This is a genomic window from Acidovorax sp. GW821-FHT10E03 (assembly GCF_059415205.1).
This window is the reverse complement of record NZ_JBWKMU010000003.1, coordinates 1-57,671: the sequence shown is the minus strand read 5'-3', so window position 1 is coordinate 57,671 and position 57,671 is coordinate 1. Positions and strand designations below refer to the sequence as shown.

The 57,671-nt window shown below is 65.3% G+C and carries 43 protein-coding genes (1 of these 43 running past the window's edge); 26 read left to right on the top strand and 17 right to left on the bottom strand.

Features of this window, described 5'->3' with window-relative positions; translation table 11 throughout:
- Window positions 1–969, top strand: partial view of an acetyl-CoA C-acetyltransferase gene (locus tag AC07OD_RS06080; protein WP_218294958.1) — the 3' portion only. 210 nt of this gene lie to the left of the window's left edge; 969 of the gene's 1,179 nt are visible here — the last part of the coding sequence; its start codon lies off the left edge, out of view; it ends in the stop codon at window positions 967–969.
- A 302-nt stretch (window positions 970–1,271) separates the two neighbouring features.
- Window positions 1,272–2,009, top strand: coding sequence for an acetoacetyl-CoA reductase (phbB, locus tag AC07OD_RS06075; protein WP_218294959.1), 738 nt, complete (start codon window positions 1,272–1,274; stop codon window positions 2,007–2,009).
- Between the two features lie 490 nt (window positions 2,010–2,499).
- Here the strand turns inward: phbB and AC07OD_RS06070 are convergent, their stop codons facing one another.
- The 6 genes from AC07OD_RS06070 to dapC all read right to left on the bottom strand — a co-directional run bounded on the left by AC07OD_RS06070 (window position 2,500) and on the right by dapC (window position 10,257).
- Window positions 2,500–4,557: an ABC-F family ATP-binding cassette domain-containing protein gene (locus AC07OD_RS06070; RefSeq protein WP_494595650.1), complete on the bottom strand. Its 2,058-nt coding sequence runs from the start codon at window positions 4,555–4,557 to the stop codon at window positions 2,500–2,502.
- Between the two features lie 111 nt (window positions 4,558–4,668).
- On the bottom strand, window positions 4,669–5,601 hold the full coding sequence (gene prmB / locus AC07OD_RS06065) for a 50S ribosomal protein L3 N(5)-glutamine methyltransferase (RefSeq protein WP_494595648.1): 933 nt from the start codon (window positions 5,599–5,601) through the stop codon (window positions 4,669–4,671).
- The gene (gene dapE, locus AC07OD_RS06060) at window positions 5,598–6,803 is read right to left on the bottom strand and encodes a succinyl-diaminopimelate desuccinylase (RefSeq protein WP_494595646.1); all 1,206 of its coding nucleotides are present in this window, start codon (window positions 6,801–6,803) and stop codon (window positions 5,598–5,600) included. Before dapE ends, prmB begins: the two co-directional genes overlap by 4 nt.
- A gap of 156 nt (window positions 6,804–6,959) precedes the next feature.
- Window positions 6,960–8,123 carry a PilT/PilU family type 4a pilus ATPase gene (locus tag AC07OD_RS06055; protein ID WP_218294963.1) on the bottom strand — a complete coding sequence of 388 codons (1,164 nt, stop codon included), beginning with the start codon at window positions 8,121–8,123 and terminating at the stop codon, window positions 6,960–6,962.
- Between the two features lie 78 nt (window positions 8,124–8,201).
- Window positions 8,202–9,035 (bottom strand): 2,3,4,5-tetrahydropyridine-2,6-dicarboxylate N-succinyltransferase, encoded by an 834-nt coding sequence (dapD, locus tag AC07OD_RS06050; RefSeq protein ID WP_494595644.1) that lies wholly within the window; start codon window positions 9,033–9,035, stop codon window positions 8,202–8,204.
- Between the two features lie 16 nt (window positions 9,036–9,051).
- Window positions 9,052–10,257 (bottom strand): succinyldiaminopimelate transaminase, encoded by a 1,206-nt coding sequence (gene dapC / locus AC07OD_RS06045; protein WP_218338553.1) that lies wholly within the window; start codon window positions 10,255–10,257, stop codon window positions 9,052–9,054.
- A 168-nt stretch (window positions 10,258–10,425) separates the two neighbouring features.
- On the opposite strand from dapC, the gene AC07OD_RS06040 reads away from it, so the two are divergent.
- Window positions 10,426–11,916: a methyl-accepting chemotaxis protein gene (locus AC07OD_RS06040; protein WP_492253239.1), complete on the top strand. Its 1,491-nt coding sequence runs from the start codon at window positions 10,426–10,428 to the stop codon at window positions 11,914–11,916.
- A 68-nt stretch (window positions 11,917–11,984) separates the two neighbouring features.
- Here AC07OD_RS06040 and AC07OD_RS06035 read toward each other — a convergent pair whose 3' ends face one another.
- The 3 genes from AC07OD_RS06035 to AC07OD_RS06025 form a co-directional block, all read right to left on the bottom strand.
- The gene (locus tag AC07OD_RS06035) at window positions 11,985–12,638 is read right to left on the bottom strand and encodes an RnfABCDGE type electron transport complex subunit B (RefSeq protein WP_492245290.1); all 654 of its coding nucleotides are present in this window, start codon (window positions 12,636–12,638) and stop codon (window positions 11,985–11,987) included.
- Window positions 12,639–12,709: 71 nt separating this feature from the next.
- A complete protein-coding gene (locus AC07OD_RS06030; RefSeq protein WP_369642481.1) occupies window positions 12,710–14,248 on the bottom strand; it encodes a polyhydroxyalkanoate depolymerase in 1,539 nt (512 codons plus the stop codon).
- Window positions 14,249–14,454: 206 nt separating this feature from the next.
- Window positions 14,455–15,549 (bottom strand): GTP pyrophosphokinase, encoded by a 1,095-nt coding sequence (locus AC07OD_RS06025; protein WP_369642480.1) that lies wholly within the window; start codon window positions 15,547–15,549, stop codon window positions 14,455–14,457.
- Window positions 15,550–15,800: 251 nt separating this feature from the next.
- Between AC07OD_RS06025 and AC07OD_RS06020 the strand changes: the two genes are divergently transcribed.
- The gene (locus tag AC07OD_RS06020; protein WP_494595640.1) at window positions 15,801–18,608 is read left to right on the top strand and encodes a bifunctional diguanylate cyclase/phosphodiesterase; all 2,808 of its coding nucleotides are present in this window, start codon (window positions 15,801–15,803) and stop codon (window positions 18,606–18,608) included.
- Window positions 18,609–18,614: 6 nt separating this feature from the next.
- Here AC07OD_RS06020 and dusA read toward each other — a convergent pair whose 3' ends face one another.
- A complete protein-coding gene (dusA, locus tag AC07OD_RS06015) occupies window positions 18,615–19,631 on the bottom strand; it encodes a tRNA dihydrouridine(20/20a) synthase DusA (protein WP_370627708.1) in 1,017 nt (338 codons plus the stop codon).
- 364 nt (window positions 19,632–19,995) lie between these two features.
- Between dusA and AC07OD_RS06010 the strand changes: the two genes are divergently transcribed.
- On the top strand, window positions 19,996–20,583 hold the full coding sequence (locus AC07OD_RS06010; protein ID WP_218294985.1) for a lysophospholipid acyltransferase family protein: 588 nt from the start codon (window positions 19,996–19,998) through the stop codon (window positions 20,581–20,583).
- A gap of 102 nt (window positions 20,584–20,685) precedes the next feature.
- Here the strand turns inward: AC07OD_RS06010 and AC07OD_RS06005 are convergent, their stop codons facing one another.
- Window positions 20,686–21,138, bottom strand: a complete 453-nt coding sequence (locus tag AC07OD_RS06005; protein ID WP_218338559.1) for an Lrp/AsnC family transcriptional regulator — start codon at window positions 21,136–21,138, stop codon at window positions 20,686–20,688.
- A 171-nt stretch (window positions 21,139–21,309) separates the two neighbouring features.
- Between AC07OD_RS06005 and AC07OD_RS06000 the strand changes: the two genes are divergently transcribed.
- Entirely contained in the window at window positions 21,310–22,440 is a 1,131-nt protein-coding gene (locus AC07OD_RS06000; RefSeq protein WP_494595637.1) for a saccharopine dehydrogenase family protein, read from the top strand.
- Window positions 22,441–22,618: 178 nt separating this feature from the next.
- On the opposite strand, the gene AC07OD_RS05995 is transcribed toward AC07OD_RS06000, so the two are convergent.
- Complete coding sequence (locus AC07OD_RS05995; RefSeq protein ID WP_218294988.1) at window positions 22,619–24,478, bottom strand: AMP-dependent synthetase/ligase; 1,860 nt, start codon at window positions 24,476–24,478, stop codon at window positions 22,619–22,621.
- Between the two features lie 328 nt (window positions 24,479–24,806).
- Here AC07OD_RS05995 and AC07OD_RS05990 point away from each other — a divergent pair, with 328 nt between their 5' ends.
- Window positions 24,807–25,967 (top strand): sensor domain-containing diguanylate cyclase, encoded by a 1,161-nt coding sequence (locus AC07OD_RS05990; RefSeq protein ID WP_218338560.1) that lies wholly within the window; start codon window positions 24,807–24,809, stop codon window positions 25,965–25,967.
- A gap of 8 nt (window positions 25,968–25,975) precedes the next feature.
- Here the strand turns inward: AC07OD_RS05990 and AC07OD_RS05985 are convergent, their stop codons facing one another.
- Complete coding sequence (locus AC07OD_RS05985; RefSeq protein WP_218338561.1) at window positions 25,976–26,611, bottom strand: GntR family transcriptional regulator; 636 nt, start codon at window positions 26,609–26,611, stop codon at window positions 25,976–25,978.
- Window positions 26,612–26,740: 129 nt separating this feature from the next.
- Here AC07OD_RS05985 and scpA point away from each other — a divergent pair, with 129 nt between their 5' ends.
- From scpA to bioB, 8 genes are all read left to right on the top strand, one after another.
- Window positions 26,741–28,912: a methylmalonyl-CoA mutase gene (scpA, locus tag AC07OD_RS05980; RefSeq protein ID WP_218338562.1), complete on the top strand. Its 2,172-nt coding sequence runs from the start codon at window positions 26,741–26,743 to the stop codon at window positions 28,910–28,912.
- Window positions 28,913–28,989: 77 nt separating this feature from the next.
- Window positions 28,990–29,418 carry a GNAT family N-acetyltransferase gene (locus AC07OD_RS05975; protein ID WP_218294992.1) on the top strand — a complete coding sequence of 143 codons (429 nt, stop codon included), beginning with the start codon at window positions 28,990–28,992 and terminating at the stop codon, window positions 29,416–29,418.
- Window positions 29,415–30,431 (top strand): methylmalonyl Co-A mutase-associated GTPase MeaB, encoded by a 1,017-nt coding sequence (gene meaB, locus AC07OD_RS05970; protein ID WP_218294993.1) that lies wholly within the window; start codon window positions 29,415–29,417, stop codon window positions 30,429–30,431. The genes AC07OD_RS05975 and meaB overlap by 4 nt, the downstream gene beginning before the upstream one ends.
- A gap of 40 nt (window positions 30,432–30,471) precedes the next feature.
- The gene (locus tag AC07OD_RS05965) at window positions 30,472–32,004 is read left to right on the top strand and encodes an acyl-CoA carboxylase subunit beta (RefSeq protein ID WP_010458871.1); all 1,533 of its coding nucleotides are present in this window, start codon (window positions 30,472–30,474) and stop codon (window positions 32,002–32,004) included.
- 21 nt (window positions 32,005–32,025) lie between these two features.
- Entirely contained in the window at window positions 32,026–34,074 is a 2,049-nt protein-coding gene (locus AC07OD_RS05960) for an acetyl-CoA carboxylase biotin carboxylase subunit (protein WP_218338564.1), read from the top strand.
- Complete coding sequence (locus AC07OD_RS05955) at window positions 34,061–34,906, top strand: YdcF family protein (RefSeq protein WP_370627709.1); 846 nt, start codon at window positions 34,061–34,063, stop codon at window positions 34,904–34,906. The genes AC07OD_RS05960 and AC07OD_RS05955 overlap by 14 nt, the downstream gene beginning before the upstream one ends.
- 80 nt (window positions 34,907–34,986) lie before the next feature.
- Complete coding sequence (locus tag AC07OD_RS05950) at window positions 34,987–35,457, top strand: VOC family protein (protein WP_218294996.1); 471 nt, start codon at window positions 34,987–34,989, stop codon at window positions 35,455–35,457.
- A gap of 409 nt (window positions 35,458–35,866) precedes the next feature.
- On the top strand, window positions 35,867–36,958 hold the full coding sequence (bioB, locus tag AC07OD_RS05945) for a biotin synthase BioB (protein ID WP_492245972.1): 1,092 nt from the start codon (window positions 35,867–35,869) through the stop codon (window positions 36,956–36,958).
- On the opposite strand, the gene AC07OD_RS05940 is transcribed toward bioB, so the two are convergent.
- Genes AC07OD_RS05940 through AC07OD_RS05930 form a run of 3 tightly spaced genes read right to left on the bottom strand, consistent with a single transcriptional unit; the run spans window position 36,955 to window position 41,771 of the window.
- Complete coding sequence (locus AC07OD_RS05940; RefSeq protein ID WP_218294998.1) at window positions 36,955–38,142, bottom strand: response regulator; 1,188 nt, start codon at window positions 38,140–38,142, stop codon at window positions 36,955–36,957. The two genes, bioB and AC07OD_RS05940, sit on opposite strands and share 4 nt — an antisense overlap.
- Complete coding sequence (locus tag AC07OD_RS05935; protein WP_494595629.1) at window positions 38,135–41,209, bottom strand: hybrid sensor histidine kinase/response regulator; 3,075 nt, start codon at window positions 41,207–41,209, stop codon at window positions 38,135–38,137. The genes AC07OD_RS05940 and AC07OD_RS05935 overlap by 8 nt, the downstream gene beginning before the upstream one ends.
- A 31-nt stretch (window positions 41,210–41,240) precedes the next feature.
- On the bottom strand, window positions 41,241–41,771 hold the full coding sequence (locus AC07OD_RS05930) for a putative pterin-binding protein (protein WP_494595627.1): 531 nt from the start codon (window positions 41,769–41,771) through the stop codon (window positions 41,241–41,243).
- A gap of 278 nt (window positions 41,772–42,049) precedes the next feature.
- Here AC07OD_RS05930 and AC07OD_RS05925 point away from each other — a divergent pair, with 278 nt between their 5' ends.
- From AC07OD_RS05925 to AC07OD_RS05895, 7 genes are all read left to right on the top strand, one after another.
- The gene (locus AC07OD_RS05925) at window positions 42,050–42,394 is read left to right on the top strand and encodes an ArsR/SmtB family transcription factor (RefSeq protein ID WP_218295000.1); all 345 of its coding nucleotides are present in this window, start codon (window positions 42,050–42,052) and stop codon (window positions 42,392–42,394) included.
- Window positions 42,395–42,720: 326 nt separating this feature from the next.
- On the top strand, window positions 42,721–45,687 hold the full coding sequence (locus tag AC07OD_RS05920; protein WP_494595625.1) for an EAL domain-containing protein: 2,967 nt from the start codon (window positions 42,721–42,723) through the stop codon (window positions 45,685–45,687).
- Window positions 45,688–45,702: 15 nt separating this feature from the next.
- The gene (locus tag AC07OD_RS05915; RefSeq protein ID WP_218295002.1) at window positions 45,703–46,032 is read left to right on the top strand and encodes a hypothetical protein; all 330 of its coding nucleotides are present in this window, start codon (window positions 45,703–45,705) and stop codon (window positions 46,030–46,032) included.
- Window positions 46,029–46,871: an HDOD domain-containing protein gene (locus AC07OD_RS05910; RefSeq protein ID WP_494595623.1), complete on the top strand. Its 843-nt coding sequence runs from the start codon at window positions 46,029–46,031 to the stop codon at window positions 46,869–46,871. The genes AC07OD_RS05915 and AC07OD_RS05910 overlap by 4 nt, the downstream gene beginning before the upstream one ends.
- A 14-nt stretch (window positions 46,872–46,885) precedes the next feature.
- Window positions 46,886–47,839 (top strand): ATP-binding protein, encoded by a 954-nt coding sequence (locus AC07OD_RS05905; RefSeq protein WP_494595621.1) that lies wholly within the window; start codon window positions 46,886–46,888, stop codon window positions 47,837–47,839.
- 3 nt (window positions 47,840–47,842) lie between these two features.
- On the top strand, window positions 47,843–49,180 hold the full coding sequence (gene nosR, locus AC07OD_RS05900; RefSeq protein WP_494595619.1) for a response regulator c-di-GMP phosphodiesterase, NosR family: 1,338 nt from the start codon (window positions 47,843–47,845) through the stop codon (window positions 49,178–49,180).
- Between the two features lie 16 nt (window positions 49,181–49,196).
- A complete protein-coding gene (locus AC07OD_RS05895; RefSeq protein ID WP_218295004.1) occupies window positions 49,197–49,730 on the top strand; it encodes a response regulator in 534 nt (177 codons plus the stop codon).
- Window positions 49,731–49,785: 55 nt separating this feature from the next.
- Here the strand turns inward: AC07OD_RS05895 and AC07OD_RS05890 are convergent, their stop codons facing one another.
- Complete coding sequence (locus tag AC07OD_RS05890) at window positions 49,786–52,806, bottom strand: EAL domain-containing protein (RefSeq protein ID WP_494595617.1); 3,021 nt, start codon at window positions 52,804–52,806, stop codon at window positions 49,786–49,788.
- Window positions 52,807–53,053: 247 nt separating this feature from the next.
- Here AC07OD_RS05890 and AC07OD_RS05885 point away from each other — a divergent pair, with 247 nt between their 5' ends.
- From AC07OD_RS05885 to AC07OD_RS05870, 4 genes are read left to right on the top strand one after another with little or no spacing between them, the layout of a single operon-like run.
- Window positions 53,054–54,928 carry a TOL_0244 family TonB-dependent receptor gene (locus AC07OD_RS05885; RefSeq protein WP_494595615.1) on the top strand — a complete coding sequence of 625 codons (1,875 nt, stop codon included), beginning with the start codon at window positions 53,054–53,056 and terminating at the stop codon, window positions 54,926–54,928.
- Window positions 54,925–55,500, top strand: a complete 576-nt coding sequence (locus AC07OD_RS05880; protein WP_218338574.1) for a TOL_0243 family YfiR-like periplasmic protein — start codon at window positions 54,925–54,927, stop codon at window positions 55,498–55,500. The genes AC07OD_RS05885 and AC07OD_RS05880 overlap by 4 nt, the downstream gene beginning before the upstream one ends.
- Window positions 55,501–57,027, top strand: a complete 1,527-nt coding sequence (locus tag AC07OD_RS05875; RefSeq protein ID WP_494595613.1) for a sensor histidine kinase, YfiR-like protein-associated — start codon at window positions 55,501–55,503, stop codon at window positions 57,025–57,027.
- Window positions 57,014–57,454: a response regulator gene (locus tag AC07OD_RS05870; protein WP_218338576.1), complete on the top strand. Its 441-nt coding sequence runs from the start codon at window positions 57,014–57,016 to the stop codon at window positions 57,452–57,454. Before AC07OD_RS05875 ends, AC07OD_RS05870 begins: the two co-directional genes overlap by 14 nt.
- Window positions 57,455–57,671 lie beyond the last annotated feature (217 nt).

Genomic DNA, 57,671 nt, shown 5'->3' with positions numbered 1-57,671 from the left:
ATGAAGGCCGGTGTGGCCAAGGAGACCCCCGCGCTCACCATCAACGCCGTGTGCGGCTCGGGCCTCAAGGCCGTGATGCTGGCGGCGCAGGCCGTGGCATGGGGCGACAGCGAGATCGTCGTGGCCGGCGGGCAGGAGAGCATGAGCCTGTCGCCCCACGTGCTCAACGGTTCGCGCGACGGCCAGCGCATGGGCGACTGGAAGATGGTCGACTCGATGATCGTCGATGGCCTGTGGGACGTCTACAACCAGTACCACATGGGCATCACGGCCGAGAACGTGGCCAAGCAGTACGGCATCACCCGCGACATGCAGGACGCCCTGGCGCTGGCGAGCCAGCAAAAGGCCGCTGCCGCGCAGGATGCCGGCAGGTTCGCTGACGAAATCGTGGGCGTGAGCCTGCCGCAGAAGAAAGGCGACCCCATCGTCTTCAATGCCGACGAATACCTCAACCGCAAGACCAATGCCGAAGCGCTGGCCGGCCTGCGCCCCGCGTTCGACAAGGCAGGGAGCGTGACGGCGGGGAATGCCTCGGGTCTCAATGACGGCGCGGCCGCCGTGGTCGTGATGAGCGCCAAGAAGGCCGCCGCACTGGGTCTCAAGCCCCTGGCACGCATCGCGGCCTTCGGCACCAGCGGTCTGGACCCCGCCACCATGGGCATGGGCCCTGTGCCTGCATCGCGCAAGGCGCTGCAGCGCGCGGGCTGGAGTGCCGCGGATGTGGACCTGTTCGAACTCAACGAAGCCTTTGCCGCCCAGGCCTGTGCCGTGAACAAGGAGCTGGCCATCGATCCGGCCAAGGTCAATGTGAACGGCGGCGCCATCGCCATCGGCCACCCCATCGGCGCGTCCGGCTGCCGCATCCTCGTGACGCTGCTGCATGAAATGCAGCGCCGCGACGCCAAGAAGGGGCTCGCCGCGCTGTGCATTGGCGGAGGCATGGGCGTATCGCTCGCGGTGGAGCGCTGAGGCGCCAGGGGGGGCGCGGCAGTCCATGCGGCGCAACCTCCACCGATCCCGGGCCGAGGCCGCGTTCGCGCGGCTTTTTTTATTTCCGGACGCTAGTCAGGCTGCGGTCCGCATGCCGGTATGGCCGTGGACCTTTTTTGTATCAAGGCGTGGCAGCGCGCGCCGAATTCAGGGCGTCCTGGCCGCGGTGCAGGCCAATCTGTCAAAAAGGAAAGGGCTTCAGTGTTTTCCTTCACGGCAGTGTCCGATTTCTTGGGTAGAGTGGACGCTGAAGGCATCACCAATCAACAAGGAGAAATCACATGAGCCAGAAAGTTGCATACGTCACCGGCGGCATGGGCGGCATCGGAACCGCCATTTGCCAGCGCCTGCACAAGGAGGGCTTCAAGGTCATTGCGGGTTGCGGACCGACCCGCGACCATGCCAAGTGGCTGGGTGAGCAAAAGGCCCTGGGCTACACCTTCCATGCGTCAGTGGGCAATGTGGGCGATTGGGATTCCACGGTCGAGGCCTTTGGCAAGACCAAGGCGGAACACGGCAACATCGACGTGCTGGTGAACAACGCGGGCATCACGCGCGACCGCATGTTCCTCAAGATGTCGCGCGAAGACTGGGATGCGGTGATCGAGACCAACCTGAACAGCATGTTCAACGTCACCAAGCAGGTGGTGGCCGACATGGTGGAAAAGGGCTGGGGCCGCATCATCAACATCAGCTCGGTCAATGGCGAGAAGGGCCAGGCAGGCCAGACGAACTATTCGGCCGCCAAGGCGGGCATGCATGGGTTTTCAATGGCCCTTGCGCAGGAACTGGCCACCAAGGGCGTGACGGTCAACACCGTGAGCCCTGGCTACATCGGCACGGACATGGTCAAGGCGATCCGCCCTGACGTGCTCGAAAAGATCGTGGCGACCGTTCCCGTCAAGCGCCTGGGCGAACCCAGCGAAATCGCATCGATCATTGCCTGGCTGGCATCGGAAGAAGGGGGCTATGCCACCGGGGCTGACTTCTCGGTCAATGGCGGCTTGCACATGGGCTGATGGCCTGGGCCCGCTGTTTGCCGCAAAGAACAAAAACCCCGCAGTGCGGGGTTTTTTGTTGGGGAGGAGCAAGAGGGAAGGACTGCCGGGCGTCTTGCCTCGATGGGGCTATGAAATGCGCCACCCGGTGCAAGCATGGCCCACACGTTGGTATGGTTCGTGCTTCATGGTGGTGGCTGGCATTTGAGGGCCTTCGGGCGGGAAACGCTGGCTGCGGCGCCTTCAGAGGCGGGCGGGAGCGCGCTTGCGGTCGCGTTCGTCTTCGGGCCAGGCGGACAAGATTGCGGTGGTATTCATGCTGAAAACTCCTGTGATGTACCAACAACGCAGCCAATCCACAGTCCGTTGACAGCGTTTCGCAAAAAAATGCAACCGCCAGTGCCCGTCTGTTTACAATGTAAATCGCTATCAAAAATGAAGCACTAAATGCTTTCCAGATATGCGCCAATGCCAAAAAATAGAGTCTTTTGGCTTACATGGATTTACATTTTCAACCCGCTGCCGACGCCGACATTTCTTCCAGGGCCGAAGAAATTTCCAGCCAACGCTCCTCCAGCCTGGCTGTCTCGTCGTTCCCTGCCTTGAGGTTGCGGCCACACTCGGCGATCTCCGCCGGCGCAAGGGCCTGGGTGAGCTTGTGCTCCAACGCGGCCCGCTCGGTGGACAGGGCGGCCAGGCGCTTGTCGATTTGTTCCAGCTCCTTTTTCAGGGGCCGGGTTTTTTCCGCCTGCTGCTGACGCACCTGGGCATCGAGCTTGCGCTGCTCCCGTCCATCGCGCGAAGGGGTGGGGGCGGCGGCCGGTGTGGGGGCCGGGGCGGTCGCGGGGGCGGGATGTGCCACCGCTGGCGAAGGTGCCACGGAGGCTGGGGGTGGTGCCTGGCTCGCCGCTGAGGATGTCTGCGCCTGCTCGGCCAGGCGGGCCTCCTCGCGCAGGCGTTTGGATTCCTCGAGCAGGTAGCGCTGGTAGTCGTCCAGATCGCCGTCAAAAGGCCCCACGACGCCCCGGCCCACCATCCAGAAGTCCTCGCAGACCGAGCGCAGCAGCGCACGGTCGTGGCTGACCAGCATGACCGTGCCATCGAAGTCGTTGAGCGCCATGGCCAGGGCTTCGCGGGTTGCCAGGTCGAGGTGATTGGTGGGCTCGTCCAGCAGCAGCAGATTGGGGCGCTGCCAGACGATCATCGCCAGCACCAGCCGCGCCTTTTCGCCGCCGCTCATGGTGCCCACGGCCTGCTTGACCATGTCGCCTGTGAAGTTGAACGTGCCCAGGTAGCTGCGCAGGTCCTGTTCGCGGCTCGGTTGCTTGATATCGGGCCCCAGCTCCTTGGCCAGGCGGATCATGTGCTCCAGCGGGTTCTCCGCGGGGCGCAGCACGTCCAGTTCCTGCTGGGCGAAGTAGCCGATGTTCAGTCCCTTGCCCTCGGTCACGCTGCCGCCCAGGGGTTTCATGGTGCGGGCGATGGTCTTGACGAGGGTGGATTTGCCCTGGCCGTTGGCGCCCAGGATGCCGATGCGCTGGCCCGCCAGCACCGAGCGGTTCACGCCCCTGAGAATGGTGGTGGCCGCGCCCTCGTCATCCACATAGCCGAACGATGCGTCGCTGATCGCCAGCATCGGATTGGGCAGGTTGGCCGGCTCCTTGAACTCGAACGTGAAGTCCGCTTCGGCCAGCACTGGCCCGATCTTCTCCATGCGTTCGAGTTGCTTGACGCGGCTTTGCGCCTGCTTGGCCTTGCTGGCCTTTGCCTTGAAGCGGTCGATGAACTTCTGCAGGTGGGCCATCTTCTCCTGCTGCTTGGCAAAGCTGGCCTGTTGCAGTTCGAGTTGCTGGGCGCGCAATTCCTCGAACTTGCTGTAGTTGCCGCCGTAGCGGTTCAACTCGCCTTGCTGGATCTGCAGGGTGACGTTGGTGATGGCGTCGAGGAACTCCCGGTCGTGGCTGATCACGATCATGGTGCCCGCATAGCGCTTGAGCCAGGCTTCCAGCCAGACCAGCGCGTCCAGGTCCAAGTGGTTGGTGGGCTCGTCCAGCAGCAGCAGGTCGCTGGGGCACATCAGGGCCCGCGCCAGCTGCAGGCGCATGCGCCAGCCGCCCGAAAAGCTGTTGACCGGCTGCTCCAGCTCGCTCACGCGAAAGCCCAGGCCCAGGATCAGCGCCTGGGCGCGCGCCACGGCGTCGTGTGCGCCGGCGTCGTGCAGGTCGGAATACGCATGGGCAATGGCCATGCCGTCGTCGCTGGCCTCGGCCTCCACCAGCTGCTGCTGGACCTCGGCCAGCCGCGTATCGCCTTCCAGCACGAACTCGGTCGCGGACTGGTCCGTCTCGGGCATGTTCTGCGCGACTTCGGCCATGCGCCAGCTCGCGGGGATGTGGAAGTCTCCACCGTCTTCATGGAGCTTGCCGCTGAGCAGCGCGAACAGGCTGGACTTGCCCGCGCCGTTGCGGCCCACGAGTCCGACGTTCTCGCCGGGGTTGATGGTGGCGGAAACGCTGTCGAGCACGACTTTGGCGCCGCGTCGCAAGGTAACGTTCTTGAGGGTGATCATCCGGAGTTCACAAAAAGGCGCACCCGCGCTGGGCGGGTGGCATGAAAAAGCAGGGGGCCAGCGCTGCTGCAATCGGTGCAGCCGATGCAAGCGGCAGCGGCGCGCAACCCTCTATTGTGCCGCGAGACGGGATTGGGCGGCCAGGGCCCGCCGGGTCACCAGCAAAACCTGGTCTTCGCCAGCGCTGGTATCGAGCCAGAACACGGGCAACTGGGGGAAGGCTGCTTCAAAGTAGGCGCGCTCGTTGCCGATCTCCAGAATGATCACGGCATCCTCGCTCATGCAGGCGGGCGCGACAGCAAACAGCTGGCGTACGAAGTCCATGCCATCACTGCCGCCGGCCAGGGCGAGTGCGGGCTCGGCGCGGTACTCGGCGGGCAAGGTGGCCATGCTGGCCGCATTCACGTAGGGCGGGTTGCACAGGATCAGGTCCCATGGGCCGGGAAGGGCCTGAAGGCCGTCGGAGAGCTGCAGCTGGATGCGGTCCTGCAGGCCGTGCTTGTCCACGTTGATCCGGGCCACGGCCAGGGCGTCGGGCGAGATGTCGGCACCCGTCACCAACACCTCGGGCCAGGCCATGGCGGCCAGCACGGCCAGGCTGCCGTTGCCCGTGCACAGGTCCAGCACCCGGTGGGTGTGGTCGCTCAGGTACTCGTCCGCGCCGCCGTCGACAAGCAGCTCGGCGATGAAGCTGCGCGGGACGATGGCGCGTTCGTCCACATAGAACGGCACGCCCTGGAGCCAGGCCTCCTGCGTAAGGTAGGCGGCGGGCTTGCGCGTGCGGACGCGTTCTTCGAAAAGGGTGGCCACCAGGGCGACCTGCTCGGGTGCGACAGACTGGTTTCTCAGGGAATCGGGCGCGTCCGACAGGTCGCTGTCCAGCGGCAGGCCCAGGCGCCACAGCACGAGCCAGGCGGCTTCATCGTGGGCGTTCGTGGTGCCATGGCCAAAGGAAACGCCAGCTTCGGCCAGTTGCCGGCTACCCGATTCGACGAGCGCGCCGACCGTGGTGCCCGCCATTGCGTGGGGTGCCGCCGTGCTCATGCACGCACCGCCGGGGCGGCCTTGGGGGCTGCCAGCGCCTGCGCATGCAGGTTTTCCAGTGTGCGGCGGTAGATATTCTTGAGCGGCTCGATGTCGGCCACCACCACGTGTTCGTCGATCTTGTGGATGCTGGCGTTGGGCGGGCCCAGTTCGATCACCTGGGGGCAGACCTGCGCGATGAAGCGGCCATCGCTGGTGCCACCCGTGGTGGAGAGCTCGGTCGTGAGGCCGGTCTCCGCCGCGATGGCCTGTTGCACGGCGTCCACCAGTTCACCCGGCGTGGTGAGAAAAGGCTGTCCGCCCAGCGTCCAGCGCAGGTCGTACTCCAGCCCGTGGCGGTCGAGCACGGAGTGCACGCGCTGCTTGAGGCCTTCCGCCGTGGATTCGGTGGAGAAGCGGAAATTGAAGTCCACCACCACGTCCCCCGGGATGATGTTGGTGGCGCCCGTACCGCCATGCATGTTGCTGATCTGCCAGCTGGTGGGCGGGAAGAAGGCATTGCCCTGGTCCCACACCGTCGAGGCCAGTTCGGCCAGGGCAGGCAGCGCCTGGTGGATGGGGTTGCGCGCCAGTTGCGGGTAGGCGATGTGGCCCTGGATGCCCCGCACGGTGAGCTTGCCGCTGAGCGTGCCGCGCCGGCCGTTCTTGATCATGTCGCCGGTGCGTTCGACCGACGTGGGCTCGCCGACGATGCAGTAGTCCAGTTGCTCGCCGCGCGCCTTGAGCTGCTCGACCACGACCTTGGTGCCGTCCACCGACGGGCCTTCCTCATCGCTGGTGAGCAGGAAGGCGAGCTGGACCAGGGGCTCTGGCGTGTGCGCCAGGAATTCCTCGACCGCCACGACGAACGCGGCGATGGAAGTCTTCATGTCGCTGGCGCCCCGGCCGTAGAGCTTGCCGCCACGGTGGGTGGGGACGAAGGGATCGCTGCTCCACTGCGCCAGCGGCCCCGTGGGCACCACATCGGTGTGGCCTGCGAATACTATTGTTTTAATAGCTGATGGCGCTTTTCCAGACTGGGCTGCAGCCCGTTTTGCCCACAAATTGCTGACGCGGAAATCCGCCGGGCCGCTGTCCAGCCGTTCGCACACGAATCCCAGCGCGGCCAGGCGGGCCGCCAGCACGTCAAGGCAGCCCGCGTCCTCGGGGGTGATGGAGGGCAGGGCGATGAGCTGTTCGGCCAGATGCAGTGTGCGGGACATGGGAAGGGGTGGGTAAGACAGGGGGCGTTTAAATAGTCGATTGTCCCAGACGCCGCGTCAGACACGGGCCCGGCCCGGGCGTGTGGCGCCGGGCACGCGCCGCAGCCAGGGCGCCGTCACCCCGGGGGCAGTGCGCCGAAGGCGACTCAGGAGGGATCATGCAGCCGGTTTCACGTCCAAAACGATCTCGGTGAACGAAGGCTGGTCGTCCGGGGTATCCCGCGCTTCTTTCTGGGCCTTGGCCGCATTGGCCGCCAGGGAGAAGTCGTTCTGCAGGCGCCACATGAGGTTGGTGGGGGAATCCGCGTACGCCAGGCCTTCCTTGCGGTCGATCTTGGATTCCATGATCAGGTGCGCCAGCGCTTCCTCAAAGGTCTGCGAACCTTCCGCCATGGATTTCTCCATCGCTTCCTTCACGCCGGAGAAATCGCCTTTCTCCACCAGCTCGGACACCAGCTTGGAATTGAGCATCACTTCCACCGCGGGGACGCGGCCGCCGTCCGATTTGCGGACCAGGCGCTGCGACACCACGGCCTTGAGCGCGGAAGCCAGGTCGCCCAGCATGGTGGGCCGCACTTCCACGGGATAGAACGACAGAATCCGGTTGAGTGCGTGGTAGCTGTTGTTGCCGTGCAGCGTGGCCAGGCACAGGTGGCCCGATTGCGCATACGCAATGGCGGCGGACATGGTTTCGCGGTCGCGGATTTCCCCGATCAGGATCACGTCGGGCGCCTGGCGCAGCGCGTTCTTCAGGGCCGTCTGCAGCGACTGCGTGTCGCTGCCGATCTCGCGCTGGTTGACGATGGATTTCTTGTTCTTGAACTGGTACTCGACCGGATCCTCGATGGTGAGGATGTGGCCGGTCAGCGCTTCGTTGCGGGTGTCGATCATGGAAGCGAGCGTGGTGCTCTTGCCCGAGCCCGTGGCGCCCACCACCAGGATGAGGCCGCGCTTTTCCATGATCAGCTCGCGCAGCACGGGAGGCAGGCCCAGGGAACTGAATTCCGGGATCTGCTGCGAGATGAAGCGGATCACCACCGCATAGCTGCCCCGCTGGCGCATGGCGCTGACGCGAAAACGCCCCACGCCGCTGAGTGGCACGCCCATGTTGAGCTCGCCGGTTTCTTCCAGCTCTTCGATGCGGTCCGGAGGGACCACTTCGGAGAGCAGGTTGCGCGGAGCATCCGGCGGCAGGATCTGGTTGTTGATCGGCACGCACTCGCCGTTGATCTTGATCAGCGCCGGCGCATTGGCCGACAAATAGACGTCGGAGGCTTTTTTCTCGGCCATCAGGCGAAGAATCCGTTCCATCGTGCTCATGGGGTGTCCCTCTGTTTGTCGTCTTTGTCTAGGGTGGCGCTGATCGTGCCGGTCAGGTGCGGGGCCGGTCAGCCGCGATCAGTCGCGCAGCAGGTCGTTGATGCTGGTCTTGGAGCGCGTCTGCGCGTCCACCTGCTTGACGATGATGGCGGCGTACATGCTGTAGGGCGCGCCGTTGGCGGCCGTCTTGGGCAGGTTGCCGCTGACCACCACCGAGCCAGAGGGCACGCGGCCATAGCTGATCTCGCCCGTGGCGCGGTTGAAGATGGGGGTGCTCTGGCCCAGGTACACGCCCATGCCCAGCACCGAATTTTCTTCCACCACCACGCCTTCGACGACTTCGGAGCGCGCGCCGATGAAGCAGTTGTCTTCGATGATGGTGGGGCCGGCCTGCAGCGGCTCCAGCACGCCGCCGATGCCCACGCCGCCCGACAGATGCACGTTGGCGCCGATCTGCGCGCACGAGCCCACGGTGGCCCAGGTGTCGACCATGGTGCCTTCGCCCACGTAGGCGCCGATGTTCACGTACGACGGCATCAGGATCGCGCCCTTGGCGATGAAGCTGCCGCGGCGCGCCACGGCGGGGGGCACCACGCGCACGCCCGTGGCTTTCATCTCTTCTTCAGAGAGGTGGGCGAATTTCGTCTGCACCTTGTCGTAGAAGCCCAGGTCGCCGGCCTTGACCACTTCGTTGTCCTTGAGGCGGAACGACAGCAGCACGGCCTTCTTGATCCACTGGTGCACGATCCACTGGCCCACGCCTTCGCGCGTGGCCACGCGCAGCTTGCCGTTGTTCAACTCGGCGATCACGTGCTCGACAGCGTCCTGGATTTCCTTGGGGGCGGCGGAGGGCGAGAGGCTGGCGCGGTTGTCCCAGGCGTTGTCGATGAGGGTTTGGAGTTGTTGGGTCATGTCGTTGTCGATCAGATCAGGCAGTACGGGATTGGATGAATTGCACGATGCGCAGCGCGGCTTCCACGCATTCTTCGGTTTCGGCCACCAGGGCCATGCGCACGCGCTGGGCGCCGGGGTTGCTGCCCTGGGCCTCGCGGGCCAGGTAGCTGCCGGGGAGCACGGTGACATTGTATTGAGCCAAGAGGGCGCGCGCGAACTCGGCGTCGTCCATGCCCAGGGCTTCGGGCACCTTGGCCCACAGGTAGAAGCCGGCATCCGGCAGGGCGACTTCCATGACGCCGGCGAGCAAGGGCGTGACCTGGGCGAATTTCTTGCGGTAGCGCGCGCGGTTCTCCACCACGTGCTGTTCATCGCCCCAGGCGGCAATGCTGGCCGCCTGCACGATGGGGCTCATGGCGCTGCCATGGTAGGTGCGGTACAGCAGGAACGCCTTGATGAGGGCCGCGTCACCCGCCACGAAGCCGCTGCGCATGCCGGGCACGTTGCTGCGCTTGGAGAGGCTGGTGAAGGAAATGAGGTTCCTGTAGCCGCCGCGGCCCAGCTGGTCTGCGGCTTGCAGGCCGCCCAATGGAGGTTCGTCGCGGAAGTAGATCTCGCTGTAGCACTCGTCCGAGGCAATGACAAAACCATAGCGGTCGCTCAGTTCAAAGAGCTTCTTCCATTCGCCGAGCGGCATGACCGCGCCGGTGGGGTTGCCGGGTGAGCACACAAAAAGCAGCTGGGTCCGCTGCCACACCGTTTCCGGCACGGCGTCCCAATCCACCGCGAAGTTGCGCGCCGGATCGCTGGCCGCGTAGTAGGGGGTGGCGCCCGCCAGCAGCGCGGCGCCTTCGTAGATCTGATAGAACGGATTGGGGCAGACCACCAGCGGCTGGCCCTGTGAAGGGTCGATGACGGTCTGCGCAAACGAGAAAAGCGCTTCCCGCGAACCGTTCACGGGCAGGACCTGGGTCGCGGGGTCCAGGGTGATCGCATACCGCTGATTCAGCCATCGGGTGAAGGCCTCGCGCAGAGCCGGCTCTCCCGCCGTGGCCGGGTAGCTCGCCAGCCCACTGAGGTTGTTACTAAGTGCATCTTTGATGAACTGCGGTGTAGGATGGCGTGGCTCGCCCATGCCCAGGCTGATGGGACTGTAGGCTGCCGGGGGAGCCACCCCCGCGAATAGCTGCCGCAGCCGCTCGAAAGGGTAGGGCTGGAGATGGGAAAGCAGGGGATTCATGGGGCGCCATTATGGGCGATGGGGCCCGGTCCATTGCCGCAGCATGCGCGGGCTGCGGGCCCGGGTGGGCGGCGCCCCGGCAGGCCCCCTGCACCCGGTCTGTCAATCCGCCGTAAGTGCCGGCCCCTAGGATTCGCGCCAGTTGCAAGAACGACAAGAGGAGACATGATGTCAGGATTCCTACCGCTGCGTCCGGGACTTTGGTGGATGCGCAGGTGGCATCTGCCTGGCAAACTGCTCTCGCTGGGTTTCCTGGTGGCGGCCGCGCTCGCCATCGCGGCATGGGGATCGCCCTGGTGGTTGTTCGCGCTGGGTGCCGGAGCGGTGGCCTATGCCCTGCTGGCGCTCTACATCAGCCTCTCGAGCGACCTCGCCGGGCTGGCGCGGACCATCGAGCTGACCCAGGGCGGGGATCTGCGCGCACAGGCCCGCGGCGACCATGGGCACGATGAGGTCGCAGAGATGGCGAAGTCGCTCGACCGCATGGTGATCACGCTCTCCTCCATGGTGGCCGACATCCGCAGCAACGCGGCGCTGGTGGCCCATGCGGGCCAGAGCCTGGCCGAGGGCAACCGGTCCCTGGCCGACCGCACCGAGCAGCAGGCGGCCAATCTGGAACAGACAGCGGCCAGCGTGGAACAGTTGTCGTCCGCCGTGCAGAACAACGCACAGACGGCCCAGAGTGCCGACGCGCGGGCCGCCCAGGTGCGCAGCGCGGCCGATGCGGGCGCGCAAGCCATGGCACGTGCCGTTCAATCGGTCGAGGCCATCCAGCAAGGGGCGCGGCGCATGACCGAAATCATCGGCGTCATCGACAGCATTGCATTTCAGACCAACATCCTGGCCCTGAACGCCGCCGTCGAGGCCGCACGGGCGGGCGAGCAGGGCCGCGGGTTTGCCGTGGTGGCCGCGGAGGTGCGCACGCTGGCCAAGCGGTCCAGCGATGCGGCGCACGAAATCCGCGAGCTGATCGGCGCCTCGGTCAGCCAGGTCGAGACCAGCGCAGGCCTGATCCGTTCGGCCGGGGAGGGCATCTCCGACATGGCGGGAGGTATTCGCAGCGTGGCGGCCAGCATGTCCGAGATCTCCGGGTCGAGCACCGAGCAGAGCACGGGCCTGCGCGAGGTCAGTGCCGCCGTGCAGCAACTGGACCAGATCACCCAGCACAACGCCCAGATGGTGGGCCATGCCGTGCAACAGGCCGAAGCCCTGGAGAGCCGGGCATCCACGTTGTCGCGCGCGGTGTCGGCATTTCGCCTGCAGCAGGGCACCGCCGAGGAGGCCGTGGCGCTGGTGAGCAGGGCAGTGGCATTGCACAAGAGCACTTCGCGCGACCAGTTCCTGCGCAGCATTACCGACAAGAGCCAGCCATACCACGACCGGGACATGTATGTGTTCGTGCTGGATACCGCCGGCACCTATCTTGCCTTTGGTGGCAACACCGCCAAGGTGGGCACACGCGTACAGGACATCCCGGGCATCGCGGGGGACCGCCTCGTGAGCGATATTGTCGGCCAGGCCGACCATGCCCCGGGCTGGGTGGAGTACAACATCACCAACCCCTCCACCGGCGCGGTGCAGACAAAGATGTCCTATGTCAGCCGCGTGGGAGATCTGTATGTGGGGTGTGGGGTGTACAAGGCGCTGGCGGCGCGCTGAGCACACCTGGCGGGCTTCTGTGCAGAAGGCAGAAGGAAGGGCGGAGGCCTCCTCACTGCCTTGTGCGTCTAGCGCGGGTTTTGGGCGCGCCGCTGGCGGGCACGTTCCAGCGCGGCGGCAATGGCGGCCTGGCGCAGTGCCTGGGCCTTGTCCTCTTCGCCTCGGATGAGAGAGGTGGACGGATTGTGGTCTGCCGAGGCTATGGTGGGCATGGCAGCCCCGTTGATCTCGGGAAAATCCTTGTCTTCCACCACCGCCTCCAGGGGCAGGCGTTCGCGGTGCGCCTGATAGCGCTGGCGTGCCTGCTGGGCCAGCGGCGCGGACCAGGCGGACCAGCCAGTGGCGGCACCGCTGATGTTTTCCATGTGGATGCAATCCACCGGACACACAGGCACGCACAGTTCGCAGCCGGTGCAGTAAGGCTCAATGACCGTGTGCATTTTCTTGTGGGTACCCACGATGGCGTCGGTCGGGCAGGCCTTGATGCACAGCGTGCAGCCTATGCACCACGCCTCGTCGATGAAAACCACGGCGCGCGGGGCCTCCGTGCCATGCTCGGCGCTCAGCGGCAAGACCGGCTGCCCGGTGATGGCGGCGAGGCGGGCAATGCCCTCGGCCCCGCCGGGAGGGCACTGGTTGATGGGGACGCCATGCTCCGCAATGGCGTGGGCGTATGCCGCGCAATCCGGGTAGCCGCAGCGCGTGCATTGCGTCTGGGGCAATGCCGCGTCAATCCGCACCGCAAGCGCTGACGGTGCTGCGGGGGGAGGGCTGGGAATGTGCGGCGGTACGCTCAAGCCTTGCGGGCCGCGCTGCGGCGGGTGCGGGATGGCGTTGCGGCGCTGACGGTCGCCTTGGCCGCCGCGACCGGGTCTGCCTCGGCGGGCGCCGCCGCTCCCGTGGGCTTGGTGCGGTTGCCAGCGGGGGCCACCCAGCGGGTGGCCACGGGCGCTGCGGCTTTCACAGCCGTCCTGGCGGCGGCCTTGGGGGCCGCGACCTTTTTTGGCGCCAGGCTGGGGGGGTTGTCGTCCGGGGTTTCCGTCACGGGTACCGCGGCCTTTTTCTGGGGCTGTTCATGCTGGAGGATGAAGGCGCGCACCTGCGGGTACACCACTTCGCGCCAGCGCCGGCCGCTGAAGATGCCGTAATGGCCTGCACCCTTGGCTTCCAGGTGGCGCTGCTCCTTGCGCACGATGCCGCTGCACAGGTCATGCGCGGCCTCGGTCTGCCCCGAACCTGAAATATCGTCGAGTTCGCCCTCGACGGTGAACAGCGCGGTGGTCTTGATGTCCTGCGGGCGCACGCGCTCGATCTTGCCTTCGGGGGAGCGTACGTCCCAGGTGCCGTTCACCAGCTTGTAGTCCTGGAACACGGTCTGGATGGTTTCCAGGTAGTAGTCCGCGTCCATGTCGAGCACGGCGTTGTATTCGTCGTAGAACTTGCGGTGGGCCTCGACGCTGGCGTCGTCGCCCTTGATCAGGTCCTTGAAGTAATCGTAGTGGCTGCTGGCGTGGCGGTCAGGGTTCATGGCCACGAAGCCGGTGTACTGCAAGAAGCCGGGGTACACACGCCGCCCTGCGCCGGGGAAGTTCTCTGGCACGCGGTAGATCACGTTGTTCTCGAACCATTCGAAGCTGCGGTTCGTTGCCAGGTTGTTGACGGCCGTGGGCGACTTGCGGGCGTCGATCGGCCCCCCCATCATGGTCATGCTCAGCGGCGTGGTTTCACCCCGGCTGGCCATCAGCGACACGGCAGCCAGCACCGGCACCGTGGGCTGGCAGACGCTGATCACATGGCAATTGCCATAGACGCCCTGCAGGTGGCGGATGAATTCCTGCACGTAGTTCACATAGTCGTCGAGGTGGAATTCGCCATCGGCCAGGGGCACCAGGCGGGCATTCTTCCAGTCGGTGATGTAGACCTTGTGGTCCTTGAGCATGGTGCGCACGGTGTCGCGCAGCAAGGTGGCGTAGTGGCCCGACAAGGGAGCCACGATCAGCACCACGGGCTGGGCCTTGAGCTTGGTCAGGGTCGCGGGGTCGTCCGAGAACCGCTTGAAGCGGCGCAGCTCGCAGAACGGCTTGTCCATCTCGATGCGTTCATGCACCGCCACGCCCACGCCATCCACATCCACGGAGTGGATCTCGAACGCCGGCTTTTCGTAGTCCTTGCCCAGGCGGTACAGCAGTTCGTAGCCTGCGGACATGCGCTGCGCCAACGGGCTTTCGCTGAACGGCGACATGGGGTTGCTGAACAGCTTGGCAGCGGCCTGTGCGAAATCGGTAAATGGCTCCATCAGCGAGCGCTGGGTTTCGTAGATGTGATACAGCATGGGCGAAACTCCGTTTTGTTGCAGTGCAATATAGCAGCACTTGGTAACAAGCGCATGGAGGAAAACCACCAATGACCAGTCACCTATGCGACAGGCGAGGGGTGTTCAGCGCACGTCCCGCTCCTGCCGGATGCCCCAAGCCCGCCTTGCTACAAACCCAATAGCAAAGAAGGTAATGAGAGAGGCCGTGGAATGCCTTTCGCAGACTATTGCGGCCTGGGCTCCGCGTGCTCCTGCAGCCACGCTTCAAAGGATTCGCGCGCCGAGTTGCGCAATGCCGGGCGGAACGCCGCCTTGTTACTCAGGTACAGGCAGTGCCGGATCACGGTGTAGGGGTTGAAGCTCGCCTGGGGGTTCTGCTCTTCAAAATGCTGCTTGTAGCGCTTGACCACGCCCACGGTCTCGCGCATCAGCGCGTTGAAGCGTGCCCGTGTCATGCCGGGAGACCAGACCTGGATGTCATCCACGAAACCGTCCACCTTGGACGGCTCGAACTCGAAGTCCTTGAAGAAGTGCGTCGCGATCTTGAGGAAGGTGAACGCGTTGAGCTCGCTGCTGGGCGCCGGTGTCTTGCTGGGAGCCTGCGGGTTGCTGTCGTCGGGTGCGGCATCGGCGAGGGGTTCTTCCGTCTCGTCGGGCGCCTGGAGCAGTTCCGCGGCCGTGGCATCGCGGATCTGGCGGAACTCGCGGTCGGCCAGCTCGAACAGGGCAGACAGCACATTGATGCGCCGCTTGAGCTGGCCGGGAATGGACTTCTTGTACTTGATCCGGTGGTCCAGCACGCTCCAGGAGTCCTGGATGATGGTGCGCACTTGCAGCTCGAAGGGCAGGTGGGCGTAGGCCGCGTGCTCGGGCAAGCCGCGTTCGGCGGTGCTCAGCTTGAGGTCCAGGTGCAGGCCCTTGTAGCCAAACGATGCCTCGGTGCTTTCCACCGCCGTCACCTTGTCCGTGACATCGATCACCGCGAAGTGCGAACGCACGATCTGGGCGATCTTCTCCAGTTCATCCTCATAGAGGCACACCACGCGCACGCCGACCAGGTCCGTGATGTAGCCCTGGATCTCGTAGGCCGTGTTGCTTTCTTCCAGCGACGGACGATATTTGCGCACGAACTTGCGGATGCATTCATCCACCTCCTTCACCCGGCCTTCCACCTTGGCGATGTCCACGCCTCCCGCACGCGTGACCACGGCCGCGACCATGCCCGTGAGGGCTGCGCAGGCCGCCTCCAGCGCGGCGGACTGCTGCGCGTAGAACGCGCGGAAATGGGATTCCTCCAGGTCGAAATCAAGGGATGGCATGCCGTGTCTCTGCGTTCTGGGTGGGTTCGGATCGGTGGGCTGGCGTAGCGCCTGTCCATGCAAGCATATCCGCCACGGCGCCGGAGCCTGATGCAGGATGTACGGAAAGCCCGTGGGGACGCCCCTGCCTCTTTGCCGCGGGGGGCCGGGGCCGATAATGGTGCCGATCTGTCCCCACCTGTCCAAGGGAACCCGCACGCCTTGTCCCATCCGCCGTCCTCCACGCCCTTCCCGGCAAGGCCAGGAAAGCCATGACCCGGCCGCCGCATCCCCCAGGGGGCCCGCCTGCGGCGGCTGATGGCGTGCGCGAGGCTTCGCGCCTGGACGGCGCCGCCAGCCAGCGGTGGCTGGCCGTGGTGCTGCCACCCCTGGTCGCGGCACTCATGCTGGGGTTGACCTTTTTGTACTGGCAGAGCGAGGAGCGCGGCGCGCGGGCCAAGCGCGAGCAGAATTTCCAGGTGGCGGCTGACCACATCGCCTACAACCTTGCGGACCGCCTCGCGACGTACGAGGTGGTGCTGCGCGGGGTCAAGGGGTACTTCGAAGGGTCGGAGCGCATTGACCGTGAAGAGTTTCAAGCCTATGTGGGCGCGCTGCAGCTGCAGGAGACCCGGCCCGGCCTGCAGGGCATCGCGCTCATCCTGCAGTTGCCCGCCTCGGCCCTTGAAGCGCACACCCACGACATGCGCACGCGCGGTTTTCCGGGCTACAGCGTGCGGCCCGCAGGAGCGCGGCCCCTCTACGCGCCCATCACCCATGTCGAGCCGCTGGAAGGTGGCAACCTCGACACCCTGGGTTTCGACACCTTGACGGTTCCCGCCGCCAGGGAGGCGCTCGACAGGGCCCGCCTCACGGGCGAATTGGCGCTGTCCGGCCCGCTGGCGCTTCGCCCGGACAGCGAGCCAAGTCTGGCGATGTACCTGCCTTTGCACGATACCGTGGCCGACATGCGGTCGGGCGATGGCCGGCGTGCGGGACTGGTGGGCTGGGTCAGCGCCACTTTTCGCATTGCCGATGTGGTCCGCGGCATGGCCAGGGAGTTCGATTCGGACATCGGGTTTCAGATCCTCGACGGCATGGTGCCGGGCCCCACGGCATCCGGCACGCGCCTGTTCACCAACACCGAGCCCGCGGCGCAGGCCCCCGCCGCGGAAGCCCCAGGGCTTCAGGCCACCCGGGAGCTGAAGTTTGGCGGGCGGCGCTGGACCTTGCAGATGTCGCCACTGCCCGCGTTCGAGCTGCGTCACGAGGACAACAGCCACCTGCCCGTGGCCGTGATGGGCACGGCATTGAGCCTGCTGCTGGCGTGGTTCACGTGGCTGCTGGCCACGGGGCGCGAGAGGGCGGTGGCGCTGGCGCTGGACATGACGGCCGCGCTGCGGGCCACGCGCGACGACCTGGAAAGCACCCTCAACGCGATTCCCGACCTGCTCTTTGAACTGGGGCTGGACGGCCGCATCCACCACTACCGGTCGGCGCGCTCCGAGCTGCTGGCGCTGCCGCCCGAGATGTTCCTTGGCCGGCTCGTGACGGACGTGGTGCCCCCCGAGGCGGCCGCTGGCTGCCATGCCGCGCTGCAGGAGGCGCACCGCACCGGCTATTCCACCGGCCAGCAGTACCGGCTGGAACTCGATGGCACCACGCACTGGTTCGAGCTGTCCATTGCGCGCAAGGAAAGCGCGGCGCCGGGCGACGGGCCACGGTTCATCGCCTTGTCGCGCGACATCACCGAACGCAAGCTGGCCGAGGCGCGCACCCATCAGCTCGCCTACTTCGACGGACTCACCGGCCTGCCCAACCGGCGCATGCTGCTCGACCGCATGGAACAGGCGCTGCGCAGTGCCCGCAAAGCGGCCCAGGTCGGCGCGGTGCTCTACATCGACCTGGACAACTTCAAGCAGATCAACGACGCGCGCGGCCACACGCTGGGCGATGCCTTGCTGATGCAGGTGGCCGACCGCCTCGTGCAGCGGCTGCGCCCCGGGGATACGGTAGCGCGCCTGGGCGGGGACGAGTTCGTGGTGCTCGTGCACAACCTGGCCTCCGACATGGAATCCGCCGGCCGGGCCGCCCTGCAGATGGCCGAGGAGATGCGGCTGGCGCTGGAGGCTCCCTACACCATCGACACCCATCTTTACAGCAGCACCGGCAGCATCGGCATCACGCTGTTTCCCCAGCGGGACGAGGGCGTGGAGGACCTGCTGCGCGAGGCCGACACGGCCATGTACCGCGCCAAGGACCTGGGCCGCAACCGCGTCCGCTTTTACGAGGCTGCGATGCAGTCCGACGTGCAGGAGCGCCTGGCCCTGGAGCAGGACCTCAAGCAGGCCCACGCGGAAGGGCAGCTGGCCGCTTTCGTGCAAAACCAGGTGGATGCGGCCGGGACGGTGGTCGGCGGCGAGTTGCTGATGCGCTGGGACCACCCCGAGCGCGGCGCCGTGCCGCCCAGCCGCTTCATCCCCATCGCCGAAAGTTCGGGGCTCATCCTGCGCATGGGGGACTGGATGATCCAGCAGGCCTGCGAAACCCTGGCGCGCCTGCAGGCGGCGGGGCACAGCCTGTCGCTGTCGGTCAACGTGAGCCAGCGGCAGTTCCGCCAGGACGATTTCGTGGAGCGCATCCGCCATGTGCTGGCCCGCACCGGCGCCCTGCCGGCGAACCTCATCCTGGAGGTCACGGAAAGCCTTCTCATCGAGAACCTGGACGACACCATTGCCCGCATGACCGAGATCGTGCGGCTGGGCGTGCGCTTTTCCATCGACGACTTTGGCACGGGCTACTCCAGCCTGGCCTACCTCAAGCGGCTGCCGCTGTACGAACTCAAGATCGACAGGAGCTTCGTGCAGGACACGCCCGACGACCCGGACGACACCGCCATCGTGCAGTCCATCATTTCCGTGGCCCGCCACCTGCGCCTGCGCGTGGTGGCGGAGGGCGTGGAAACCCGCGCCCAGGCGGACTTCCTGGCCGACAGCCAGTGCGACTGCCTGCAGGGCTATCTGTTCGGGAGGCCAGAGCCTCTGGACACCTGGCTGGCCAGACAGGCGCCGCGGGCGTGAACCGCGCTATGCCACCGCTTGTGCGGCAGCGGACGGCGCATACGACTGCATCGCGAGCGCATGCACTTCCCGCGCGGGGCGGTCCTTGAGCAGGTGGTTGCTCCACACCTGGCGCCAGACGCGGGCGCCCGGCAGGCTGTGGCGCAGGCCCAGCATGTGGCGGGCGATGTGGGGCCAGGGCGTGCCATGCTGTGCGGCCTCGCGCTCCATGTATTCGACCATGGCCAGCTCGACCTCTTCGCGGGTCAGGGGGCAGGGCGTGCCACCCTGACTGCCGTAGTAGAGCTGATCCCAGCGCGCCATCCACCAGGGGTTGTGGTACGCCTCGCGGCCGATCATCACGCCGTCGAGGTGTTCGAGCTGCTGCAGCACCACCTCGTCGGCCTGGATACCGCCATTGATGGCGATCGTGAACTGCGGGAACTCGGCCTTGAGCTGGTGCACCACCTCGTAGCGCAGGGGCGGGATGTCGCGGTTCTCCTTCGGAGACAGGCCCTGCAGCCACGCGTTGCGCGCGTGCACGATGAACACGGTGCAGCCCGCCTCGGCCACCGTGCCGATGAAGTCGCGCACGAAGCCGTAGTCTTCCTGCTTGTCGATGCCGATGCGGTGCTTGACCGTCACGGGCACGGCCACCACGTCCTTCATGGCCTTCACGCAGTCGGCCACCAGCTGCGGCGCCTTCATCAGGCTGGCGCCAAACGCGCCGCGCTGCACCCGGTCGCTGGGGCAGCCGCAGTTCAGGTTGATCTCGTCATAGCCCCATTCCTCACCCAGCCGCGCGGCCTGGGCCAGCTTGTCGGGTTCATTGCCGCCCAGCTGCAGGGCCACGGGATGCTCTTCCGTGTTGAAGCGCAGGTGGCGCTCGGTGCCGCCGTGGATGATCGCGCCCGCATTCACCATTTCGGTGTACAGCAAGGTCTGGCGCGTCAGCAGGCGGTGAAAGTAGCGGCAATGGCGGTCGGTCCAATCCATCATCGGCGCGACGGACATGCGCCAGGGGCTCAAAGCGGGGGATTCCACAGCAGGCAAACAGGCAAGGAGAACGGGGGAAAGGCCCGCAGCGGCACGCCCGGACGGGGCGGGCGACGGAGGCTGCAGGGGAGGGCCGTGATTATCCCATTGGCCAACGATCCGCGCCAGCCCGTGGTCATGAGAAAAAAAGGACGCTGCCGCTTGATCCACAAGCGCTTGCCGCTATCAAAATGAAAGCGCCCCGCGTCCCCGCCGTGGCGACAGGCGCCAAGCCTTGTCCTGCCGCAAGGCGGGGCCAAGGCCGCATCGGCGATACTCGCGGCGCTTTTTGATGTTCCTGCCCCATGCCTGCCGGGTGGCTGGCTGCCTTGCAGCCGCCTTCCGCGCGGGCGCCGCCTGCCCCTGTTTCCCCATGCACCACACGATTTTTGACACGCCGGTTGTCAACACGCTGCTGCGCGCCTTCTCGCGCGCCACCCTGCGCCTGACGGGCTGGAAGGTGGAGGGAGCCTTGCCCGCCCACGCCGCCAAGAGCGTGCTGATCGCCGCCCCCCACACCAGCAACTGGGATCTGCCGTACACGCTGATGCTGGCGTTTTCGCTGCGCCTGCGGGTGTACTGGATGGGCAAGCAGAGCCTGTTCAGGGCGCCGTTTGGCGGCGTGATGCGCTGGCTGGGCGGGATTCCGGTGAACCGGGAGCAGGCGAACAACCTGGTGGCCAGCTCGGCCCAGGCCATGCGGGACGCGGACGGCCCCATGCAGCTGATCGTGCCGCCCGAGGGCACGCGCGGCAAGACGCGGCACTGGAAGACGGGGTTCTATTACATCGCCCAGCAGGCGGGCGTACCCATCGTGCTGGCTTTCGTGGACTACGGCCGCAAGGTGGGAGGCCTGGGGCCTGTGTTCGAGCCCACGGGCGATGTGGAACGCGACCTGGCGAGCATCAAGGCGTTCTACGCGCCCATCCAGGGCAAGAACCCGGCGCAGTTCGACGCCTGAGTTTGCCTGCCAAGGTTTTTCAATGAAATGGGCCTCTGGCGCTTATCCATAAAGCGCTGGCAGCTATGAAAATTGAAGTGAATGCGCTGGCGGCAGCCGCCGTCACACCCCCACACTGCGCCGGTCGATCTTGCGGCTGAGCACGATGCTGGTCTGCGTCTGGTGCACGCCGTCGAGCTGGCCCACCTTGTCGAGCAGGGTGTCGAGCTGCTCATGGCTCGTGCAGCGCAGGAACACCAGGTAGTCAAACGGCCCGCTCACGGCGGATACCTCTTCGACCTCGGCCATGGCCTCTAGCGCGCGCAACACGGCGGGCGCTGTTTTGGGCAACACGCTGATGGAGCACCACGCGCGCACGGTGGTGGCATCGAGCCGGGCCCCCAGCCGCACGCCGTACCCCGCGACCACGCCCGAGCGCTCCAGCCGTGCAATGCGCGCCACCACGGTGGTGCGGGCCAGCCCCAGCTTGCGCGCCAGCGTGGCCGTGCCCTCGCGGGCGTTGGCCTGGAGCAGGCTCAGCAGCTGGCGGTCGGTGTCGTCCAGGGCCTGGGTCATGGGCAATTTCTCCAGAAAGTCATAACGTCCATCATATTCGCCGTTATGAAAAAACAAAGAGCAGTTTTCGACGATATAAGCACTACACATTGACAGCGCCCTTGCCTAGCATCAAGGCATCTGCAACACCTCTCACCGCTTCACGCGGTGGGCACCACCGGGAGCACCGCCATGACCATCCTTTCCACCACTTCCAGCACCGCCGCCCGTCGTGCCATCACCATCTTCGGCGCGGGCCACATCGGCTTTGCCATGGCGCTGCTGCTGCAGCAGGCTGGCGACTACGACATCCTGGTGGTGGACCGTGACCCGGCGCGCCTGGCCGAAGTGGCCGCATTGGGCGTATCCACCCGGCTGGCGACGGACGACGCGAGCCTGAAGGCGGTCATCGACGGCCGTTTCGCCGTGCTGAACGCGCTGCCGTTTCACCGCGCCGTATCCGTGGCCACGCTGTGCGCAACCGCAGGCGTGCACTACTTTGACCTGACCGAGGACGTGGCGAGCACCCAGGCGATCCGCGCACTCGGCGTCAGTGCCCGCAGCGTGCTCATGCCCCAGTGCGGCCTGGCGCCAGGCTTCATCGGCGTCGTGGGCAACGACCTGGCCCGCCGCTTCGACACGCTGCACACCCTGCGCATGCGCGTGGGGGCGCTGCCGCGCTACCCGCAGGGCGCCTTGCGCTACAACCTGACCTGGAGCACCGAGGGCCTCCTCAACGAATACTGCAACCCCTGCGAAGCCATCGTGGATGGTGTGCGCACCACCGTGCCGGCGCTGGAGGGCCTGGAGACCTTCGCGCTCGACGGCGTGGAATACGAGGCCTTCAACACTTCGGGCGGCCTGGGCACGCTGACGGAGACACTGTCCGGGAAAGCGCGGCAGGTGGACTACCAGTCCATCCGCTATCCCGGCCATTGCGCCATCCTGAAACTGCTGCTCAACGACCTGCGCCTGCGCGACCGGCGCGACCTGCTCAAGGACATCCTGGAAACCGCGGTTCCCACCACCGACCAGGATGTGATCGTCATCTTCGCCACCGCCGCGGGCCTGCGGGGAGGCCGGCTGGTGCAGGAGTCGTATTCCGCCCGCATCGTCGGCAGCCAGGTGGCAGGGCACACGCTGAGCGCCATCCAGCTCACCACGGCGGCGGGCATCTGCACGGCGCTGGACCTGGTGGCACAGGGGCGGCTGCCGCAGCAGGGGTTCGTGGGGCAGGAGTCGGTGCGGCTGCGGGACTTTCTGGCGAACCGGTTTGGCGCGGCCTATGCGGCAGAGGCTGGCTGGACGGCCTTGGCGGCGTAGATCCCCTCCCAAAACAACACACCCTTGCCGCCTGCTGCGACTGGACCAGCAGGCCGGTGAGCCAACAGGCGGCTGACCCCCAGCGCGGCCCCGCGGGCAGAGGAAGACCGGCCCCCATGCGCTGCGGGCGGAGGACTGGCGATGGCGGGCGGATTTTCGTGCCTGCCTGCCTGTCTGTCTATCGCCCGCCCGGCTTCTGGTACATCCCCTCGATCGCCTCCGCGTAGAACGCCATCAGGTTGTTGCGCTTGAGCTTGAGCGTGGGCGTCATGAAGGTGTTCTCGATCGTCCAGGGCGTGAGCGTGCAGTGCACGGCGCGGGGCACGGCATAGCGGGCGAAGCTGGCGGTGTTTTTTTCGATGCGCGCCAGCACGGCCCGGTGCACGCTGGGGTGGTTCAGACTGGCGGCGTCCTGCGCGGAGAGGCCCAGGTCGGCCGCCAGGCGCTGCCATTCGTCGCGCTGCAGGACGGCCACGCAGGCGATGAAGGGGCGGTTTTCCCCCACCACGAAGGCCTGCTCCAGCAGCGGATCGGCCAGCAGCGCCAGCTCCAGGTCCCCGGGCGGCACTTTTTCGCCGGTGGAGGTGACGATGATTTCCTTGATGCGCCCCCTGATGTAGATGCGGCCGCCCACGATGTCCGCCTGGTCGCCCGTGCCCAGCCAGCCGTCGGGGCCGAGGATGCGTGCCGTGTCTTCGGGCCGCTTCCAGTAGCCCTTCATGACGATGGGGCCGCGCACCTGCAGTTCGCGGTTCTCGCCAATGCGCACTTCCACGCCGGGCAAGGCCTTGCCCACGCACGCCGGATCGTTGTCGTGCAGTGCGTTGACGGACACCACGGGCGCCGTCTCCGTCATGCCGTAGCCCTGGATGAGCGGCAGGCCCAGGCCCAGAAAGCACTTGGCGATGGTGGGCGACAGCGGGGCGCCGCCGCTCACGGCCACCCGCACACGGCCGCCAAACTGGGCCAGCAAGGGCGTGGCCACCAGGGCTTGCAGCAGCGGCCAGGGCAGTGCGGCCATCCAGCCTCCCGCAGTCTTGCCGGCCTCGGGGGCGGGCGCCGGCAAACCCTGCGCCGCGCAGAAGCGGGCCCAGCCCCTGTTCTGTGCGGCCTCGTACAGCTGCATTTTCCAGGGCGATGGCGAGAGCTTTTCGAGCAGCCTGGCGTGGATGCGTTCGTAGATGCGCGGGACCGAGACCAGCACCGTGGGGCGCACCGTCTTCAGATCCTCGGCCAGCAGGGCCACGGAGCGCGCATACGCCACGCAGCTGCCTGCCGCGATGGGAAGGTAGTAGCCGCCCGTGCGCTCGAACGTGTGCGAGAGCGGCAGGAACGACAGGAACACGTCGTCCACCGTGGGCGCGATGCGCTCCAGCACGGCCTTCACGTCGCTGACCACGTTGCGGTGCGTGAGCATCACGCCCTTGGGCTTGCCGGTGGTGCCCGAGGTGTAGACGATGGCGGCGAGGTTGTCCGGGCCGGGCGCGGGGGGCAAGGCCTGCTGCGCTGCCTGTGCGGCGCCTTCGAGCCACTGCGCCAGCGAGCCCACGGCGGGGCCGTGCGACGAGGGCGGGGTGGCGGCGAAGGCGGCGTCCGGCTCGGTCACGATCACCGCGCGCAACGCGGGGAATTCCGTGCCTGTGTCGCGGATCCTCTCCCATTGCTGGGCACTGGCCACGATGAGCATCGAGGCCTCGCAGTCCGAGAGGATGTAGGCGATGCTGCCGGGGTTGTCGATAGCGTGCAGCGGCACCGGCACGCAGCCGGCGGCCAGGGTGGACTGGTCGGCGCACATGGCGTGCAGGCCGTTGGGCAGCAGGATGGCCACGCGCGCGGCCGCGGGCAGCTGCATGGCGGCCAGGGCCTGCGTCCATTCGGCCACGCGCTGCGCGGTCTGCCGCCAGGTCAGGCTTGCCCACGCCTGCGCGGTGGTGTCGAAGGCACGGTAGGCCTCGGCGTCCGGGGTGAGGGCCGTGCGCAAGGCAAGAAGCTGCGGCAGCGTCTGGACGCTGGCGATATCGGGAAGGGAGGGGGTCATCGAACTCGGCGGCGGTGGCGGCGTCGGGCGCGGGCCGCGCCGTTGCCTCGGTGGAAACCCGGGGGATCATAACGACCGGGCCCGCACCAGGGCGGGGCGCAACACCCTGTTGCGTTGCAAATGGTGCATTCCGGTTTGTGGAATGATGTGCCCCAGTGTGCCCCGTGCCGCGCGAAATCCGTGGCACCGGCGCGGCGCCTCGGCCACAATCCGCACAGGCTCGCTCGCACGTCCCTCGCACAGCCATGGCATCACCGTGGCGTGCCGACCCCTTCCTCTCCATCTCCCGCCGCTGCCCGGACCGCCGTCTCTACCGCGCCCTTCCGCCATGGACCCCATCACCATCTTTATCGTCGCCACGCTGATGATGCTGGCCAATGGCTGGGTCCTGGGGCTGATGCGCAACGACTTTCCCGAGGCCTTGCGGCCCAGCGCGGGAACCTGGCGCACGGCCACGCTGCTGCTGGCCGCCAGCGCGGTGCTGTACGCGGTGCAGTACCGGCTGCCGCTGGGGCTGGCATCGCCCATGGCCAATGGGCTCGTGCTGCTGGGGTGCACCGGCTACTGGCGCGCGCTGCGGCAGTTCTATGGGCTGCCGGACAGGCTCTGGCTGCTGGCCCCTGCGATCGTGGGGATTGGCGGCATTGCCTGGTTCGCCATCGCACGGCCGCACACGGGCATGCGCGTGCTGATCCTGTCGGGCAGCTGCGCCTTCCTGCTGCTGGCGTGCTTCGCGCTGCTGGCCTCGCAGAAGTCGCATGACGGCGCGCGCAGCCGCCGGGTGATGGCCAGCCTGTTTGCCGCCGTGGCGGCGTTCACGGTATTTCGCGCAGGCTACTTCCTGCTCAAGGGCGTGAGCCCGTCGTTCGATGTCACGGGAGATGGGGCCTGGATCAACATGGCCAGCCCGATGATCACCGCCATCCTGCCCGTGGTGGGCACCACCGGCTTCCTGCTGATGTGCTCGCAGCGCATCGGCCGCCAGTGGGAGCTGGCCGCCTCAACGGACTATCTGACGGGCCTGGCCAACCGCCGCACCCTGGTTGCGGTGGGCGAACAGCGTTTCGCGCAGGCGGGTGCGCGCGGGGGCGGCCTGGCCCTGGCGCTGATCGACATCGACCACTTCAAGGCCATCAACGATTGCCATGGGCATGCGGTGGGCGACGTGGCGCTCAGGCATGTCGCCGGGCACCTGCAGGCCTCCTGCCGTGGGGCCGACTTCGCGGCGCGCCACGGCGGAGAGGAGTTCGTGGTGCTGTGGGACGCCGCGGACAGCCGGGCCGCGCGGGCCGCCGGGGAGAGGCTGCGCAGGCTGGTGGCCACCCGCCCGCTCTCGGTGGACGGACTGCCGCTGGCCATGACCATTTCCTTGGGCGTGGCCTTGAAGAACGAGGGGGACAGCAGCTTTGACGAGCTCCTGCACCGAGCGGACGAAGCCCTCTACGCGGCCAAGACCGGGGGCCGCAACCGCGTGGAAGTGGCTGGCTGAATGCCCGGTCAGGTCGCGGCTTCCAGGCCGTGGGCGAAATGGGCCTGCATGGCGCGGGCCGTGGCCTGGGCATCGCGCGCCACCATCGCCGCCAGGATGGCGCGGTGCTCGTTCAGCGAGTCCTCGATCCGCCCCTGCTTGAGCAGCGAGTTGTGGCGGTTGAGCTTCATCACCTTGCGCAGGTCGGCCACCATCTGGCTGCGCCAGCGGTTATCGGCCAGTTCCAGCAGCAGCATGTGAAAACGCTCGTTCACGGCAAAGAACCGTTCACGTTCGCCGGCGGCCGCCTCCAGTTCGGCATGCAGGTCCTGCAGCGCCTGCAGTTGCGCCGCGGTGGCGGTGGCGGCCACCACGCCGGCCGCGTCGCTCTCCAGCAGGCTCAGCAGGTGGTAGACATCGCGCAGGTCCTTCTCGGACATTTCGGTCACATAGGCGCCACGGCGCACCTTCATCGTGACCAGGCCTTCGGCGGCCAGCACCTTGAGCGCCTCGCGCAGGGGGGTGCGGCTGATGCCGAATTCCTCGGCGATCTTGAGTTCGTCGATCCAGCTGCCGGGCTCCAGCTCACGGCGGAAGATGCGCTGGCGCAATTGCTCGGCGACTTCTTCGTACAGGGCACGCGGCGTGAGGGTAAGGGCAGACATGGGGCGGATTGTAAGCTCAGAGGAATATTTTGAATCAATAATTATGAATGATGTAAACTCGCCGCCACATCGGGAACCGTCCCCGCGCCGTTTTACGCCTGCAACGCCATCTTCGGAGAAGTTTTCGCCATGAGTGACACCCCCCCCAACCACACTCCCGAATTCGCCGCGTCTTCGCTCGAAGCCTGGGCCAAGGCCGCCGCCAAGTCGGCACCGGGTGGCGACGTCGGCGCCCTCAACTGGGTCACGCCCGACGGCATCACCGTCAAGCCGCTGTACACCGCGCAGGACACGGCCGGCCTGCCATACGCCAACACCTTGCCCGGCTTCGAGCCCTACCTGCGCGGCCCCCAGGCCACCATGTACGCGGTGCGCCCCTGGACCATCCGCCAGTACGCTGGCTTTTCCACCGCCGAGGAATCCAACGCCTTCTACCGCAAGGCGTTGGCCGCAGGCGGGCAGGGCGTGTCGGTGGCGTTCGACCTGGCCACGCACCGGGGCTATGACAGCGACCATCCCCGCGTGACGGGCGACGTGGGCAAGGCCGGCGTGGCCATCGACTCGGTGGAGGACATGAAGATCCTTTTCGACCAGATCCCGCTGGACAAGGTGTCGGTCTCGATGACCATGAACGGCGCCGTGCTGCCGGTGCTGGCGGGCTACGTGGTGGCGGCGGAAGAACAGGGCGTGAGCCAGGACAAGCTCTCCGGAACGATTCAGAACGATATTCTGAAAGAGTTCATGGTGCGCAACACCTACATCTACCCGCCCAAGCCGTCGATGAAGATCATTGGCGACATCATCGAGTACACGGCCAGGAACATGCCGAAGTTCAACTCGATCTCGATCAGCGGCTACCACATGCAGGAAGCTGGCGCCAACCAGGCGCTGGAGCTGGCCTTCACGCTGGCCGACGGCAAGGAATACGTGAAGACCGCCATCGCCAAGGGCATGGACGTGGACGAGTTCGCCGGGCGCCTGAGCTTCTTCTGGGCGATCGGCATGAACTTCTACCTGGAAGTGGCCAAGATGCGCGCGGCGCGCCTGCTGTGGTGCCGCATCATGAAAGAAACCGGCGCCAAGAACCCCAAGAGCCTGATGCTGCGCACGCACTGCCAGACCAGCGGCTGGAGCCTGACGGAGCAGGACCCCTACAACAACATCGTGCGCACCACCATCGAGGCCATGGCGGCCGTGTTTGGCGGCACGCAGAGCCTGCACACCAACGCGCTGGACGAGGCCATCGCGCTGCCCACCGAATTTTCCTCGCGCATCGCGCGCAACACGCAGCTCATCATCCAGGAAGAGACGCACATCACGAACGTGGTGGACCCCTGGGCCGGCAGCTACATGATGGAAAAGCTGACCCAGGACATGGCCGATGCCGCCTGGAAGATCATCGAGGAGGTCGAGGCCATGGGCGGCATGACCCAGGCCGTGGACAGCGGCTGGGCCAAGCTCAAGATCGAGGCCGCCGCCGCCGAGAAGCAGGCGCGCATCGACAGCGGCAAGGACGTGATCGTGGGTGTCAACAAGTACAGGCTGGCCAAGGAAGACCCGGTCGATATCCTGCAGATCGACAACGTCAAGGTGCGAGACGGGCAGATCGATCGCCTGAAAAATATCCGTGCAAAACGCGATCCAGACCTTGTACAGCAAGCGCTGGATGCTCTTACTTCCGCAGCAGAAAGCGGCGAAGGCAACCTGCTCGACCTGGCCATCAAGGCGGTGCGCCTGCGCGCCACGGTGGGCGAGGTGTCGGATGCGCTCGAGAAGGTTTTTGGGCGCCACCGCGCCGATACGCAAAAGGTGACCGGTGTGTACGCAGCAGCCTATGACTCGGCCGAAGGCTGGGACAAACTCAAGACCGAGATCAACGAATTTGCCGAAAAGGAAGGCCGCCGCCCGCGCGTGATGATCGCCAAGCTGGGCCAGGACGGCCACGACCGGGGCGCCAAGGTGGTGGCCACCGCGTTTGCCGACCTGGGCTTCGACGTGGACATGGGCCCGCTGTTCCAGACGCCCGAGGAGTGCGCGCGCCAGGCGATTGAAAACGACGTGCACGCCGTGGGCGTGAGCACGCTGGCCGCCGGCCACAAGACACTGGTGCCCGCCATCATCCAGTCCCTCAAGGACCAGGGCGCGGACGACATCATCGTGTTCGTGGGCGGGGTGATCCCGGCGCAGGACTATGAGCACCTGTACGAAGCGGGCGTGAAGGGCATCTACGGCCCGGGCACGCCGATTCCGGCCAGCGCCAAGGATGTGCTGGAGCAGATTCGCAAGGCGGTTACCGCTTGAGTTCGCCTTTTCCTTCCGAGCCTTTTCGCCATCCCATGTTTGGCTTTGAAAGCGTTGCGCAAGCAGACTTTGAGTCCATGGCCGACCTGCGTGCAGAGGCCATGCGCGAAAGCCTGGAGCGATTGGGACGCTTTGACCCCGTGCGGGTGCGGGAAAGGCTTCGCGATGCCTTTGTGCCGGCCTATATGCGGCACATCGTGGCAGGTGACGAGCGCATTGGTTACCTCACGCTGCTCCCGTATGCGGACCCCGCACGCATGAGGCTGCACCACCTGTACGTCCGACCCGGTCGCCAGGGCCGGGGCGCCGGGGCGTGGGCCCTGGAGTGGGCCAAGGCACAGGGCAGGGCGCTGGGCCAGGACATCACCCTGGGCGCCTTGCGCGGCAGTGGCGCCAACCGCTTTTACGTGCGCAATGGCTTTCAACTGGTGGAGGAGCAGGAGTTCGACCTGGAGTACCGGTGGAGCCCCGCATTCGAGAAGGCCGCCGCGAGGATGTCGCCATGAACCTCTATCCAGGTGTGCTTGGCCAGCCCGGCCCCACGCAGCGCCGCGCGATGTCCAAGGCCATCACCCTGCTCGAATCGACGCGGGCGGACCACCGCGCCCAGGCGGATGAATTGCTCACGCAGCTGCTGCCCCATACCGGCAAGGCGTTTCGCCTGGGCATCAGCGGCGTGCCCGGCGTGGGCAAGTCCACCTTCATCGAAGCGCTCGGGCTGTACCTGATTGGCCAGGGCCATCGCGTGGCCGTGCTCACCATCGACCCCTCCAGCACCGTCTCGGGCGGCTCCATCCTGGGTGACAAGACGCGCATGGAACACCTGTCGGTGCACGAGAAGGCCTACATCCGCCCCAGCCCCTCCAGCGGCACGCTGGGCGGCGTGGCAGAGAAGACGCGCGAGGCCATGCTGGTCTGCGAGGCCGCGGGCTACGACGTGGTCATCGTCGAAACCGTGGGCGTGGGCCAGAGCGAGATCGCGGTGGCGGGCATGACGGACATGTTCGTGCTCATGCAGCTGCCCAACGCGGGCGACGACCTGCAGGCCATCAAGAAGGGCGTGATGGAGATTGCCGACCTGGTGGTCATCAACAAGGCCGACATCGACAAGAACGCCGCCACGCGCGCCGAGGCCCAGATCACCTCCAGCCTGCGCCTGCTCGGCATGCACGGCAACCCTGACCACGCGACGCACGGCGCGCTGTGGCAACCGCGCGTGCTGCAGATCAGCGCTCTGCTGGGGCAGGGGGTGGATGCTTTCTGGACCACCGTGGCGCTGTTTCGCGACATGCAGTCCACCAACGGCCGCCTGGCAGCGCGGCGCGAAAAACAATCGCTCGCCTGGATGTGGGAGCGCATCGACGCGGGCCTCAAGCTCGCGTTTCGCCAGCACCCGCAGGTCAGGGAGCTGCTGCCCCAGATGCAGGCCGATGTGGCCGCAGGGCGCATCGCGGCATCGACTGCAGCACGAAATCTGCTGCTGGCGCAATCCAGTACAGCGCAAGCAGCTATCAAATAAATAGTAAACAAACCACCGAATTCACCAAAGGACGACGACCATGCAAGACATCCTGGATCAACTGGAGAAAAAGCGTGCGCTGGCACGCCTGGGCGGCGGGCAAAAGCGCATCGATGCGCAGCACGCCAAGGGCAAGCTCACCGCGCGCGAGCGCATCGAGCTGCTGCTGGACGACGGCACGTTCGAGGAATGGGACATGTTCGTCGAGCACCGCTGCACCGACTTCGGCATGGAGGACAACAAGATCCCCGGCGATGGCGTGGTGACGGGCTACGGCATGATCAACGGCCGCCTGGTGTTCGTGTTCAGCCAGGACTTCACGGTGTTTGGCGGTGCTTTGAGCGAAACGCACGCCGAAAAGATCTGCAAGGTGATGGACCAGGCCATGAAGGTCGGCGCACCGGTCATCGGCCTCAACGACTCGGGCGGCGCCCGCATCCAGGAAGGCGTGGCCTCGCTGGGCGGTTATGCCGACGTGTTCCAGAAGAACGTGCTCGCCAGCGGCGTGATTCCGCAGATCAGCATGATCATGGGCCCGAGCGCCGGCGGCGCCGTGTACTCACCCGCCATGACCGACTTCATCTTCATGGTGAAAGACAGCTCGTACATGTTCGTGACCGGCCCCGAAGTCGTGAAGACCGTGACGCACGAAGAAGTGACGGCCGAAGAACTGGGCGGTGCCGTGACGCACACCACCAAGAGCGGTGTGGCCGACATGGCGTTCGAGAACGACGTGGAGGCGCTGATGATGCTGCGCCGCCTGTACAACTACCTGCCCCTGAATAACCGGGAAAAGGCCCCGGTGCGTCCCAGCAACGACCCGGCCGACCGCATGGACCGGAGCCTGGACACGCTGGTGCCCGAGAACCCCAACAAGCCCTACGACATGAAGGAGCTGATCCTCAAGACCGTGGACGACGGGGATTTCTTCGAGCTGCAGCCCGAGTACGCCAAGAACATCCTGATCGGCTTCGCCCGCATGGAAGGCCAGACCGTGGGCATCGTGGCCAACCAACCGCTGGTGCTGGCGGGCTGCCTGGACATCAAGAGCTCCATCAAGGCTGCGCGCTTCGTGCGCTTCTGCGATGCGTTCAACATTCCGGTCGTCACGTTTGTGGACGTGCCCGGCTTCATGCCCGGTACCAGCCAGGAATACGGCGGCATCATCAAGCATGGCGCCAAGCTGCTGTACGCGTATGCCGAGTGCACCGTACCCAAGATCACCGTCATCACCCGCAAGGCCTACGGCGGCGCGTACGACGTGATGAGCTCCAAGCACCTGCGCGGCGACGTGAACCTGGCCTGGCCCAACGCCGAGATCGCGGTGATGGGTGCCAAGGGTGCCGTGGAAATCATCTTCCGCGAAGACAAGAACGACCCCGTGAAGCTGGCCGCACGCGAGGCTGAATACAAGCAGCGTTTTGCCAACCCGTTCGTGGCCGGCGCACGTGGCTTTATCGACGACGTGATCCTGCCGCACGAGACACGCAAGCGCATCTGCCGGTCGCTGGTGATGCTGCGGGACAAGAAGCTGGAAAACCCATGGCGCAAGCACGGCAACATCCCACTGTGAGCGGACAAGGAGCATAAGAACATGTTTACGAAAATCCTGATCGCCAACCGTGGCGAAATTGCGTGCCGCGTCATCGCCACCGCCCGCAAGATGGGCATCGCCACCGTCGCCGTCTACTCCGACGCCGACAAGGAAGCGCGCCACGTCAAGCTGGCCGACGAGGCTGTGCACATCGGCGCGGCGCCCTCGCGCGAGTCGTACCTGCTGGCCGACAAGATCATTGCCGCCTGCAAACAGACCGGCGCGCAGGCCGTGCACCCCGGCTACGGCTTCCTGTCGGAGAACGAAGCCTTCGCCAAGCGCTGCGAGGACGAGGGCATTGCCTTCATCGGCCCCAAGGCGCATTCGATCGCGGCCATGGGCGACAAGATCGCCTCCAAGAAGCTGGCCAACGAGGCCAAGGTCAACACCATCCCGGGCTACAACGACGCCATCGCGGGCCCCGAGCAGGCGGTGGAAATCGCCAAGGGCATCGGCTTCCCCGTGATGATCAAGGCCTCGGCCGGGGGCGGCGGAAAGGGCCTGCGCGTGGCGTTCAACGACAAGGAAGCGTTTGAAGGCTTCACCAGCTGCCAGAACGAAGCCCGCAACAGCTTTGGCGACGACCGCATCTTCATCGAGAAGTTCGTGCAGGAGCCGCGCCACATCGAGATCCAGGTGCTGGGCGACAGCCACGGCAACGTGATCTACCTGAACGAGCGCGAATGCTCCATCCAGCGGCGCCACCAGAAGGTGATTGAAGAGGCTCCGTCGCCCTTCATCAGCGACGCCACCCGCAAGGCCATGGGCGAGCAGGCGGTGCAGCTGGCCAAGGCGGTCAAGTATCAGAGCGCGGGCACGGTGGAGTTCGTGGTCGGCAAGGACCAGGACTTCTACTTCCTCGAAATGAACACCCGCCTGCAGGTGGAGCACCCGGTGACGGAATGCATCACCGGCCTGGACCTGGTGGAGCTGATGATCCGCGTGGCCGCAGGCGAGAAGCTGCCGCTCGCGCAAGCCGACGTGAAGCGCGACGGCTGGGCCATCGAGTGCCGCATCAACGCCGAGGACCCGTTCCGCAACTTCCTGCCATCGACCGGCCGCCTGGTGCGTTTTCAGCCGCCGGAGCAGAGCATGTTCCAGGGCGACACCGACAAGAAGCTGGGCGTGCGCGTGGACACAGGGGTGTATGAGGGCGGCGAGATCCCGATGTACTACGACTCGATGATCGCCAAGCTCATCGTGCACGGCACCGACCGCGACCATGCGATCGCCAAGATGCGCGCGGCGCTCAACGGCTTCGTGATCCGGGGCATCAGCAGCAACATTCCGTTCCAGGCGGCCCTGCTGGCCCACCCGAAATTCGTGACCGGCGAGTTCAACACCGGCTTCATCGCCGAACATTACGGCAAGGGCTTCCACTCCGAGGACGTGCCACACGAGGACCCGCTGTTCCTGGTGGCGCTGGCCGCTTTCATGAACCGCCGCTACCGTGCGCGCGCCTCGGGCATCAGCGGCCAGCTGGCAGGGCACGAGGTGAAGGTGGGCGAGCAGTTCGTGGTGGTCACGCTGGGGGCCGAGGGGCAGAACGAGCACCACGCGGTCTCGGTCACCGACTTCCAGGACAAGTCGGGCTCCAGCGTGGTGGCCGTGGACGGCAAGAGCTACCAGATCAGCAGCGCCGCCACGCTGGGCCAGATCCGGGTGCAAGGCCAGTGCAATGGCGCCGGGTTTACCGCGCAGGTGGAGCGCGGCGTGGGCAAGAACCCGCTGGCCCTGCGCATCGCGCACAACGGCACGCAGATCGATGCGCTCGTGCTGTCACCCCTCGGTGCACGCTTGCACAAGCTGATGCCCTTCAAGGCGCCGCCGGACCTGTCCAGGTTCCTGCTTTCGCCCATGCCCGGCCTGCTGGTGGATGTGGCGGTGCAGCCCGGCCAGAAGGTGCAGGCCGGTGAAAAACTGGCCGTGATCGAGGCCATGAAGATGGAGAACATCCTCTTTGCCGCGCAGGATGGCGTAGTGGGCAAGGTGGTGGCGGGCAAGGGCGAGTCGCTGGCGGTGGACGACGTGATCATTGAGTTCCAGTGATGCCGCCGAGCGCCCCGGTCCGCGCAACACGCTGGCCTGGCCACACACCGCGATGACCGTGGTCTTGCGTGTGCTGCTCGGGCTGGCCGGCGCCGTGCTGCTGGTGGATGGCGCCGTGCTCATGGTCCTGGGGCACCTCGATCTGGGCACCATGCTGCCCGCCGCGTTGGGGGCGGTCTTCCTGGCCCTGGCCGCGTGGTGGACTCCGCTGGCGGGCTGGCGGCACCGTGGGCGGCGGCGCCAGCAGCTGTGGCGCGCGGGCTGGTGGGGCCTGGCGGCCTGGATGGCCAGCCTGGGGGTTTTCTGGGCCTTTCTGGAGAATGCCGGCATCCCGCCTGCACAGGTGCCGCCCGTGCAGGCCATCGTGGTGCTGGGGGGCGGCATCCAGAACGGGCAACCCCGGCCGGCGCTGGCAGCACGGCTGGACACGGCGGCCGCGCTGGCCCGCCTGCAGCCCACCGCCCTGATCGCCGTGTGCGGCGGCGAGGTATGGGGTGAAACGCACACCGAAGCCGAGGTGATGGCCCGCTATCTGCAGCAGCGCCATGGCGTCGCCGCAGGGCGCCTGGTGCTGGAGGCGGAAAGCACCAGCACCGCGCTGAACCTGGCGCTGGGGCGCCCCCTGCTGCTGGCGCGTGGGGTGCCGGCCACGGCCCCGCTGGCCCTGGTGACCAGCGACTTCCACCTGCCGCGCGCCCTGCGCATCGCGCGACGCCATGGCTTCACGGCCATGGTGCCGGTGGCGGCGCCCACCCCCCTGGCCACGCGCTACAACGCGCGGCTGCGCGAATACTTCGCCACGCTGAGCAGCTGGGTGCTGCGCGAGGCATGAGGCCAAGCGGCCTTCTGCGCGGAATAGGCCGCGTGCGCTGTACGTAACTGCATTTATAGCTATCAATCAAGGAGCAAATCATGACGGCAAAAGAGCGGCCCTTCAAAGTCCTGGGCATTCAGCAGGTCGCCATCGGCGGCACGGACAAGGCACGCATGAAGACCCTGTGGGTGGACATGCTGGGCCTCACGCAGACGGGCACGTTCCAGAGCGAGCGCGAAAACGTGGATGAAGACATCCTCGCGATGGGGCGGGGCGCCTGGAAGGTGGAGGTGGACATCATGCAGCCGCTGGACATCGACAAGAAGCCCGCCGTGCACACCACGCCGCTCAACCACATCGGCCTGTGGATCGACGACCTGCCCATGGCGGTGGAATGGCTCACTGCCAAAGGCGTGCGCTTTGCGCCCGGCGGCATCCGCAAGGGCGCTGCGGGCTATGACATCACCTTCCTGCACCCCAAGAGCAACGACGAGTTTCCGATCGCTGGCGAAGGCGTCCTGATCGAGCTGGTGCAGGCGCCGGCCGAGGTGATCGCGGCGCTGGGCTGAACAACGGCTGGCTGCCGATGGTGCGGGGGCGACGGCATGCGCCAACGTCGCCCATCGTCAGGCGCCCCCGGGCCACGCGGGGCGGCAGATGGGCACAGATAGCGCCGCGTTGCGGTTGCATCGCGATGGTCGCGTTCCACCACGCGCCAACCTGCCGTCAAATGCGCTGAAAACCCCGTGTTCTGCGCACAAAAAACCAAGGACTTGGGGGCTGTTGGTGACGTACTTTTGTTGGCACTTTTTGTGACCCTTCGGCGTGCGTTTGTGCCTTTTTCTCCTCCAGAATCCGCCCACGTCGCCGCGCACCGGCCGGACCACCTCCTGGCCCAGGCCGCGCGCGCTGTGTAACCCCTGCCGATGGCGGCCCCGTGCCGCCATGGAGCAGATGACTTGAAGGGAACCGATCGCCATGACTTCCATGACCTCCGCCACCGCGGCCACCCAGACCGTTCAGCTGCATCGCCGGCCCGCGCCGCCAGCGCCGCAAGGCCCCTGGAGCGTGGACGCCATCCAGGCGCTGCTCGACAGGCCGCTGATGGACCTTCTTTTCGAAGCGCAGACGGTGCATCGCCAGCACTGGCCCGAGGGAGACATCGAACTGGCCACGCTGCTGTCGGTGAAGACCGGAGGCTGCCCCGAGAACTGTGGCTACTGCCCGCAGGCCGCCGAGTTCGACACCGGTGTGAAGGCCGACAAGCTGATGGAGGTGGACGAGGTGGTGCGGGCTGCCCAGGCCGCGAAGGACGCCGGCGCCACGCGGTTCTGCATGGGTGCGGCATGGCGCGCCCCGAAGGACCGGGACATCGAGAAGGTCAGCGCCCTGATCGGCGCCGTGAAGGGCCTGGGCCTGCAGACCTGCGCCACGCTGGGCATGCTCGAATCGCACCAGGCGCAGGCGCTCAAGGATGCGGGCCTGGACTACTACAACCACAACCTCGACACCGCGCCCGAGTACTACACCGACGTGGTCAGCACCCGCGCCTACCAGGACCGGCTCGACACCCTGCAGCACGTGCGCAGCGCGGGCATCAGCGTATGCTGCGGCGGCATCGTGGGCATGGGCGAGGCGCCCGTGCACCGCGCGGGGCTCATCGCGCAGCTGGCCAACCTCAGCCCGTACCCCGAGTCCGTGCCCATCAACAGCCTGGTTCGCGTGCCGGGCACGCCGCTGGCCGACAGCGAGCCCATCGACCCGCTGGACTTCGTGCGCATGATCGCCGTCGCCCGCATCACCATGCCCAAGGCCCGCGTGCGCCTGTCCGCGGGGCGCCAGCAGATGGGCGAAGCCGTGCAGGCACTGTGTTTCCTGGCCGGGGCCAATTCGATCTTCTATGGCGACAAGCTGCTGGTGACGGGCAACCCGGATGTGGATGCCGACGTGCGGCTGCTCGCCAAGCTGGGACTGGACGGCCACCGGACGGCGGCGATGGCAGCGCAGGAGGACGGTGGCAGCGTGCAATCTCCTTGCCACCACCCGCATGAAGAGGGCATCTGCGGCTAGGCGCCCTGGCCGCCTGGCACCAGGCGGTCTTCCTCGGTCAGGTCGCTGGCCATGCGGTCGATCTGGGCCTGCAGCGCGTGCTCTCCGTCGGCGAAACGCTGGGCAATGCGCCGGAACTCCTCGGAGAGCGACAGGAAGGCGTCCACCATGTCGGGATCGAAGTGGCTGCCCCGGCCGTCGCGGATGATCTCGACCGCGTGCTCGTGGGAGTAGGCGGGCTTGTAGACCCGCTCGGAGATGAGCGCGTCATACACGTCGGCCACCGCCATCAGCCGTGCCGACAGGGGAATGGTGTTGCCCACCAGCCCCTCGGGATAGCCTGAGCCGTCCCACTTTTCCTGGTGGCTGTAGGCGATCTCCTTGGCGTAGCGGAAGAAGGGGTTGTCCTGCGTGGTTTCGCTTTCGGCCGCCACGATGGCGTCGCGCCCCAGCGTGGTGTGGGTCTTCATGATCTCGAATTCTTCGGGCGTGAGCTTGCCCGGCTTGAGCAGGATGCGGTCGGGTATGCCCACCTTGCCGATGTCGTGCAGGGGGGCGGACTTGAAGATCACCTCGATGGCATCCTCCGTGAGCTCATCGCGAAAGCGCGGGTGGTTTTGCAGCTTGCGGGCCAGCGCTTCCACATAGTGTTGCGTGCGCCGGATGTGGTTGCCTGTCTCGTTGTCGCGCGTTTCCGCCAGCGATGCCATGGCACGGATGGTGGCGTCCTGCAGTTCGGCCAGGGCACGCGTGCGGTTGGCCACCTCCTGCTCCAGAAAGTGGTTGTGGTGGGCCAGCAGGTCCCGCGCGCGCTTGAGCTGCAGATGGTTGCGCACCCGGGCCATGGTGATGGCGGGGTTGACGGGCTTGGTGATGTAGTCCACGGCGCCCAGCTCCAGTCCCACCGTCTCGTCGTCGGTGGCGCTCATGGCCGTGAGGAAAATCACCGGGATGGCCTCGGTGTCGGGGTTGAACTGCAGGCGCCGCAGCACCTCGTAGCCGTCCATGTCCGGCATCATGATGTCCAGCAGGATCAGGTCGGGTTTTTCGGCCGCCACGATCTGCAGCGCGCGCTCGCCGCTGGGGGCCAGCTTGACCTTGTAGTCCGGCCGCAGGAGGTCGCTCATCAAGGAGAGATTGCCGGGCGTGTCATCCACCACCAGCACCGTGCATTTGCCGCCGCTTGATTCCAATGGACTATTCATGAACTGGGTCCTCCGTGTGTCGTGCGTCGGGAATCCACGCCTGGCGCAGCACCGCGAGTGCGTCGGCGAAGAGATAGTTGTCCAGCAGCCGCTTCATGTCGGCATAGGCGGCGGGCCCCAGCCGGGCCTGCAGGCTGGGGCCGGAGTCCCTGAACAGCTCCACGGCTTCCGAGTCGCTGTCCGCCAGCAAGGCGTCCAGGCGTGCCAGGAGGTCGCGGGCGTGCGCCGCATCCATGGGCGCGTGCGGTGACCCAGGGGGCGCGGCGGCCGCGCTGGTGGCGGCGTCGGGCTCGGGGGGCAGGGCTTCCTGCAGGGCCGTCACCAGCGCCTGGCAGGCGGCTTCCACCGGCTGCAGCAGGGCCTCCAGGGGGCCGGCCTGCGCGTTCTGCGCGATGGCCTGTTCCGCGGCATGCGCCAGTTCGGCCAGGCCCACCGCGCCAATGGTGCCTGCCGAGCCTTTCAGCGTGTGCATGGCGCGCCGAGCCGCCTGCGGCTGGCCTTCCGCCAGATGGGCGCGCGTCTCCTGCACGGCGTGGGCCTGGCCAACCACGAACTTGCGCAGCAGGCTTTCGTAGGCGGCGCGTTTGCCCAGCACCCGCCGCAGCCCGGCGGCCGTATGGAGGCCTTCGATGTGTGCCAGGGGGTCGGCTGCCGGCGCCATTGCCGCGGCGGGCGCATCCGCCGTGGGCCGCGCTGCAAGCGCTGCATCGCCGGTGCCCCCCGTGTGGGGCAGTGCAATCCACTGCCGCAGCGCGGCAAACAGGGCCTCCGGGTCGATGGGCTTGGCGATGTGGCCGTTCATGCCGGCGTCCAGGCACTGTTCGCGGTCGCCACTCATTGCGTTGGCCGTCATCGCCAGCACGGGCAGGCGCGCCCAGGCTGGGTTCTCACGCAGCCGGCGGGTGGCCGTGAGGCCGTCCATCACCGGCATCTGCATGTCCATGAGCACGATGTCGTAGGCGCCGCGGGCCAGCATGTCGAGCGCTTCCTGGCCGTTGGCGGCCGCATCCACCACCAGCCCGGCACTGGCCAGCAGTTCACGGCCCACCTGCTGGTTCAGGTCGTTGTCATCCACCAGCAGCACGCGCGCACCCCGGATCGAGTCCAGGCCTGCGCCCCGCGCCGGGGGCGGCAGGCGCCGCGCTTTGTCCACCCGTTGTGTTCCGCCCAATGCCCGCATGGCGGCATCGAACAGCTGTGATGGGTTCACCGGCTTGGTCAGCATCAGCCCGACGCCCGTGCGGGTGAGTTCGTCCAGCACATCGTCGCGGCCATGCGCGGTGACGATGACGGGGCGGGGAGGGTGGGGCAGCCGTGCGAGCTGGCGGGCGGTTTCGAACCCGTCCATGCCGGGCATTTTCCAGTCCAGAAAGGCGATTTCACAGGGCCGCCCGGCCTCGCCGGCGGCGCGTGCCAGTTCCACGGCCTGGGCCCCTGAGCTGGCGAGCGTCACCGAAAAACTCATGCTGGACAGCAGCTCCGCGAGGATCTGCCGCGCCTGTTCGCTGTCGTCCACCACCAGCACCCGGCGCCCACGCAGGTCGGGCTCCGGCAGCAGCGGGCGCTGGGTGGAGTCTCCCAGGCCGAGCCGCGCCGTGAACCAGAACGTGCTCCCCCGGCCGGGCAGGCTTTGCACGCCCACGTCCCCGCCCATCAGGCCGGCCAGCTTCTTGGAGATGGCCAGCCCCAGCCCGGTACCGCCGTACTTTCGCGTGGTGGAAGTGTCGGCCTGCTCGAAAGAGCGAAACAGCCTTGATTGCTGTTCCTCGGTGAGGCCAATGCCGGTGTCCTGCACCTCGAAGCGCAGCAGCACGCCCTGGGCATCCCGCGCCGCCTCGCGGACCCGCACGATGATCTCGCCCTCGTCCGTGAACTTGACCGCATTGTTGGCGTAGTTGACGAGAATCTGCCCCAGCCGCAGCGGATCTCCCCGCAGGTCGGCGGGCAGGTGCGAGTCCACATCGAACATCAGCTCCAGGCCCTTGGCGGCGCATTTGTCGCTCAGCAGGTTGGCCACGTTGTCGAGCACGCCATGCAGGTCGAAATCCACCACCTCCACCTCGAGCTTGCCCGCTTCGATCTTGCTGAAATCCAGGATGTCGTTGATCAGGCCCAGCAGGTGCTGGCCCGACCGCTGGATCTTCTCGATGTAGTCGCGCTGGCGTGCGGTCAGCTCCGTTCCCAAGGCCAGATGGCTCATGCCGATCACGGCGTTCATGGGCGTGCGGATCTCATGGCTCATGTTGGCCAGGAAGTCGGATTTCATGCGCGATGCATCCTCGGCCTTGGCCTGGGCCACCACCAGTTCATCTTCGTGTTCCCGCAATGCCGCGTTGACCTGCTGCAGCTGCTCCGTGCGCTGGGCCACGCGGGCTTCCAGCGCCTCCTCGTTGCGCCTGAGGGCGTCCACCAGTTCGGCCTGCGCTGCCAGGGCGAGGGATCTCGCCTTTTCGCGCTTGAGAAACTGCCGGGCCATCGCGAACGCGAGCAGGAAGGTCAGGATGGCCTGGAATGCCGTCAACCCGGTGGTCAGCAGTGTCTGGCGCTTCACTTCCGCATTGCGCCGGTCGCCCAACAGGGCCGAGATGCGCGATGCCTGCAGCGACAGTTCCTGGATGATGTCGCGAAGCCTGTTCAGCTCCACCCGCAAGAGCTTCATGTTCGCGTGGCGGGAGGCCGCGTCGACGCTCTGTCCAAAATGGCTGTCTCCCGCGGCGACAAAGTTCTGCAGTGCGTCGAGGGCGTTGCCGTAGATGGGCTCTCCCTGCATCAGGGTGCGGGCGGTACCGCTCTCCAGTGCGCTGAAACGGCTCAGGAACAGGTCGTAGCGCAGCTCCAGGCGGTCGGGGGGCATGCTGGCGGGATCGATCTCGAACTGGTGCAGCGCGTGGTCGAGCTTCTCGTATTCGACACTGAGCTGCAGGAACGACCACAGCGCGTTGACGTCACCCCGGCGCATGACCGCTTCCACGCTGCGGTACTGGTGGTACTGCACGCCGGCGATCGCCACATACGCCACCACCAGGCCCGCAATGATCAGCCGCAGAAGGTGTTTGCTGCGCAGCATGGCGTGGTGCTGGGGATCAAGGGCCCAGGCGCTAGCGGATGCGCAGCACGTTCAGCTGCCAGGCCGCGCGGTTGTAGTACAGCTCGCTGCGCAATTCCGCCTTGGTATCGAACGGGTAGACGATGAAAAGCGGGCCTTTCTCGCGCACGCGCATGGGGCGGTTGTTCATGAGGCGGGCGATGATCACGTCGTGGCGCGTGGCGTCGTCCACGGGAATCTCCGTCTTGTAGTCGTTCAACGCCACGGCCGTGATGCTCGTCCCCTTCGCTCCGACCGCCGCCAGGACATCACGCAGGAGCGGGCCGGTGAAGGAGACCGCGCTGGGATACCACGGCGTCTGGGTGGAGAAGCTGTGCTGGGGCAGCTTTTCCAGCATCGCCATGTCGAACTGGGCCTGCGAACCGTTGTTCGCCTGGCTGATCGCCCCCTCGATGGTGAGGACCACGGGACCCGTGGGCTTGTCCAGCGCATGGGTTGCGGGCCCTGCCAGCGCGAATCCGACCAGAACCGCCACTTTCACCCAGCAGGCAACGGAACGTGCCGCCGAAAACCTGGAGAGCATGTCGACCCCCTTTTTTGCAACAGTCTTACAGACCGTCGCTCAAAATGTAAACTGATTTGTGGCCGGTGCCTGTTGTTTCAGTGTGAGGGGTATCGTTTTTGAGCGGCCGCGGCACGCGCTGCACCCGCCGCCCGCGAGGCCGCCGGGCTGAAGGCGCGCTCTGAAGCATCAAAATCCGAAGGCGCTGCTGAAACCCGGGCCGGCGATGATGTCCCGCGCTGGCGCAGACTTGTTCCCTCGCAACCCATGACACCTGAATCGAAACCACAGCGATGACCATGCCCATCGACACCGCGAGCGACCTCGACCGACTTCGCCGCGCCTCCGACGCTGCCTGCCGCCTGATGAAAGTGCTGTCCAACCCCGACCGCCTTCTCCTCCTGTGCCAGCTCACGCAAGGCGAGAAAAGGGTGGGGGAGCTGGAAGCACTGGTGGGCGTTTCCCAGCCGACCCTGTCCCAGCAACTGGGCGTACTGCGCGAAGAACGCCTGGTGAACACGCGCCGGGAAGGGAAACACATCTACTATGAGATCGCCAGTCCGCAGGCCCTGGCGGTCTTGGACGTGCTGTTCGAGCAATTCTGCGCCGCCCCGCCAGGGGCTCCCTCCATCCCGCCGGGTTGACGGGCGCCTACCGCGTCCGGCACAAAAAATGGTGTGCAAGGGGCCGCAGCACCGGCGCATATTCTCCGCGCAAAGCGCCTTCGCGTTGCTGGGAATACCCTCGTGGTGCATTGATCGCAATATCGTGACAAGCGGCAACGAGATGGGTAAAGTTGCCAGCAAGCCTTGTGCGCCGCAGCGGGCTATTGCGGCCCTTGGGCACTGATCAATGAGGAAGCATCCGGCTCACGGTCGGCCTCGCTTCATTCTTCGCAACGCATGGCCAATTTCAGAGTCGAGGGTCCCCCTTTGAGTCGAAAATACCCGACGCCGTTGAACGAACTCGGTTGCGTCCCTTTCCCCGGCGGCAAAGGCTTTCTGCAATGAGTACCCACACAGCCGAAGGCACCCCCTTCGACACGGAGGTTCATCTGTCCGATGCCGACTATCAGCGGCTGGTGGAGCAGGTGCAAGCGGCCGTATTTGTGATTCGCAAGGGCAGATTCCTCTTCGTGAATCCCAAGCTCGTGGAGCTTTTCGGCTACACCAAGGAGGAAATGCTGGAAAGCATGGATCCCATGCTGCTGTGCGCGCCGGAGCACCGGGACATGGTGCGCGAGCAGGCCAATGCGCGGGTCGCCGGAGTCCCCGGCAAAGCCTATGAGATCGAATGCTTGCGAAAGAACGGCGAGAAGTTCAATGCCCAGGTATGGGGCGTGCGGATCTTTCTGGGGGAGGAAGCGGCGGATCTGGTCACGCTGCACGATGTCAGCGCCATTCGAACGGCGACCCGCTACGCGCAGCAACGCGCTCAGTTGTTCAGCAATGCCGAGGAACTCGCCCGCATCGGCTCCGCCGAGATGGATCTGGTGTCAGGCACCGTCACCCTGTCGTCCGGCATGCACGCCATCTTCGGAATCCCCCAGACGGACGCTCCGGCCGGAAAGGACTGGCTGCTGGCCCGGGTTCCCGCTGTGGAACGGCCGTATGTGCAGGCGATCAGCGAAGGCGTGTCACCTGACGATGTCTGCGAGTTCCAGCACCGCATCGTTCATTCGGACGGCAGTTTGCGCACGGTGCTGCACCGCGTGCTGGCCGACGCCGACGACGAGGGCCGGGTGGTCAGGACGGTCACGCTCCTGCAGGACATCACGCTGCAGCGCGCGGCGGAGCAGCGGCTGGACAAGCTTGCGAACACGGATGAAGTGACCGGATTGCCCAACCGAAGCGCGTTGACGGAGTATCTTGATACGAGGATGCGCGAGGCGGCGCGGGAAGGGCGGCAGATTGCCGTCCTGAGCGTGGAGATCGACCGGCTCAAGCTCGTGAGTGAATCGCTGGGCTACGCGGCAGGGGACCAGCTGCTCATGGAGGTGGGAACGCGGCTGCAGCCCCAGGCGTTCGAGGATGACCTGCTGGCGCACTTTGGCAGTGGCGAGTTTTCGCTGGTGCTGGCGCGCGAGGGCAATGTGGACGAGCAGTTGGCGCGCACCGTCGCGGCCTCGCTGGTGGATGCGCTGTCGCTGCCCGTCGCGATTGGCGACAACGAAATCAAGGTGACGTGCGACATCGGAATATCCCTGTACCCGGCGCACGGCGAGGACCCGGAAAAGCTGCTTCAGCAGGCTCAGGCGGCCATGTACCGTGCCCATGAACTGGGCAAGAACCAGATCTGCGTGTTCAGCTCCGGCATGCACTCCAAGGCCATCTCCAGGCTCGCCATGGAGTCCGGGCTGCGCCGGGCCCTGGAGCGCAATGAGCTTGATCTGCACTATCAGCCCAAGCTGGAACTGGTCAGTGGAACCGTCATTGGCGCCGAGGCCTTCCTGGAGTGGAACTCCCCGGACGGCACCCTGATACCCAGGTCCAGCTATATACGCGTCGCCGAGGAAACCGGCCTTATCGTGCCCATCGGCGAATGGGTGCTTCGCGCTGCCTGCCGCCAGGCGCTGGAGTGGCAGCGTGCCGGGCACGCAAGCTTCCGGATTGCCGTCAACCTCTCGGCCCGCCAGCTCCAGCAGCCTGATCTGGTCCAGCGGATACAAAAGGTGCTCATTGAAACCGGCCTTGATCCCCGGCTGCTGGGACTGGAGATCACCGAAGGCGCCCTGATGGGCGAGAGCACGCGCATCGCGCGGATTCTGGGCGACCTGAAGGCGCTGGGCATCGAGATCTCGCTCGATGATTTCGGGACGGGCTATTCCAGCCTGAGCTACCTGCGCACACTGCCCATCGATGTCGTGAAGGTGGACCGTTCGTTCGTCCACGACGTCACGGCGGCATCGCAGGACGTATCCATCACGCGCGCCATCATCAACATGGCGCACAATCTGCAGATGAAGGTGTTGGCGGAAGGCGTGGAAACCGAAGGCCAGCTGGCGCTGCTCATCGCCAACCGCTGCGACCAGATGCAGGGCTTCTACTTCAGCGGCCCCGTCTGCGCCGACGACATGAGCGCGTTGCTGAGCAAAGGCCAGGCACTGCCGGAGCACCTGCTGCTGCGCCGCACCCACCGGCGCACGCTGCTGCTGGTCGATGACGAGGACAGCATCGTTTCGGCGCTGCGCAGGTTGTTGCGCCGCGATGGCTATCACATCGTGACCGCCAACAGCGGTGCGCAGGGCTTGCAACGGATGGCCGAGAATTCGGTGGACGTGATCGTTTCGGATCAACGCATGCCCGGCATGACGGGGGTGGAGTTTCTGCGCCGGGCCAAGGAGCTGTATCCCGACACCATCCGCATGGTTCTGTCCGGCTATACCGAACTGCAATCCATCACGGATGCCATCAATGAAGGGGCCATCTACAAGTTCCTCACCAAGCCCTGGGATGACGAGAGGCTTCGCAGCCACGTCGCGGAAGCGTTCTCCCAGAAGGAGATGGCGGATGAGAATCGGCGCCTGGCCAATGCGGTGCTCAGTGCCAACGAGGAGCTCAGCGCGGTCAATGACCGCCTGCAACAGCTGCTGGCGAACCAGCGGGAGCAGATCCACCGTGAAGAGAGTAGCCTGAGCGTTGCGCGGGAGGTGCTGGACAATATTCCGGCCGCCGTCATCGGGATCGACCTGGAAGGCATGGTGGCGTTTGTGAACGCGGATGCCGAAGCGCTCTTTGGCACCACGGCGGCTTTGCTCGGGCAGGACGCAGAACAGGTCCTGCCGGAGGATCTTCGCAAGGTGTGGCATTTCGCGGACCAGAGCTACCACGATGTCCAGGTTGCCGGCGGGGCGTTTCGCGTGGTGTGCAGATCGGTGGGAGGGGAAAATCATTCACGGGGGCGGCTGCTGGTCCTGGTTCCCAGCAGCGCAGCCTGACACCTACGGACTCCCATGCAAGCTCTTTCCACCTCGATTGAATGGACCCCGGAGGGGATGCTCCTGGCCCAGCCGGTGCTGGACGCGCACGGACAGCTTCTGCTCCCGGCGGGGACGCCCATCACGCGCGGGATCCTGAACAGCCTGCAGCAGCGGGGAATCGACACCGTCTTCGTCAATCCGCCGGAAGGTGTTTCGGGCATTGTCGACAAGCTGGATCCAGCCACACAGCAGGCACAGACGGAAAAACGCCTGCTGCATCTGTTCCGGCCTGCCATGCGGGCCGGCCAGCTCAATCCGCTGTTTCATCTGATCCTGCGATATCGCTCCGCGGAGACACCATGAAGCAGCTCACTGCAGATGCCATATTGCGCAGTGTCCATGAGCTGCCGGCGCTTCCCGCGGTGGTGCTGGAACTGATCCAGTCCTTTGGGGACAGCCATGTTTCCGCCGAACAGCTGGCCGTGAAGATATCGCACGACCAGGCCATCGCCGCCAAGACGCTTCGGCTGGCGAACTCTTCCTTTTATGGCCTTCCTCGCCAGGTCACCTCCATCGCAGAGGCCACCGCGATTCTCGGGCTTCGCACCCTGCGCAGCGTGGCCACGGCCGCGGGATTGGTGGGCGGTTTTGCGAACTCCCGCTGCCAAGGGTTCGACTTTGATGCGTTCTGGCGCCATGCGATCGGCACGGCACTCACCGCCAGAGCCTTGGCGCAGCGCACGCGATTGGACGAGGATGCGGCGTTCACCCTGGGGCTGGTGCATGACATCGGGCGGCTGGTGCTCGTGAGCTCCTACGAGGACGAGTATGCCCAGGCCATTGCTTACCAGCTGGAACACGATTGCCTGATGCATGCCGCGGAGCGCCACTATTTTGGTGTTGACCATGCCGGGGTCGGCGGGGTGATCGCGGAGCATTGGCATTTTGCGCCGGAGATTGTTGCGGCCATTTCATGCCACCACCGCCCGCCGCCTGCCAGCGGCCTGTGCCTGACGGACCTCGTGCATGTCGCCGACAACATTGCGCACGGCCTGGATCTTTCTCACAAGGAAAACGATATGGTGCCCTTGCTGGCCCTGGATGCCTGGGGCAGACTGGCACTGGACGACGGTGACTACATGGCAGTTTTCGATGCGGTGGCAGAGCAGCATGAGGTTGTCTGCCACGCACTCCTGGCCTGAAAGAGGTGCCCTACATGAATTCTCACGACCCACTACTTCGCGAAAGCACCGCGGACGCGCCGTCGGCCGTGTCGTCCCCTGACACCACGGAAGACAGGGTCAAGGAGCTGCTGCGATCCAACGAAGAGCTGACGCAGCTCAATGCAAAGCTCTCGGATGCGCAGGACAAGCTGATGCAGTCGGAAAGGATGGCATCCATCGGGCAGCTGGCCGCGGGTGTCGCCCACGAAATCAACAATCCCATTGGATTCATATTCTCTAATTTCGGCACCCTGGAGCGCTATCTGAGCGACCTGTTCCAGATGCTCGCGGCCTATGAAGAGGCGGAGTCTGCGCTCGGTGATACGCCGGTGGCGGTGCGCCTCAAGGCATTGCGCGAAAAAATAGAGCTGGATTTCCTGAAGGAAGATATTCCCTCCTTGATGGCGGAATCGAAAGACGGCATTACCCGCGTGCGCAACATCGTTCAGAACCTCAAGGACTTCTCGAGGGTAGACACCTCCCAGAAGTGGGTGCTGGCCGATCTGCACCACGGCATCGATTCCACCCTGAACATCGTCAACAACGAAATCAAATACAAGGCGGACGTTGTCAAGGCATATGGGGAGCTTCCCGACATCGAGTGCCTCCCCTCCGAACTCAACCAGGTCTTCATGAACCTCCTGGTCAATGCCGCCCATGCCATCCAGGCGGACAGGGGCACCATCACCATCCTCACCGGCGCCGACGACTCACGGGTGTGGGTGGAGATCCAGGACACGGGCGAGGGCATCGCCAAGGAGAATCTGGGGCGCATCTTCGATCCGTTCTTCACCACCAAGGCGGTCGGCAAGGGCACCGGGCTGGGCCTTTCGCTTTCGTACGGAATCGTCAAGAAGCACCTGGGAAGCATCGATGTCTTCAGCGAACCGGGTGTCGGGACGCGCTTTCGCGTCACGCTGCCGATACGCCACGCAGCGGAGGCGTAAGGGGTGAACTCCGATATCGACGTCACGGCCGCTCTTCCGACCTTGTCTCCGGAGGTCGGCCAATCGCAGGAGGATGCACGCGTCTGGCGAATTCTGTGCGTGGACGACGAGCCCAACATCGTGGCTTCGCTCAAGCGCCTGTTCCGGGGCAGTGGATACCAGGTATCGACCGCCACCAGCGGTGCCGAGGCGATTGCCCAGATGGAGCAGGAACCCGTGGACCTGATCTTCTCCGACATGCGGATGCCAGGAATGAGCGGCGCCCAGTTGCTGGAGCAGGTGCGCCAGCGCTGGCCCCGAACGACGCGAATCCTGTTGACGGGGTACGCGGACATCGGATCCACCATCGCGGCCATCAACAGCGGTGAAGTCTATCGGTACATCACCAAGCCCTGGGATGACGGGGAAGTGCTTGCGACGGCCCACCAGGTGTTCGAGCGCCATGCCCTGGAGCATGAAAAGGACCGCCTGGAGGCACTTCTCAGGTCCAAGAACCAGGCATTGATGGAGCTCAATGAGACCCTGGAGGAAAAGGTTGCTGCGCGCACCAGTGAGTTGCTCCAGCTGAGCCAGAAGATCAAGAAAAACTACCTCACTTCCATCAAGGTGTTCTCCAACCTGATGGAGTGGAGGGGAGGGCAGCTCTCTGGCCATTCACGGCGCGTGGCGGACCTGGCCCGCCGCACCGCGCGCGCCATGAACATGAGCGAGGCGGACCAGCAGGACGCGTTCATCGCCGGCTTGATGCACGACATCGGCCAGATCGCCTTGCCCGATACCCTGCTGGCCCGGCCTGTTCCCAAGCTATCTGAGGAAGAAACCGTCCAGTACCGCCGTCACGCCGTGCTCGGGGAGCAGGCGCTCATGGCGCTTGACGACATGCAGGCGGTGGCCAACATCATCCGAAGCCACCATGAGCGGCACGACGGCCTGGGCTATCCGGATGGCCTGGTGGGGGAGATGATTCCCATGGGCGCGTGCATTCTCGCCGTGGCGGACACGTATGACGACCTGCAAATCGGCCACCTCAGCTCCACGCCCTTGAATGCCGCGGATGCCAGGTCGATGATCGCGCGGGGCAGGGGGACCCAGTTCCACCCCGAAGTCGTCGATGTCTTCCTGCAAATGCTGCTGAAGGCTGCGCCCGGCGCGGAAACGCCCCCGCGCATGCTGCGCACCGTACAGCTGCGGCCGGGAATGATCTTGGCGCGGGACCTCCTGTCCACCGAAGGCGCCGTGCTGCTCGCGGCGGACCACGTGCTGACGGCCGAGCTGATCAAGCGGCTGAGGTTGCGCGAGGGACGGGACGGTATTGAAATGATCCTGCCGATCAAACCGTAATACGAAGGACTCAGGCATGCAGAGAATTCTCCTACTGGATGACGAGCCCCATGTCCTGGCGGCGATAAAGCGGAGCCTGCGAGCGGGACTCGGGGCTGATCTGCGCATTGAAGAAACGGTGGAACCGGAAGTGGCATTGGCCAAGCTGAGAGAGGCCGTTTTCGATGTGGTGATTTCGGACTACCGGATGCCCCTGATGACCGGCGTGGAGTTTCTGAGCCTCGTGCGGACCATTCAGCCCAGGGCGGTGCGGATGGTGCTGAGCGCATCGTCAGATTCGGAAAACCTGATGCGGGCGGTCAATGATGCGGAAGTCTTCCGCTACCTGCTGAAACCTTGGGATGAGAAAGACCTTCTCGGGCATGTGCGCTCGGCCCTGGAGCGGGCCGATCAGCTTCGCCACGAGAACGATCTGGCCGATGTCGGGCGTCACGAGTTTGGCCAACTCAGCGCCACGGAACTGGAACGCCGCCGATTGGAGGCTCTGGAGCCAGGACTGACCCATGTGACATGGGGGCCGAATGGAGAGGTCCTGGGGCCGGACAGCTAAGGACCGCGGCCCCACAGCCCTGGGCCTTCAAAATCCCCGGGGCGGTTTGCGCCATTCAAGCGCCTTTGCGCTGGGCAGCGTCATGGTGCCTGAATGCTTCGCGGATATTTTCCCGCAGCAGATCGTCGTCCCAGGGCTTCGTCAGAAATTTATAGATGGCGCCTCGGTTGATCGCGTCCGAAATGGATTCCAGATCGGTATACCCTGAAAGAACAATCCGGATGGTTTCGGGGTAAAGCTCCCGGGCCCGGGAGAGAAATTCCGTTCCAGACATCTCGGGCATGCGCTGGTCTGAAAGAATGACCTGCACTTCTTGCTGCGCCAAGATGTCGAAACCATCTTTTGCACTGTTGGCGGTCAATATTTCATACCCATCACGCCGCAACAGACGCCGCATCGAAGCCAGTATTCCTGGTTCATCGTCCACGATCAGAATTCTCTTGGGGGGTTCTGCGGATTTTTCGGGAATCCTGAGGGTGACGCCATCGGCCAGCAGGCGTCCAAAATCCTCGGCAGGTACCGGCCTGCTGAAATAGTACCCCTGGATTTCATCGCACTTCTTGCGATGCAGATAGTTCATTTGCGCCTCTGTCTCCACGCCTTCGGCAATGACCTTGAGCTTGAGATTGTGGGCCAGGTCGATGATCGCAGTGCAGATCGCAGCGGCATCGGGGTCGTAGATGACCTCTTTGACGAAACTCTGGTCGATTTTCAAATAATCGATGGGAAACCGCTTCAGATAGGCCAGCGAAGAATAGCCCGTCCCAAAATCATCGATCGCCAGGCGGACACCCATTTCACGGATGTCGTGGAGGCGCTGGATGTTCACGTCAATATCCTCCATGAAGAGGCTTTCCGTGATCTCGATATCGATGGGGACTTCACCGCCCTTGCTGCCTTTCAGGCAAAGGCCGAGAATCTTAGAAAAATCGGACCGCCGCATCTGGACGGCTGAAACATTCACGGCGATCCTTGGAGGTGTCAATCCTTGGCTGCGCCACTTGTCATGGTCGCGAATGGCTCTTTCCAGAACCCATTGGCCCACATCGATGATCATTCCCGTTTCTTCGAGGATGGGAATGAAAACCGAAGGTGGAACCAATCCTGACTCGGGGTCATTCCAGCGAATGAGTGCCTCCATGCCGGTGATTTTTCCGTCAAGGAGCGCGACCTTGGGCTGGTAGTGCAGAACGAACTCGTCGTTCTCCAAGGCCCTGTGCAGCTTGCTTTCTATGCTCAGCTGGCTGTGCACACGGGTATTCATCGAGGCGGTATAGAACTGATACCGTCCCTTGGCCGCACCGGCCTCGCGCGATGCGGCTTCCGCATGCGCAAACAGCATATCCGCCTCCCGCCCATCGTCCGGATAGAGGGATATGCCTGTGCGAAAAGTCAGGTACAGCTCTTTCCCCTCCACAACGAATGGACGGTCCATCAAGGGGAATATCTTTTCCGACAAAAGATGCGCTATTTCCGCGGGAACACTGCGATAGGTCGCAATGATGCCGAAATGATCGGCACCCATTCTGGCAATCTTGTCGTTGGAGCCCAGGGCTTCCACCAGCCGCCTGGCCACCGCCTGGATCACCGCGTCTCCCGCATGCCTGCCCAGGGTATCGTTGATATTCTTGAACCGGTCGATGTTCATCCAGACCAAGGCCACAGACGCCGCGTCCTCCGCAGTGCTGGCGGCGCCTTGAATCAGCTGGTCCAGGCGGTCCTGCAACAGGCTTCTATTGGGAAGCCCCGTCAGTGCATCGTAGTAGGCCAGGTAATTGAGCCGCTCGGATTTTTCAAGATGGTCCAGCGAGAAGGCAATGTCAGAGGCCAGTTCTTGCAGAAGCTGGATTTCGGCATCATCAAAGAAATCTCTCTCGGACGAATACAGTGCCATCAGTCCGATGACTTTCTTGTTGACCGACAGCGGGAACAGGCCAAAGCTCTGAAATCCCCTGTTGATTGCCTCATCCCTCAAGACAATTCTCGGGTCGGTTCTGACGTCCTGAACCAGGATGGTTTCCGAGCTCCCGACGCATTCGCCCACCAGGCCGTGGTTCTCACGTTCGAGAACATTCAGCCCCATGGGAATGTGCTCGATGTAATCTTCTCCGGCCCCTGCCCAGGCCGCCGCGGCCACATGCTGCTCTTCCATGTCAGCGATGCCGATCCAGGCCAGGCGAAAACCCCCTGCATTGACGGCGATCTGGCAGGCCTCGTGAAACAGCTCTTTGCGATCCTGCGTCCGCACGATCAGCGAGTTGATGCTGCTCAATACCGCATAGATCCTGTTGAGACGCTTGACCTTGAGCTCCGCATTCTTGCGCTCGGTGATGTCCACCACGGAGCCCGCCATATAGGTTGCCTTGCCGCTTTCATCCCAGACGGCTTGCCCTTTGGCATGCGACCAGCGGTAGGAGCCATCCTTGGCGAGTGCCCGGTATTCGACGTCGTAGGGAACCTGCTGCCTGATGTGGGCAGCGAAAGCGTCCAGCACCATCTGGCGGTCGGACGGCTCCAGCAGGCCCAGCCACGCCGCCGCGGTATTTTCTATTTCATGGTCCTGGTAGCCCAGGCGAAATTTCCATTGCGCGGAGATTTGCGCGATGCCCGTGTCGACATTCCAGTCCCACACATCGCCGGTGGAGGCCGCCAGCCGAAACCGCAATTCGCTGTGCCTTAGCGCCTCCTGCGTGCGCTTTTGCTCGCGTGCCGACAGGGCGTCATTGAGGGCGCGGCGGACCGCGGGGGCCAGCCGCCCCAGGTCATGCTTGAGGATGTAGTCCGTCGCCCCGCTCTTGAGGGCATTGATGGCGTTCTCTTCCCCGATGGTTCCCGACACGAAGATGAACGGGACGTCCGGACACACCTCCCTGGCCACCGACAGGGCATCGAGGCCACTGAAGCGCGGCATGCTGAAGTCGGACAGGATGATGTCCGGTACATCCACCCGCAGCTCATGGCGCAGCCGCTCCTCGGTGTCCGCGCGGCGGCTCGTGAAGTTGAACGCCGCGCGCCGCAACGCGTGCGCTACGAGTTCCGCGTCGTTGGGCTCATCCTCGACCATCAGGATATTCAAGGGGACCACTTGCAAATATTCCTCCTGCCACAGGGACACCCCTGTGGAACACTGCCGTGTGGAGACGAGTCTAGGGGGCTGCACCCCAGGTATCAAGAGATTCTTAATTTGCGCGGTTCGCGTGCGCGGCCGCCGTTGAACGGTAGGCAATACCCGGTTTTCAACCTACCATTGTTTCCAAGTCGGCGCTGACGGCTTGGCATCCACAAACCCGGGGAGGCAGGCGGTGATTCAACCCAGAGCATGCTTGGCAGGATTGCTGGCCCTGTCCCTGTCGCCGATCCAGGCCCAGGATAACAAAGCCTCCGCGCTTGCCGAACTCTCACTGGAAGAACTGGCAAGCATCCAGATCACCTCCGCGGCCCGGCACCCCGAGTTCCTCGGGGATGCTTCCGCCGCCATCTTTGTGATCACCTCCGACAGCATCCGCCGCTCCGGCGCCTCCACGCTGCCCGAGGCATTGCGGCTGGCGCCCAATCTCCAGGTGGCCCGCCTGGACGCGAGCCAGTACGCGATCAGCGCGCGCGGTTTCAACAATGCCATTGGCAACAAGCTGCTGGTGTTGATCGACGGCCGCACGGTCTACACGCCGTTTTTCTCCGGGGTGTTCTGGGACCAACAGGACGTCATGCTGGAAGATGTTGACCGGATAGAGGTCATCAGTGGACCGGGAGGTACCTTGTGGGGCGCCAACGCCGTCAATGGCGTGATCAACGTGATCACGAAATCCTCCGCCAGCACCCAGGGCGGGCTTGTCGCCGTGGGTGCCGGCAATCAGGGCCGGGACGCATCGTTCCGATATGGCGGCGTGCTGGGAGGAGGGGGGACGTTCCGTGTCTACGCCAAGGGCGACGCGACCCGGCCCGTGGTACAGACCGGAAGTGCCGCGGCAACGGATGGACGTTCGCGCGGGCAAATGGGATGGCGCGCGGACTGGGTGGACAATGGCAGCGAACTGACCTTTCAGGGCGACGTATACGCTGGGGCCACCGACAGCCGTGGCCTGTTTGGCCGCTTTGACCTGGGGCGGGTCGAGGCGTCGGGGGGCAACGTTCTTGGGCGCTTGACGCGAAAACTTCCGGCAGGGCAGGACGTTCGCCTGCAGGCCTACTACGACTATACGGACCGCAAGGATGCCTTCCTCTACCAGCCGCGGCAGCGGGTTCTGGATGTGGAGTTCCAGCATGGCGTGCCCCTGGGAGCCCACCGGCTGCTGTGGGGCGGGGGATACAGGCAGGCCCGGGACGACATCCGCCCTGGCGTGATATTTGGATTCACGCCGGCAGCAGCTTCGCTGCGCTGGGCCAATGTGTTTGTGCAGGATGAATTCAAGCTGACCGACCGCCTCAATCTGACGCTTGGCACCAAACTGGAGAAGAATGACTTCACGGGGATGGAGTCGCTTCCGAGTGCGCGCTTCGAATGGAAACCGAGCCCGCAGCAGCTCTGGTGGGGCGCCGTGTCGCGGGCGGTACGGGCCCCGGCACGCCTGGACCGCGACATACGCCTGCCCCCGAACCCCCCATTTCTGATCGCCGGAGGCCCGGATTTCCAGTCGGAAATCGCCAAGGTGCTGGAGCTGGGCTACCGCTCCCAGCCCTCGGCCTCGCTCTCCTACTCCGTCACCGCCTTTCAGCACCATTGGGACAAATTGCGCAGCGGTCAGCGTCCTCCCGGGGCACAGGTGCAGAACATGATCGAGGGAAAGACCTGGGGCCTGGAAGCCTGGGGTGAATGGCATGCGGCACGCCATCTGCGCCTTGCGGGCGGGCTGTCCTTGCTGCGCAAGAACCTTCGGGTCCGGCCGGGCAGCTCGGACCCCGAGGGGCCCCGCGCGCTGGGCAATGATCCCCGCCACCAGTGGATGCTGCGTGCCGGGCTCAATCTGCCCCACCGCCAGGAGCTCGATGTCATCGTGCGCAGGGTAGGGGCCTTGCCGTACCCCGCCGTGCCTGCGTACACGGCCGTCGATCTGCGTTTTGGCTGGACGGTGCGGCCTGGCGTTGAACTGTCGATCGTGGGCCAGAACCTGTTCGACGGATCCCACCCGGAATTCAATGCGGCACTGAACCGCAGGGAAATTCCGCGCAACGTGGCGTTGCGAGTCAGGTGGTCTCTGTGAACACCTGGAGATCGCCGTGGCGGCTGGGGCGAGGGGTGGCGCTGTGGGTGCTCCTGGTCGGCCTGGCCTGCGGGCCCTGCGCCGCCCAGCCGGACTGGCCGAACGACGAGTCGCAGATCAAGGCCGCGTTCCTGTACAAGTTTGCCGGGTATGTGGATTGGCCCGAAGGCTTTCTGGGCAGCGTGGAGACGCCATTCACGATCGGCGTGCTGGGGGCCGATCCCATTGCAGATGAACTGGTGCAGATCGTCCAGGGGCGCAAGATCCATTCGCGCAGCATCGTGGTGAGCCGGCTCAAGGCCGGAGACCCGCTGGAGGACGTGGCGATCCTGTTTGTGGGCAAGGGGGACGCCGCCCGCCTGAAACCCGTGCGGGGCACATTGCAGGCGCAGCCCATCCTGGTAGTCACCGAGGAGCCCGCAGGCCTTGCGCTGGGCGGCATGATCAATTTTCTGCTGGTGGATCGCCATGTGCGTTTCGAGGTTGCGCTGGCGCCCGTGGAAAAAAGCGGGCTGCGCCTCAGCTCCCGCTTGCTCGCGGTGGCCCAGAGAGTCCACGCCGAAGGGCGCTAGATGCTCAACGCCATAGCACGCTCGCTGCGCCACAAGTTCGCGTTGGCGATGCTCGCGGCAACCTTCGTGTCGCTGTCGGTGGCGGGAACCGCGCTCGCCCTGTATGAACTCCAGGCCTACAAGCAGAACGTGACCAGTGACCTGCTGACGCAGGCCGAAATCCTGGGGCGCGCGACAGGCCCCGCCCTGGCGTTTGACGACCACAAATCCGCGGAGGAAAACCTGTCCCTGCTGGAAACCCGGCGCCAGATCCGGGCAGCCGCCATTTACAACGCCCGCGGAAAGATGGTGGCCCAGTACCGCGGTGCGGGTGCCCATGCCGAGCACAAGGTCCCTGCATTGCCCGAAGCCGACGGCGTGCGACTGCAAGACGGCGAACTGGTCGTTTTCAAGCGGATTCTCGAAAACAAGGAGATCGTCGGAACGGTCTACATGAGCGCGGACTACGAACTGGCGCAACGGTTTCGGGGCTACCTGGGCATCCTCGCGAGCGTCATGGGGCTGAGCCTGCTGGTGGCGGCAGGCATGTCGGCATGGCTTCAGTCGGCCCTGACCAAGCCCATCCTCGCCGTCACGAACGTGGCGCGCCAGGTGACGGAGCGCAAGGACTTTTCACTGCGCGTGCAGAAGACGACGAAGGACGAGCTGGGCTATCTGGCGGATGCGTTCAACGACATGCTGTCGGAGATCGGCCGGCGCGCCGAAGACCTGGAAACGGCCAACAAGGCCCTGGAGCGCGAAGCGCAGGAGCGCCGGCGCGCCGACCAGGACGTGCGCCAGCTCAACGCGGAGCTGGAACAGCGGGTGTCCCAGCGCACCTTGCAGCTGGAAACCGCCAACCAGGAACTGGAGAGCTTCAGCTACTCGGTGTCGCATGACCTGCGCGCGCCCCTGCGGTGGATCGTTGGCTTCTCCGAGGCGCTGATGGAAGACCACGGCGCGAACCTGGACGACGAGGCCCGGCGGAAAATCCAGATCATCCAGAACGAGGGGCGGCGCATGGGCGTGCTCATCGACGACCTGCTCGCCTTTTCTCGGCTGGGGCGGCGTGCGCTCAAGGTGAGTGACGTGGAGATGGGGGCGCTGGTGCTGGCCACCTGGAATGCGCTCAAGGAGCGCGAGGATTTCAGCCGGGTCCAGCTTCACATCGGCGCCATGCCCGTGGCGACGGGAGACCGCGTGCTCCTCGGACAGGTGTGGACCAATCTGTTGTCGAACGCCCTCAAATTCAGCTCGAAACAGGAAAATCCACGCATTGAAATCGGTGCCATCACGGACGATCAGGAACACATTTTCTTTGTGCGTGACAATGGTGCCGGATTCAATCCAAAGTACAAGGCCAAGCTGTTCGGCGTTTTTCAGCGCCTGCACGACACCAGCGAATTTCCGGGAACGGGCGTAGGTCTCGCCTTGGTCCAGCGGATAGTCCACCGCCACGGAGGCCGCGTCTGGGCCGATGGCAACCTGGGCGAAGGCGCGACGTTTTATTTCACTGTCCCACGGGAGAGCCGCGATGGAGCTGTTTGAAGAAATCGACATCCTCCTGGTAGAGGACAGTCCCAACGACGCGGAGCTGGCGATCCGCGCCCTGAAGAAGCGGGGATTTGCCAACAAGATGCTGTGGGTCAAGGATGGCGAACAGGCCATCAACTACCTGTTTCGGCTTGGCGAGTATTCGCAACAGCACGATGAAACCAGCCCGAAGCTGGTGCTGCTGGATCTGAAGATGCCGCGGGTGGATGGCATGGAGGTGCTGCGCGCCATCAAGGAGGACCAGCGCACGCGCCGCATTCCCGTGGTGATACTGACGTCGTCCCAGGAAGAGCGGGACCTGACACTGTCCTATGACCTGGGGGTCAACAGCTATGTGGTCAAGCCCATGGACTTTGACGAGATGGCGGATGTGGTCTGTCAGGCCGGGTCGTATTGGCTGACCGTCAACCGCACGCCGTAGCTGGCCCGGGCGGTCATCCGGGATCTTTCATCCAAGGAGAGCGCGGGGTTGCGCAGAGCGTGCCGCGAAGGGATGCTCGAACTCAAGCGCGCTCAATGATATTTGTTATTTAACATAATATACATCGTATCTAGTCGTATACGCCGCGCTCTTGTCCGCCTCCTGGCCGCGCTGCGCTTGCGTCCCTGCGGCGGCCCTTCGGCGGCTACCTGCTGAC

Excerpts from the sequence above, each read along its gene's own strand:
- phbB (WP_218294959.1), top strand. The coding sequence starts at position 1,272 with ATGAGCCAGAAAGTTGCATACGTCACCGGCGGCATGGGCGGCATCGGA.
- AC07OD_RS06070 (WP_494595650.1), bottom strand. The coding sequence starts at position 4,557 with ATGATCACCCTCAAGAACGTTACCTTGCGACGCGGCGCCAAAGTCGTG.
- prmB (WP_494595648.1), bottom strand. The coding sequence starts at position 5,601 with ATGAGCACGGCGGCACCCCACGCAATGGCGGGCACCACGGTCGGCGCG.
- dapE (WP_494595646.1), bottom strand. The coding sequence starts at position 6,803 with ATGTCCCGCACACTGCATCTGGCCGAACAGCTCATCGCCCTGCCCTCC.
- AC07OD_RS06055 (WP_218294963.1), bottom strand. The coding sequence starts at position 8,123 with ATGAGCACGATGGAACGGATTCTTCGCCTGATGGCCGAGAAAAAAGCC.
- dapD (WP_494595644.1), bottom strand. The coding sequence starts at position 9,035 with ATGACCCAACAACTCCAAACCCTCATCGACAACGCCTGGGACAACCGC.
- dapC (WP_218338553.1), bottom strand. The coding sequence starts at position 10,257 with ATGAATCCCCTGCTTTCCCATCTCCAGCCCTACCCTTTCGAGCGGCTG.
- AC07OD_RS06040 (WP_492253239.1), top strand. The coding sequence starts at position 10,426 with ATGTCAGGATTCCTACCGCTGCGTCCGGGACTTTGGTGGATGCGCAGG.
- AC07OD_RS06030 (WP_369642481.1), bottom strand. The coding sequence starts at position 14,248 with ATGCTGTATCACATCTACGAAACCCAGCGCTCGCTGATGGAGCCATTT.
- AC07OD_RS06025 (WP_369642480.1), bottom strand. The coding sequence starts at position 15,549 with ATGCCATCCCTTGATTTCGACCTGGAGGAATCCCATTTCCGCGCGTTC.
- AC07OD_RS06020 (WP_494595640.1), top strand. The coding sequence starts at position 15,801 with ATGACCCGGCCGCCGCATCCCCCAGGGGGCCCGCCTGCGGCGGCTGAT.
- AC07OD_RS06010 (WP_218294985.1), top strand. The coding sequence starts at position 19,996 with ATGCACCACACGATTTTTGACACGCCGGTTGTCAACACGCTGCTGCGC.
- AC07OD_RS06005 (WP_218338559.1), bottom strand. The coding sequence starts at position 21,138 with ATGACCCAGGCCCTGGACGACACCGACCGCCAGCTGCTGAGCCTGCTC.
- AC07OD_RS06000 (WP_494595637.1), top strand. The coding sequence starts at position 21,310 with ATGACCATCCTTTCCACCACTTCCAGCACCGCCGCCCGTCGTGCCATC.
- AC07OD_RS05995 (WP_218294988.1), bottom strand. The coding sequence starts at position 24,478 with ATGACCCCCTCCCTTCCCGATATCGCCAGCGTCCAGACGCTGCCGCAG.
- AC07OD_RS05990 (WP_218338560.1), top strand. The coding sequence starts at position 24,807 with ATGGACCCCATCACCATCTTTATCGTCGCCACGCTGATGATGCTGGCC.
- AC07OD_RS05985 (WP_218338561.1), bottom strand. The coding sequence starts at position 26,611 with ATGTCTGCCCTTACCCTCACGCCGCGTGCCCTGTACGAAGAAGTCGCC.
- scpA (WP_218338562.1), top strand. The coding sequence starts at position 26,741 with ATGAGTGACACCCCCCCCAACCACACTCCCGAATTCGCCGCGTCTTCG.
- AC07OD_RS05975 (WP_218294992.1), top strand. The coding sequence starts at position 28,990 with ATGGCCGACCTGCGTGCAGAGGCCATGCGCGAAAGCCTGGAGCGATTG.
- meaB (WP_218294993.1), top strand. The coding sequence starts at position 29,415 with ATGAACCTCTATCCAGGTGTGCTTGGCCAGCCCGGCCCCACGCAGCGC.
- AC07OD_RS05965 (WP_010458871.1), top strand. The coding sequence starts at position 30,472 with ATGCAAGACATCCTGGATCAACTGGAGAAAAAGCGTGCGCTGGCACGC.
- AC07OD_RS05960 (WP_218338564.1), top strand. The coding sequence starts at position 32,026 with ATGTTTACGAAAATCCTGATCGCCAACCGTGGCGAAATTGCGTGCCGC.
- AC07OD_RS05950 (WP_218294996.1), top strand. The coding sequence starts at position 34,987 with ATGACGGCAAAAGAGCGGCCCTTCAAAGTCCTGGGCATTCAGCAGGTC.
- bioB (WP_492245972.1), top strand. The coding sequence starts at position 35,867 with ATGACTTCCATGACCTCCGCCACCGCGGCCACCCAGACCGTTCAGCTG.
- AC07OD_RS05940 (WP_218294998.1), bottom strand. The coding sequence starts at position 38,142 with ATGAATAGTCCATTGGAATCAAGCGGCGGCAAATGCACGGTGCTGGTG.
- AC07OD_RS05935 (WP_494595629.1), bottom strand. The coding sequence starts at position 41,209 with ATGCTGCGCAGCAAACACCTTCTGCGGCTGATCATTGCGGGCCTGGTG.
- AC07OD_RS05930 (WP_494595627.1), bottom strand. The coding sequence starts at position 41,771 with ATGCTCTCCAGGTTTTCGGCGGCACGTTCCGTTGCCTGCTGGGTGAAA.
- AC07OD_RS05925 (WP_218295000.1), top strand. The coding sequence starts at position 42,050 with ATGCCCATCGACACCGCGAGCGACCTCGACCGACTTCGCCGCGCCTCC.
- AC07OD_RS05915 (WP_218295002.1), top strand. The coding sequence starts at position 45,703 with ATGCAAGCTCTTTCCACCTCGATTGAATGGACCCCGGAGGGGATGCTC.
- AC07OD_RS05910 (WP_494595623.1), top strand. The coding sequence starts at position 46,029 with ATGAAGCAGCTCACTGCAGATGCCATATTGCGCAGTGTCCATGAGCTG.
- AC07OD_RS05905 (WP_494595621.1), top strand. The coding sequence starts at position 46,886 with ATGAATTCTCACGACCCACTACTTCGCGAAAGCACCGCGGACGCGCCG.
- AC07OD_RS05895 (WP_218295004.1), top strand. The coding sequence starts at position 49,197 with ATGCAGAGAATTCTCCTACTGGATGACGAGCCCCATGTCCTGGCGGCG.
- AC07OD_RS05875 (WP_494595613.1), top strand. The coding sequence starts at position 55,501 with ATGCTCAACGCCATAGCACGCTCGCTGCGCCACAAGTTCGCGTTGGCG.
- AC07OD_RS05870 (WP_218338576.1), top strand. The coding sequence starts at position 57,014 with ATGGAGCTGTTTGAAGAAATCGACATCCTCCTGGTAGAGGACAGTCCC.